This window comes from Variovorax defluvii, assembly GCF_039541515.1.
Classification (GTDB): domain Bacteria; phylum Pseudomonadota; class Gammaproteobacteria; order Burkholderiales; family Burkholderiaceae_C; genus Variovorax; species Variovorax defluvii.
Window position 1 is genome coordinate 167,084 of the sequence record NZ_BAABGJ010000002.1, and the last position, 55,020, is coordinate 222,103.

Annotated in this window: 55 protein-coding genes and 1 tRNA gene (2 of these 56 only partly in view); 38 read left to right on the plus strand and 18 right to left on the minus strand. The window is 65.4% G+C overall.

The features are described from left to right. The 10 genes from ABEA07_RS02165 to ABEA07_RS02210 form a co-directional block, all read left to right on the plus strand. On the plus strand, window positions 1-1,202 hold the final stretch of the coding sequence (locus tag ABEA07_RS02165; protein ID WP_345535577.1) for a formate dehydrogenase subunit alpha. Its footprint begins 1,783 nt before the window's first position; 1,202 of the gene's 2,985 nt are visible here — the last part of the coding sequence; its start codon lies off the left edge, out of view; its stop codon occupies window positions 1,200-1,202. 10 nt (window positions 1,203-1,212) lie between these two features. Further along, entirely contained in the window at window positions 1,213-1,833 is a 621-nt protein-coding gene (gene fdh3B, locus ABEA07_RS02170) for a formate dehydrogenase FDH3 subunit beta (RefSeq protein WP_345535579.1), read from the plus strand. Next, window positions 1,830-2,078, plus strand: coding sequence for a hypothetical protein (locus ABEA07_RS02175; RefSeq protein WP_345535580.1), 249 nt, complete (start codon window positions 1,830-1,832; stop codon window positions 2,076-2,078). The genes fdh3B and ABEA07_RS02175 overlap by 4 nt, the downstream gene beginning before the upstream one ends. Before the next feature lie 16 nt (window positions 2,079-2,094). Then, the gene (locus ABEA07_RS02180) at window positions 2,095-3,318 is read left to right on the plus strand and encodes a formate dehydrogenase subunit gamma (protein ID WP_345535581.1); all 1,224 of its coding nucleotides are present in this window, start codon (window positions 2,095-2,097) and stop codon (window positions 3,316-3,318) included. Next, window positions 3,315-3,722, plus strand: a complete 408-nt coding sequence (locus tag ABEA07_RS02185) for a hypothetical protein (RefSeq protein WP_425584058.1) — start codon at window positions 3,315-3,317, stop codon at window positions 3,720-3,722. The genes ABEA07_RS02180 and ABEA07_RS02185 overlap by 4 nt, the downstream gene beginning before the upstream one ends. Continuing rightward, on the plus strand, window positions 3,719-4,597 hold the full coding sequence (locus ABEA07_RS02190) for a formate dehydrogenase accessory sulfurtransferase FdhD (protein WP_345535583.1): 879 nt from the start codon (window positions 3,719-3,721) through the stop codon (window positions 4,595-4,597). Before ABEA07_RS02185 ends, ABEA07_RS02190 begins: the two co-directional genes overlap by 4 nt. Window positions 4,598-4,643: 46 nt before the next feature. Continuing rightward, window positions 4,644-7,163 carry an ABC transporter permease gene (locus tag ABEA07_RS02195; protein WP_345535584.1) on the plus strand — a complete coding sequence of 840 codons (2,520 nt, stop codon included), beginning with the start codon at window positions 4,644-4,646 and terminating at the stop codon, window positions 7,161-7,163. 138 nt (window positions 7,164-7,301) lie between these two features. After that, window positions 7,302-8,615: an adenylate/guanylate cyclase domain-containing protein gene (locus ABEA07_RS02200; protein ID WP_345535585.1), complete on the plus strand. Its 1,314-nt coding sequence runs from the start codon at window positions 7,302-7,304 to the stop codon at window positions 8,613-8,615. A gap of 51 nt (window positions 8,616-8,666) precedes the next feature. Continuing rightward, window positions 8,667-10,037 (plus strand): pyridoxal-phosphate dependent enzyme, encoded by a 1,371-nt coding sequence (locus ABEA07_RS02205; RefSeq protein WP_345535586.1) that lies wholly within the window; start codon window positions 8,667-8,669, stop codon window positions 10,035-10,037. Then, the gene (locus tag ABEA07_RS02210; RefSeq protein WP_345535587.1) at window positions 10,034-11,224 is read left to right on the plus strand and encodes a trans-sulfuration enzyme family protein; all 1,191 of its coding nucleotides are present in this window, start codon (window positions 10,034-10,036) and stop codon (window positions 11,222-11,224) included. The genes ABEA07_RS02205 and ABEA07_RS02210 overlap by 4 nt, the downstream gene beginning before the upstream one ends. Before the next feature lie 48 nt (window positions 11,225-11,272). On the opposite strand, the gene ABEA07_RS02215 is transcribed toward ABEA07_RS02210, so the two are convergent. The 3 genes from ABEA07_RS02215 to ABEA07_RS02225 form a co-directional block, all read right to left on the minus strand. Continuing rightward, window positions 11,273-11,860, minus strand: a complete 588-nt coding sequence (locus ABEA07_RS02215) for a DUF3501 family protein (RefSeq protein WP_345535589.1) — start codon at window positions 11,858-11,860, stop codon at window positions 11,273-11,275. Window positions 11,861-11,874: 14 nt separating this feature from the next. After that, window positions 11,875-13,227 carry a (Fe-S)-binding protein gene (locus ABEA07_RS02220; protein ID WP_345535591.1) on the minus strand — a complete coding sequence of 451 codons (1,353 nt, stop codon included), beginning with the start codon at window positions 13,225-13,227 and terminating at the stop codon, window positions 11,875-11,877. A gap of 80 nt (window positions 13,228-13,307) precedes the next feature. Continuing rightward, entirely contained in the window at window positions 13,308-13,730 is a 423-nt protein-coding gene (locus ABEA07_RS02225; RefSeq protein WP_345535592.1) for a rubrerythrin family protein, read from the minus strand. A 235-nt stretch (window positions 13,731-13,965) separates the two neighbouring features. Between ABEA07_RS02225 and ABEA07_RS02230 the strand changes: the two genes are divergently transcribed. Beyond that, a complete protein-coding gene (locus ABEA07_RS02230) occupies window positions 13,966-14,376 on the plus strand; it encodes a group II truncated hemoglobin (protein WP_345535593.1) in 411 nt (136 codons plus the stop codon). A 21-nt stretch (window positions 14,377-14,397) separates the two neighbouring features. Here ABEA07_RS02230 and ABEA07_RS02235 read toward each other — a convergent pair whose 3' ends face one another. Next, window positions 14,398-15,060 (minus strand): Smr/MutS family protein, encoded by a 663-nt coding sequence (locus tag ABEA07_RS02235; RefSeq protein ID WP_345535594.1) that lies wholly within the window; start codon window positions 15,058-15,060, stop codon window positions 14,398-14,400. 52 nt (window positions 15,061-15,112) lie between these two features. After that, complete coding sequence (gene radC, locus ABEA07_RS02240) at window positions 15,113-15,790, minus strand: RadC family protein (RefSeq protein ID WP_345535595.1); 678 nt, start codon at window positions 15,788-15,790, stop codon at window positions 15,113-15,115. A gap of 65 nt (window positions 15,791-15,855) precedes the next feature. Here radC and ABEA07_RS02245 point away from each other — a divergent pair, with 65 nt between their 5' ends. Genes ABEA07_RS02245 through ABEA07_RS02255 form a run of 3 tightly spaced genes read left to right on the plus strand, consistent with a single transcriptional unit; the run spans window position 15,856 to window position 18,234 of the window. Next, a complete protein-coding gene (locus ABEA07_RS02245) occupies window positions 15,856-16,311 on the plus strand; it encodes an FKBP-type peptidyl-prolyl cis-trans isomerase (protein WP_425584060.1) in 456 nt (151 codons plus the stop codon). Between the two features lies 1 nt (window position 16,312). Continuing rightward, on the plus strand, window positions 16,313-17,278 hold the full coding sequence (ispH, locus tag ABEA07_RS02250; protein ID WP_345535596.1) for a 4-hydroxy-3-methylbut-2-enyl diphosphate reductase: 966 nt from the start codon (window positions 16,313-16,315) through the stop codon (window positions 17,276-17,278). Next, window positions 17,275-18,234 (plus strand): threonine/serine dehydratase, encoded by a 960-nt coding sequence (locus tag ABEA07_RS02255; protein WP_425584061.1) that lies wholly within the window; start codon window positions 17,275-17,277, stop codon window positions 18,232-18,234. Before ispH ends, ABEA07_RS02255 begins: the two co-directional genes overlap by 4 nt. Here ABEA07_RS02255 and ABEA07_RS02260 read toward each other — a convergent pair whose 3' ends face one another. Then, window positions 18,235-18,645, minus strand: coding sequence for a VOC family protein (locus ABEA07_RS02260; protein WP_345535597.1), 411 nt, complete (start codon window positions 18,643-18,645; stop codon window positions 18,235-18,237). It abuts the gene before it with no gap. A 101-nt stretch (window positions 18,646-18,746) separates the two neighbouring features. Between ABEA07_RS02260 and serS the strand changes: the two genes are divergently transcribed. Then, window positions 18,747-20,078, plus strand: a complete 1,332-nt coding sequence (gene serS / locus ABEA07_RS02265; protein WP_345535598.1) for a serine--tRNA ligase — start codon at window positions 18,747-18,749, stop codon at window positions 20,076-20,078. Between the two features lie 54 nt (window positions 20,079-20,132). Continuing rightward, a tRNA-Ser gene (locus ABEA07_RS02270) sits at window positions 20,133-20,223 on the plus strand. Window positions 20,224-20,393: 170 nt separating this feature from the next. On the opposite strand, the gene ABEA07_RS02275 is transcribed toward ABEA07_RS02270, so the two are convergent. Next, the gene (locus ABEA07_RS02275) at window positions 20,394-21,416 is read right to left on the minus strand and encodes a zinc-dependent alcohol dehydrogenase family protein (RefSeq protein ID WP_345535599.1); all 1,023 of its coding nucleotides are present in this window, start codon (window positions 21,414-21,416) and stop codon (window positions 20,394-20,396) included. An 89-nt stretch (window positions 21,417-21,505) separates the two neighbouring features. Here ABEA07_RS02275 and ABEA07_RS02280 point away from each other — a divergent pair, with 89 nt between their 5' ends. After that, window positions 21,506-22,378 (plus strand): LysR family transcriptional regulator, encoded by an 873-nt coding sequence (locus tag ABEA07_RS02280; protein ID WP_345535600.1) that lies wholly within the window; start codon window positions 21,506-21,508, stop codon window positions 22,376-22,378. Window positions 22,379-22,397: 19 nt separating this feature from the next. On the opposite strand, the gene ABEA07_RS02285 is transcribed toward ABEA07_RS02280, so the two are convergent. After that, window positions 22,398-22,835: a DsrE family protein gene (locus ABEA07_RS02285; protein WP_345535601.1), complete on the minus strand. Its 438-nt coding sequence runs from the start codon at window positions 22,833-22,835 to the stop codon at window positions 22,398-22,400. Between the two features lie 153 nt (window positions 22,836-22,988). Then, window positions 22,989-23,903, minus strand: coding sequence for a LysR family transcriptional regulator (locus ABEA07_RS02290; protein ID WP_345535602.1), 915 nt, complete (start codon window positions 23,901-23,903; stop codon window positions 22,989-22,991). A gap of 127 nt (window positions 23,904-24,030) precedes the next feature. Between ABEA07_RS02290 and ABEA07_RS02295 the strand changes: the two genes are divergently transcribed. Genes ABEA07_RS02295 through ABEA07_RS02320 form a run of 6 tightly spaced genes read left to right on the plus strand, consistent with a single transcriptional unit; the run spans window position 24,031 to window position 29,463 of the window. Continuing rightward, entirely contained in the window at window positions 24,031-25,149 is a 1,119-nt protein-coding gene (locus ABEA07_RS02295; RefSeq protein WP_345535603.1) for a hypothetical protein, read from the plus strand. A 38-nt stretch (window positions 25,150-25,187) separates the two neighbouring features. Beyond that, window positions 25,188-25,769, plus strand: a complete 582-nt coding sequence (locus tag ABEA07_RS02300) for a UGSC family (seleno)protein (protein WP_345535604.1) — start codon at window positions 25,188-25,190, stop codon at window positions 25,767-25,769. Continuing rightward, window positions 25,769-26,107 (plus strand): thioredoxin family protein, encoded by a 339-nt coding sequence (locus ABEA07_RS02305; RefSeq protein ID WP_345535605.1) that lies wholly within the window; start codon window positions 25,769-25,771, stop codon window positions 26,105-26,107. Before ABEA07_RS02300 ends, ABEA07_RS02305 begins: the two co-directional genes overlap by 1 nt. A 39-nt stretch (window positions 26,108-26,146) precedes the next feature. Next, a complete protein-coding gene (locus ABEA07_RS02310) occupies window positions 26,147-27,370 on the plus strand; it encodes a CaiB/BaiF CoA transferase family protein (protein WP_345535606.1) in 1,224 nt (407 codons plus the stop codon). A gap of 14 nt (window positions 27,371-27,384) precedes the next feature. Then, window positions 27,385-28,428, plus strand: coding sequence for a thioredoxin-disulfide reductase (gene trxB, locus ABEA07_RS02315; protein WP_345535607.1), 1,044 nt, complete (start codon window positions 27,385-27,387; stop codon window positions 28,426-28,428). A 51-nt stretch (window positions 28,429-28,479) separates the two neighbouring features. Continuing rightward, on the plus strand, window positions 28,480-29,463 hold the full coding sequence (locus tag ABEA07_RS02320) for a Bug family tripartite tricarboxylate transporter substrate binding protein (RefSeq protein ID WP_345535608.1): 984 nt from the start codon (window positions 28,480-28,482) through the stop codon (window positions 29,461-29,463). 132 nt (window positions 29,464-29,595) lie between these two features. On the opposite strand, the gene ABEA07_RS02325 is transcribed toward ABEA07_RS02320, so the two are convergent. Genes ABEA07_RS02325 through ABEA07_RS02340 form a run of 4 tightly spaced genes read right to left on the minus strand, consistent with a single transcriptional unit; the run spans window position 29,596 to window position 33,882 of the window. Next, entirely contained in the window at window positions 29,596-30,792 is a 1,197-nt protein-coding gene (locus ABEA07_RS02325; RefSeq protein ID WP_345535609.1) for an acetyl-CoA C-acetyltransferase, read from the minus strand. A 36-nt stretch (window positions 30,793-30,828) separates the two neighbouring features. Beyond that, the gene (locus ABEA07_RS02330; protein WP_345535610.1) at window positions 30,829-32,082 is read right to left on the minus strand and encodes an acetyl-CoA hydrolase/transferase family protein; all 1,254 of its coding nucleotides are present in this window, start codon (window positions 32,080-32,082) and stop codon (window positions 30,829-30,831) included. A 10-nt stretch (window positions 32,083-32,092) separates the two neighbouring features. Further along, the gene (locus tag ABEA07_RS02335; protein WP_345535611.1) at window positions 32,093-32,971 is read right to left on the minus strand and encodes a MaoC/PaaZ C-terminal domain-containing protein; all 879 of its coding nucleotides are present in this window, start codon (window positions 32,969-32,971) and stop codon (window positions 32,093-32,095) included. A gap of 5 nt (window positions 32,972-32,976) precedes the next feature. Next, window positions 32,977-33,882 (minus strand): SDR family NAD(P)-dependent oxidoreductase, encoded by a 906-nt coding sequence (locus tag ABEA07_RS02340; RefSeq protein WP_345535612.1) that lies wholly within the window; start codon window positions 33,880-33,882, stop codon window positions 32,977-32,979. Between the two features lie 163 nt (window positions 33,883-34,045). On the opposite strand from ABEA07_RS02340, the gene ABEA07_RS02345 reads away from it, so the two are divergent. After that, complete coding sequence (locus ABEA07_RS02345; RefSeq protein ID WP_345535614.1) at window positions 34,046-35,749, plus strand: AMP-binding protein; 1,704 nt, start codon at window positions 34,046-34,048, stop codon at window positions 35,747-35,749. Between the two features lie 30 nt (window positions 35,750-35,779). Here the strand turns inward: ABEA07_RS02345 and ABEA07_RS02350 are convergent, their stop codons facing one another. Continuing rightward, complete coding sequence (locus ABEA07_RS02350) at window positions 35,780-36,481, minus strand: transglutaminase domain-containing protein (protein WP_345535616.1); 702 nt, start codon at window positions 36,479-36,481, stop codon at window positions 35,780-35,782. A gap of 14 nt (window positions 36,482-36,495) precedes the next feature. After that, complete coding sequence (locus ABEA07_RS02355; protein ID WP_345535618.1) at window positions 36,496-37,284, minus strand: enoyl-CoA hydratase/isomerase family protein; 789 nt, start codon at window positions 37,282-37,284, stop codon at window positions 36,496-36,498. Window positions 37,285-37,413: 129 nt separating this feature from the next. On the opposite strand from ABEA07_RS02355, the gene ABEA07_RS02360 reads away from it, so the two are divergent. From ABEA07_RS02360 to ABEA07_RS02415, 12 genes are all read left to right on the plus strand, one after another. Then, complete coding sequence (locus ABEA07_RS02360; protein ID WP_345535619.1) at window positions 37,414-39,456, plus strand: FAD-dependent oxidoreductase; 2,043 nt, start codon at window positions 37,414-37,416, stop codon at window positions 39,454-39,456. 5 nt (window positions 39,457-39,461) lie between these two features. Continuing rightward, complete coding sequence (locus ABEA07_RS02365) at window positions 39,462-40,634, plus strand: acyl-CoA dehydrogenase family protein (RefSeq protein WP_345535620.1); 1,173 nt, start codon at window positions 39,462-39,464, stop codon at window positions 40,632-40,634. Beyond that, window positions 40,631-41,794, plus strand: coding sequence for an acyl-CoA dehydrogenase family protein (locus tag ABEA07_RS02370; RefSeq protein WP_345535621.1), 1,164 nt, complete (start codon window positions 40,631-40,633; stop codon window positions 41,792-41,794). The genes ABEA07_RS02365 and ABEA07_RS02370 overlap by 4 nt, the downstream gene beginning before the upstream one ends. 16 nt (window positions 41,795-41,810) lie before the next feature. Then, entirely contained in the window at window positions 41,811-42,620 is an 810-nt protein-coding gene (locus tag ABEA07_RS02375) for an enoyl-CoA hydratase/isomerase family protein (RefSeq protein WP_345535622.1), read from the plus strand. Window positions 42,621-42,647: 27 nt separating this feature from the next. Continuing rightward, entirely contained in the window at window positions 42,648-43,439 is a 792-nt protein-coding gene (locus ABEA07_RS02380; RefSeq protein WP_345535623.1) for an SDR family NAD(P)-dependent oxidoreductase, read from the plus strand. An 80-nt stretch (window positions 43,440-43,519) separates the two neighbouring features. Continuing rightward, the gene (locus ABEA07_RS02385; RefSeq protein ID WP_345535624.1) at window positions 43,520-44,161 is read left to right on the plus strand and encodes a TetR/AcrR family transcriptional regulator; all 642 of its coding nucleotides are present in this window, start codon (window positions 43,520-43,522) and stop codon (window positions 44,159-44,161) included. Between the two features lie 57 nt (window positions 44,162-44,218). Further along, complete coding sequence (locus tag ABEA07_RS02390) at window positions 44,219-45,049, plus strand: ABC transporter ATP-binding protein (RefSeq protein ID WP_345535626.1); 831 nt, start codon at window positions 44,219-44,221, stop codon at window positions 45,047-45,049. Then, the gene (locus ABEA07_RS02395) at window positions 45,046-46,200 is read left to right on the plus strand and encodes an AMP-binding protein (protein ID WP_345535627.1); all 1,155 of its coding nucleotides are present in this window, start codon (window positions 45,046-45,048) and stop codon (window positions 46,198-46,200) included. Before ABEA07_RS02390 ends, ABEA07_RS02395 begins: the two co-directional genes overlap by 4 nt. Beyond that, window positions 46,197-47,090 carry a branched-chain amino acid ABC transporter permease gene (locus ABEA07_RS02400; RefSeq protein ID WP_345535629.1) on the plus strand — a complete coding sequence of 298 codons (894 nt, stop codon included), beginning with the start codon at window positions 46,197-46,199 and terminating at the stop codon, window positions 47,088-47,090. The genes ABEA07_RS02395 and ABEA07_RS02400 overlap by 4 nt, the downstream gene beginning before the upstream one ends. Before the next feature lie 154 nt (window positions 47,091-47,244). Next, complete coding sequence (locus ABEA07_RS02405) at window positions 47,245-48,162, plus strand: branched-chain amino acid ABC transporter permease (protein ID WP_345535630.1); 918 nt, start codon at window positions 47,245-47,247, stop codon at window positions 48,160-48,162. Window positions 48,163-48,190: 28 nt separating this feature from the next. Then, window positions 48,191-49,420 carry an ABC transporter substrate-binding protein gene (locus ABEA07_RS02410; protein WP_345535631.1) on the plus strand — a complete coding sequence of 410 codons (1,230 nt, stop codon included), beginning with the start codon at window positions 48,191-48,193 and terminating at the stop codon, window positions 49,418-49,420. A 2-nt stretch (window positions 49,421-49,422) separates the two neighbouring features. After that, window positions 49,423-50,244 carry an ABC transporter ATP-binding protein gene (locus tag ABEA07_RS02415; protein ID WP_425584064.1) on the plus strand — a complete coding sequence of 274 codons (822 nt, stop codon included), beginning with the start codon at window positions 49,423-49,425 and terminating at the stop codon, window positions 50,242-50,244. A 126-nt stretch (window positions 50,245-50,370) separates the two neighbouring features. On the opposite strand, the gene ABEA07_RS02420 is transcribed toward ABEA07_RS02415, so the two are convergent. After that, window positions 50,371-51,885, minus strand: a complete 1,515-nt coding sequence (locus tag ABEA07_RS02420; protein WP_345535632.1) for a PAS domain-containing sensor histidine kinase — start codon at window positions 51,883-51,885, stop codon at window positions 50,371-50,373. A gap of 300 nt (window positions 51,886-52,185) precedes the next feature. On the opposite strand from ABEA07_RS02420, the gene ABEA07_RS28615 reads away from it, so the two are divergent. Next, on the plus strand, window positions 52,186-52,557 hold the full coding sequence (locus tag ABEA07_RS28615) for a response regulator transcription factor (protein WP_425584062.1): 372 nt from the start codon (window positions 52,186-52,188) through the stop codon (window positions 52,555-52,557). A gap of 27 nt (window positions 52,558-52,584) precedes the next feature. On the opposite strand, the gene ABEA07_RS02425 is transcribed toward ABEA07_RS28615, so the two are convergent. Next, complete coding sequence (locus ABEA07_RS02425) at window positions 52,585-53,220, minus strand: response regulator transcription factor (RefSeq protein WP_345535633.1); 636 nt, start codon at window positions 53,218-53,220, stop codon at window positions 52,585-52,587. Window positions 53,221-53,332: 112 nt separating this feature from the next. Next, window positions 53,333-54,322: a Bug family tripartite tricarboxylate transporter substrate binding protein gene (locus tag ABEA07_RS02430; RefSeq protein WP_345535635.1), complete on the minus strand. Its 990-nt coding sequence runs from the start codon at window positions 54,320-54,322 to the stop codon at window positions 53,333-53,335. A gap of 289 nt (window positions 54,323-54,611) precedes the next feature. Here ABEA07_RS02430 and ABEA07_RS02435 point away from each other — a divergent pair, with 289 nt between their 5' ends. Beyond that, on the plus strand, window positions 54,612-55,020 hold the beginning of the coding sequence (locus ABEA07_RS02435; RefSeq protein WP_345535636.1) for a LysR substrate-binding domain-containing protein. It continues 479 nt past the right edge of the window; 409 of the gene's 888 nt are visible here — the first part of the coding sequence; its start codon is at window positions 54,612-54,614; its stop codon lies beyond the right edge, outside the window.

Below are 55,020 nucleotides of genomic sequence, written 5' to 3' on the forward strand. Positions count from 1 at the left end.
GACTCGGCTTCGGCAAGGAGCTCAGCAAGAACTACCGCATGCAGAAGGTCAACGGGATGGACGAGCCCATTCCCGACGACATCCTGCGCGAGATCAACAAGTGCGCCTGGACCATCGGCTACACCGGCCAGAGTCCGGAGCGCCTGCAGGCCCACATGCGCAACATGGCGGCCTTCGACGTGCGCACGCTGCGCGCCAAGGCGGGCAAGGACAAGGTCAACGGCTACGACCTCACGGGCGACTACTTCGGCCTGCCCTGGCCCTGCTACGGCACCCCCGAGCTCAAGCACCCGGGCAGCGCCAACCTCTACGACACCTCCAGGCACGTGATGGACGGCGGTGGCAACTTCCGCGCCAACTTCGGCGTGGAGCGCAACGGCAAGAACCTGCTGGCCGAGGACGGCTCGCATTCGCTCGGCGCCGAAATCACCACCGGTTACCCCGAGTTCGACCACCTGCTGCTCAAGAAGCTGGGCTGGTGGGACGAACTCACCGCCGACGAGAAGGCCAAGGCCGAGGGCAAGAACTGGAAGACCGACCCCTCCGGCGGCATCATTCGCGTGACCATGAAGAACCACGGCTGCCACGTCTTCGGCAATGCCAAGGCGCGGGCGCTGGTGTGGAACTTCCCGGATGCGATCCCGCAGCACCGTGAACCGCTCTACGGCACGCGGCCGGACCTCATGGCCAAGTACCCGACGCACGACGACAAGATGACCTTCTGGCGCCTGCCCACCCTCTACAAGAGCGTGCAGCAGAAGAACATCGCGGACAAGGTGGCGGAGAAGTTCCCGTACATCATGACCTCGGGCCGGCTGGTCGAGTACGAAGGCGGCGGCGAGGAAACCCGCTCCAACCCGTGGCTGGCCGAGCTGCAGCAGGAGATGTTCATCGAGATCAACCCGAAGGTGGCGGCCGAGAAGAACATCCGCAACGGCGAGCGCGCCTGGGTGCACACGCCCACCGGCGCGAAGCTCAACGTGCAGGCGCTGGTCACCGAGCGGGTGGGGCCGGACACGGTGTTCATGCCCTTCCACTTCTCCGGCCACTGGCAGGGCGCGGACATGCTGCCCTACTACCCGGCCGGCGCGGCGCCGGTGGTGCGGGGCGAGGCGATCAACACCTCGACCACCTACGGCTACGACAGCGTCACCATGATGCAAGAAACCAAGACCACCGTCTGCAACATCGAAAAGGCATAGGGAGCACCGCATGGCAAGAATGAAGTTTGTCTGCGACGCCGAGCGCTGCATCGAATGCAACGGCTGCGTCACGGCGTGCAAGAACGAGAACGAGGTGCCCTGGGGCGTGAACCGGCGCCGCGTGGTCACCCTCAACGACGGCGTGCCGGGCGAGAAGTCGATCTCGGTGGCCTGCATGCACTGCTCCGACGCGCCCTGCATGGCGGTGTGCCCGGTGCAGTGCTTCTACCGCACCGAGGAAGGCGTGGTGCTGCACGACAAGGACGTCTGCATCGGCTGCGGCTACTGCTCCTATGCCTGCCCCTTCGGCGCGCCGCAGTTCCCCTCGAAAGGCACCTTCGGCGCGCGCGGCAAGATGGACAAGTGCACATTCTGCGCGGGCGGCCCCGAGGCCAACGGCTCGCAGGCCGAGTTCGAGAAGTACGGACGCAACCGCCTGGCCGAGGGCAAGCTGCCGGCCTGCGCCGAGATGTGCTCCACCAAGGCCCTGCTGGCCGGCGACGGCGACGTGGTCGCCGACATCTTCCGCACCCGCGTGCTGCATCGGGGCAAGGGCGCCGAAGTCTGGGGCTGGGGCACGGCCTACGGTTCGCAGCAGGCCGGAAAGCCGACCAACGGAGGCACGAAGTGAAGCGCGCGGCATGTCTGGTGGTGCTGTCCGCCGCAGCCATGCTGCTCGCGGCCTGCGGCGAGAAGCCGCAGACCAACGCGGAGGGCGTGAAGCTCGACGCCGCGCCCTGGACCGGCACCGGTGCCAAGGCCGACGCCGGCACCGCCTTCACCGCCTCGGGATGGAAGGTGGGCGACAAGGCCGCGTGGGAGCAGCAGTTGAAAACGCGGGCCCAGAACGGCCAGAACGACTACACCCGAAACTGAGGTCCAAGGAGATCGCATGATCGAGCGGCTCAAGCTCCTGGCGCTGGCGGGCATGCTGGCCGCAGGCGCTGCGCTGGCGCAGGCGCCGGCGACAACCCCGAACCCTTCGGCCGGCGGCGCCGTCGCCGAGCCGACGCCTGTACCTCAGGCGCAGGCACCCGGCGGCATCCGCAGCCAGAACATCTTCGAGGTCAAGCCCGAAGCCAGCTCGGACCCGAACTACCTGAACCAGAGCAACGCCGAGCGGCAGAAGGTCCAGCCCGGCAACAACGCGCCGATGTGGCGGCAGGTGGGGCAGGGCGTGACCGGCTACAGCAGCCTGCCGGTGTCGCAGGCGCCCGAGGCCGGCAACCTGATCCAGCCCTTCGTGCAGTACCCGGGCTCGCGCCTGACCAACGCCGGCGAAGCCTGGCGGCAGGTGCGCAACAACTGGATCATTCCCTACGGCGCGGCGCTGCTCTTCGTGGTGCTGCTCGCCATCGCGATCTACTACTTCACCCGCGGGACGATCCGGCTGCATGGCGCGGAAACCGGCCGCAAGATCGAGCGCTTCACGCCCTTCGAGCGCGCGACCCATTGGTCCAATGCGATCGCCTTCGTCACGCTCGCCGTCTCGGGCATCGTCATGGCCTTCGGCAAGTTCTTCCTCCTGCCGATCATCGGCGCGGCCCTCTTCGGCTGGCTCACCTATGCGCTGAAGACCATCCACAACATCGTGGGGCCGCTGTTCGTGGTGACGCTGGTGCTGATGTTCTTCACCTTCGTGCGCGACAACGTGCCGCGCGCCCATGATGTCCAGTGGGTGATGAAGGCCGGCGGTCTCTTCAGCCGGACCCACGAGCCGCCGTCGCACCGCTTCAACGCCGGCGAGAAGGTCGTGTTCTGGGGCGGCGTGCTGGTGCTGGGGAGCATCGTGGCCGTCTCCGGCTTGTTCCTGGACAGGCTGCTGCCGGGTTTCGTCTACACCCGCGGCGAGATGCAGATCGCGCTCATGGTCCACGGCGTGGCAACCGTGCTGATGATGGCGATGATCCTGGGCCACATCTACATCGGCACCCTGGGCATGGCCGGCGCCTACGACGCCATGCGCCACGGCTACGTGGACGAGACCTGGGCGCGCGAACATCATGCCTACTGGTACGAGGACGTCGCCGCCGGCAAGATCCCCGCGCAGCGCAGCAAGCAGGCGCCCGCGCAGGCGCCGGTGGGCCCGGTCCGCGTCGAAGGAAATCCCTCATGACGACCTCGAAGATCATGAAGAAGCTCTTCATCCTCTGCGGCGTGGCGCTGGCCGGCACCGCCATCGCCAAGCTGCCCGCACCGCCCGACACACCGGAAGCCAAGGCCAAGGCGGCCGAGGCCGCGGCCCGCACCGCGTGGAGCGGCAAGGTCGAGGCCTACCAGCTCTGCCAGGCCCAGGACAGGGTGGCCGCGCGCTATCGCGAGAGCGCCGCCGCGGCCGGCAAGCAACTGGCGCCGCCCCCGGCCCTGCCGTCTTGCGCCGATCCCGGACCCTTCGCCTACACGCCGCCGGAGCAGAAGCCGATCGAGGCTTCGGGCGCCCATTCGCCGCCCGGCACCGCCAGCTCGCCGCCCAGCACGCAGCAGCCGGCGGCCGCGGCGAATCCCACGCCCAAGCAGTGACGCGCAGGCTCCCGCGCCTGAGCGCGGCGCGCGCGCCGCTCACGCGCGAGGTCGAGGTCATCGACGAGCACGGCGAGCGCGGCCTCATCTCGATCCCGGCCGAGCGTGACCTCACCGTCTACGTCGACCGCCGCGAGCTGGTCACATTGATGACCCTGGGCGCGCAGCCCGAACTGCTGGTGCTGGGCTACCTGCTGAACCAGCGCCTCATCGAGTCGGCCGCCGACGTCGAGTCGATCACCGTCGACTGGGAGGTCAACGCCGCCGCGGTGAAGACGCACGCCGGCATCGACCGCATCGAGGAGCGCACCGCCAGGAAGGTGGTCACCACCGGCTGCGGGCAGGGCAGCGTGTTCGGCGAGCTGATGGCCGGCATCGAGCGCCTGGCACTGCCCGACACGCGCATGCGCCAGCCGCAGCTCTACGCGCTGGTCAACGCGATCCGGCTCCAGGAGAGCACCTACAAGTCGGCCGGCTCGGTGCATGGCTGCGCCCTGTTCACCCTGGGCGAGGGCGACCACGATGCCCGGATGCAATGCTTCGTCGAGGACGTCGGGCGGCACAACGCCATCGACACCATCGCCGGCTGGATCGCCATGCAGCCGCCCGGTCGACTCGAGGGAGGGCGCGTCTTCTACACCACGGGGCGCCTGACCAGCGAGATGGTCATCAAGTCGGCCCAGATGGGCGTGGCCATCGTGGTCTCGCGCAGCGGCATGACGCAGATGGGGTATGAAGTCGCGACCAAGGTCGGCCTGTGCGCGATTGGTCGTGCGACGAACAAGCGCTTTGTCTGTTATGCGGGGAGCGACCGGCTGATCCTGCAGCCGGGGCTGGCCGGTGCGCGATGGCCGGACCGGCCCGACAGTCCCTAAGCCCTTCGGTGGCCGGGGCGCCGCGCCTGGGCTATCGTCGGACCCCATGAACGCCTCCCTCCGCCTCGGCTGGCGCACGCTCTGGCGCGACCTGCGCGCCGGTGAGCTGCGCCTTCTCATCGTCGCCGTGCTGCTGGCCGTCGCCGCGCTCACGGCCGTCGGCTTCTTCGCCGACCGGCTCAAGGGCGGCCTGCAGCGCGACGCACGCCAGCTGATCGGCGGCGACGCGGTGGTTGCGAGCGACAACCCCACGCCCGCTGTCTTCATCGAGCGCGCCCGCGCGCTGGGCCTGCAGACCGCCAGCACCTACGGTTTTCCGACCATGGCGCGCGCCGCGGACGAGCAGGGCGGCGCGACCAAGCTGGTCGCGCTCAAGGCGGTGGAGGCGGGCTACCCGCTGCGCGGCACCCTGCAGGTGAGCGCAGCGCCGGGTGGCCCCGGCGCACCCACGCGCGACGTCCCCGCGCCCGGCGAGGCCTGGGTCGATGCGCCCTTGCTGGAAGGCCTCGGTCTGAAGGTGGGCGACGACCTGCTGTTGGGCGATGCCCGCCTGCGCATCGCGCGCGTGATCACGCTGGAGCCCGATCGCGGCGCCGGCTTCATGAGCTTCGCGCCGCGCGTGATGCTCAACCAGGCCGACGTGCAGCGCACCGGCCTCGTGCAGCCGGCCAGCCGCGTCAGCTACCGCTTCGCGGTGGCGGGCGAGGCGGCGGCGGTCAAGCGCTTCAGCGACTGGAGCGACGCGCTGCTCAAGAAGGGCGAGCTGCGCGGCGTGCGCCTCGACTCCTTCGAAAGCGGCCGGCCCGAGATGCGGCAGACCCTGGACCGTGCCGAGAAATTCCTCAACCTGGTTGCCCTGCTCGCGGCCCTGCTCTCGGCCGTGGCCGTGGCGCTGGCCGCGCGCGGCTTCGCGGCCAATCACCTGGACGACTGTGCCATGCTGCGCGTGCTCGGCCAGAGTCAGCGCACCATCGCGCAGGCCTACGCCTTCGAGTTCGCCCTGATCGGCCTGGCGGCCAGCGCGCTCGGCGTGGCGATCGGCTTCGGCGTGCACTACGTCTTCGTGCTGCTGCTGGCCGGCCTGGTCGAGGCCGCGCTGCCCGCGCCCAGCCTGTGGCCGGTGGCCTTCGGCCTGGGCATGGGGCTCACGCTCTTGTTCGCCTTCGGGCTGCCTCCGGTCTTGCAGTTGGCACGGGTGCCGCCGCTGCGCGTGATCCGCCGCGACGTGGGCAACCTCAAGCCGGCCTCGCTGGCCGTGCTCGCGGTCGGCGTGGCCGGCTTCGCGGCCCTGCTGCTGGCCGCCAGCAGCGACATCAAGCTGGGCCTGATCGCGGTCGGCGGCTTCGCCGGTGCGGTGGCGCTGTTCGCGCTCCTGAGCTGGGCGGCCGTGCTGCTGCTGCGGCGCAGCGTCAACGAAACGACCGCGCCGCGCTGGCTGGTGCTGGCCACGCGGCAGATCTCGGCCCGGCCCGCCTATACCGTGGTGCAGGTCAGTGCGCTCGCCGTCGGCCTGCTCGCGCTGGTGCTGCTCGTGCTGCTGCGCACCGACCTGGTCGCGAGCTGGCGCCGTGCCTCGCCGCCCGATGCGCCCAACCGCTTCGTCATCAACGTCATGCCCGACCAGAGCCAGGCCTTCCGCCAGGCGCTGCAGGCCGGCGGAGTGCAGAAGTACGACTGGTACCCGATGATCCGCGGTCGCCTGGTGGCCATCAACGATCGCCCGGTCTCGCCCGACGACTACACCGAGGACCGGGCCCGGCGCCTGGTGGACCGCGAGTTCAACCTCAGCCATGCGCGGGAGCGCCCCCCGCACAACGAGGTGGTGGCCGGCCGCTGGGAGCCCGGCAGGGCGGGCGAGGTCAGCGTCGAACAGGGCCTGATGGAGACCCTCGGCCTCAAGCTCGGCGACCGTCTGCGTTTCGACATCGGCGGGCAGCAGAACGATGCCCGCATCACCTCCGTGCGCAAGGTGGACTGGGGCTCCATGCATGCCAACTTCTTCGTCATGTACACGGTGGATTCGCTGGGCCCCGACGTGCCCGTCACCTACATGAGTGCCTTCCGGGCGCCCGAGCGCCCGGGTTTCGACAACGCGCTGGTGCGCACCTTCCCCAACGTGACCAACGTGGACATGAGCGCCACCATCGGCCAGGTGCAGCGCGTGCTGGACCAGGTGATCCGCGCGGTGGAGTTCCTCTTCGGCTTCACGCTCGCGGCCGGGCTGGTCGTGCTGTTCGCGGCGGTGACGGCCACGCGCGAGGAGCGGGCGCGCGAGTTCGCGGTGATGCGCGCGGTCGGCGCGCGCGGCAGCCTGCTGCGGCAGGTGCAGCGGGCGGAACTGTTGGGGGTGGGCCTGCTGGCCGGCTTCCTGGCCAGCATCGTGGCCTCCGTGATCGGCTGGGGGCTGGCGCGCTATGTGTTCGACTTCACCTGGACGGCCTCGCCGCTGGTGCCGGTGATCGGCTCGCTGGCTGGAGCGGTGCTGGCGTTGGCTGCGGGATGGTGGGGCCTGCGGGAAGTGCTGCGGCGGCCGGTGGTGGATACCTTGAGGCGCGCGGCGGAGTAGAGCGGCGCTGGCTGCTGCGTGCCATTCCGGACGCATGCTCGATCGGGGATGGACGCATGACACCGGCTGGCGGGATACTTCCGCCGTTCGCCAGGAGACGAGGTGCGCCTTCAGGCTCGAATCCCTGCGGCCTCTCACATGACAAAGATCGTATACACGGGCGAGGACAAGGCGGCGGCGGTCGCCGACCCCGCCATGACCATCCTCGATGTCTCGATCGCGCACAAGATCCCTCACGTTCGGGCATGCGGGGGGCATGGTCGCTGCACGACCTGTCGCGTCCGTATCCGTGAAGGGATCCACAACGTCTCGGCGCGCACGCCGCGCGAGGTCGAGGTCGCCAGCGCGCTTCGCTGGGACGGATTCACGCGCCTGGCGTGCCAGACGCGCGTCAGCGGGGACGTGACCCTCGAACGGCTGGTCAAGAGTCCTGCCGACATGTCGAGCCTGCAGCTGGAAGAAGCGTCGGTCGCGCCGTCGCAGGAGCGGACGCTCGCGGTCCTGTTCTGCGACATCCGCAACTTCACCGCCTTTGTCGACACGCACCTTGCCTACGACGTGGTGCACATCCTCAATCGGTTCTTCAAGGCGGTCGGCGACGCGATTCTGTTCAACAACGGCGTCATCTACCAGTACGTCGGCGACCAGATCGTCGGGCTGTTCGGTGTCGGTGGCGATCCGCCGCAGAAGAGTTGTCTCGACACGATTCGAGCGGGCCTGGGCATGCTTTCGGCGCTGGACGATCTCAATGCGCAGCTGTCGGACGAATTCGCAACCGCGCTGCAGATCGGGATCGGGGCGCACTTCGGCCCGCTCGTCGCCGGCATGATCGGGCATCCGGATCATCGTCAGTTCGCGGTGGTCGGCGATGCGATGAACATCGCCAGCCGCATCGAAGACGCCAACAAGACACTGGGTACGCGGTTCCTGATGTCGGAGGCTTTGTTCGATCAAGTTCCACAGGCGCCCTTGCAGGTGCGCAGAACGCAGGTGGTCCTGAAGGGCAAGCTCGGCGCGTTCCAGCTGGTGGAAGCGATCGGGTATTGCGAGCCGGACTCCGCCCTGCTGGTGCAGTCGACCGTCGGCCTTCTCCTGCAACATCAGAAGCGCTTCACGCAGGACCTCTACCGGCGCTTGTTCGACCTGGCTCCTTCGGTCAAGGGACTTTTCCGTGACGACATGGAAAGCCAGGGCCAGATGCTCGCCCACATGATCCAGTTTCTCGTGCAGGCCATGAGCCGGCCCGAGCTCATCACGCTGGGTCTGCGGGATCTCGGTCGGCGACATGATGCCTACGGCGTCGCGGCCGACCACTACTTGGCTTTTCGCCAGGCGTTTCTCGAAGCGGCACGTGGCATTCTCGATGAAAGGTTCACACCGCCGGTCGAGCGAGCCTGGGCGGGCACGATCGACATGATCATCGAGGTCATGCGCAGGCCGCCGAGCCCTTGAAGCTCTCATGAAGCGGCTCTCCTGTCTAAGATGGCTGCCAAAGGTGACCGCATGACCGACACCCGCCCCGCCGTCCTCGACCTGATCGGCAACACGCCGCTGGTGCCCGTCACGCGCCTCGACACCGGCCCCTGCACCTTGTTCCTCAAGCTCGAGTCGCAGAACCCCGGCGGATCCATCAAGGACCGCGTCGGCCTCGCGATGATCGATGGCGCCGAGCGCGACGGCCGCCTGAAGCCCGGCGGCACGGTGGTCGAGGCCACCGCCGGCAACACGGGTCTGGGCCTGGCGCTGGTGGCGCGGGCGAAGGGCTATCGCGTGGTCCTGGTGGTGCCCGACAAGATGGCCACCGAGAAGGTGCTGCACCTCAAGGCCCTGGGCGCCGAGGTCCACACCACGCGTTCCGACGTGGGCAAGGGCCATCCCGAGTACTACCAGGACTATGCGGCGCGGCTGGCGAAGGAGATCCCCGGCGCCTTCTTCGCCGACCAGTTCAACAACCCCGACAACCCGCTGGCCCACGCCTCCAGCACCGGCCCCGAGATCTGGCAGCAGACCGGCCACGACGTGGACGCGATCGTGGTCGGCGTCGGCTCGGGCGGCACCATCACCGGGCTGACGCGCTATTTCCGCGACGTGCAGCCCGGCCTCTTCTTCGTGCTGGCCGACCCGGCCGGCTCGGTGGTGGCCGAGTACACGCGCAGCGGAAAGGTGGGCGAGGCCGGTTCGTGGGCCGTCGAAGGCATCGGCGAGGACTTCATCCCCGGCATCGCCGACCTGTCCGGCGTGAAGAAGGCCTATTCCATCACCGACGAGGAAAGCTTCGGCACCGCCCGCGAGCTGTTGCGGGCCGAGGGCATCCTGGCCGGCTCGTCCACCGGCACGCTGCTGGCCGCCGCGCTGCGCTTCTGCCGCGAGCAGCAGAAGCCGCTGCGCGTGGTCAGCTTCGTCTGCGACACCGGCACGCGTTATCTCTCGAAGGTCTACAACGACCAGTGGATGCTGGACCAGGGCCTGCTGGAGCGCCAACGCTTCGGCGACCTGCGCGACGTGGTCTCGCGCCGCTTCGAGGATGGCAGCGTGATCAGCGTCGGCCCCGGGGACACGCTGCTCACCGCCTTCCAGCGCATGCGCCTGGCCGACGTGTCGCAGCTGCCGGTGCTGGAGGGCACGCAGCTGATCGGCGTGATCGACGAGTCCGACCTGCTGCTGAGCGTGCACACCGATGCGGACCGTTTCCGGTCGAGCGTGAAGGAGGCCATGACCGACCTGCCCGAAACCCTGCCGTCCAGCGCCAGCCTGGCCGAGCTCGAAGCCGTGCTCGACCGCGGCCTGGTCGCGATGATCTCGGACCAAGGCGGCTTCCATGGCCTCATCACCCGAACCGACCTCTTGAACCACCTTCGAAGGAAGCTGAAGTGAGCCACGACAAAGACAGCGACCGCGCACTGGACTTCGCCACCCGCGTGATCCATGCCGGCCAGTCGCCTGAGCCGGCGACCGGCGCGATCATGCCGCCCATCTTCGCCACCTCGACCTACGTGCAGCAAAGCCCCGGCGTGCACAAGGGCCTGGACTACGGGCGCTCGCACAACCCCACCCGCTGGGCGCTGGAGCGTTGCGTGGCCGACCTGGAAGGCGGCTCGGCGGCCTTTGCCTTCGCCTCCGGCCTGGCCGCGATCTCGACCACGCTGGAGCTGCTGGATGCCAATGCCCACATCGTCTCCGGCGACGATGTCTACGGCGGCACCTTCCGCCTGTTCGAGCGGGTGCGCGTGCGCAGCGCGGGACACCGCTTCAGCTTCGTGGACCTGACCGATCCGGTGCGGCTGCTGGAGGCGCTGACGCCGCAGACGCGCATGGTGTGGGTGGAGACGCCGACCAACCCGCTTCTGCGCCTGGCCGACCTGCGGGCCATCGCCGCGATCTGCCGCGAGCGCGGCATTCTCTGCGTGGCCGACAACACCTTCGCCAGCCCCTTCGTGCAGCGGCCGCTCGAGCTGGGCTTCGACGTGGTGGTGCACTCCACCACCAAGTACCTCAACGGTCATTCGGACGTCATCGGCGGCGTGGCCGTGGTCGGCCGCGAGGAGCACCATGCGCCGCTGCGCGAGCGCCTGGGCTTTCTGCAGAACGCGGTGGGCGCGATTGCGGGGCCCTTCGACAGCTTCCTGACCTTGCGCGGCGTGAAGACCCTGGCGCTGCGCATGGAGCGCCACTGCAGCAATGCGCTGGCCCTGGCGCACTGGCTGGAGGCGCAGCCGCAGGTGGCGCGCGTGCACTACCCGGGCCTGCCTTCTCATCCGCAGCACGAACTGGCCAAGCGGCAGATGCCGCAGGGCTTCGGCGGCATGATCTCGCTGGACCTGCGCACCGACCTTGCCGGCGCGCGGCGCTTCCTGGAAGCGGTGCGCATCTTCTCGCTGGCCGAGAGCCTGGGCGGCGTCGAAAGCTTGATCGAGCACCCGGCCATCATGACCCACGCCACCATCCCGGCCGAGACGCGTGCGCGGCTGGGCATCGGCGACGGACTGGTGCGCCTGTCGGTGGGGGTGGAGGCGCTGTCCGATCTGCAGGACGACCTGGCCCAGGCGTTGGCGAAGATCTGACCGGCCCGGCCGCAAGGCACGCGCCTCGGCCGGCAAGGCGCGCGCGGCTCAACTGCTCAGGTCACCCGCCAGGCTCGCCAGCGTTTCCGCCGCGATGACGGTCTGCGCCAGGTAGTTCGTGTGGTCGCAGCCCAGCTTGACCTGCCCGCCGGCACGCACCGCCGCGCGCTGCGCCGCGTCGAACTCGAAGCGCAGGAAGTGCACGGCCGAGGTCTTTTCGTCGTTCTCGCGGTCCAGGTCTTCGTCGGCAATGGCGTAGATGCGCGCGTGGCCTTCGACTTCGACGAACACGCGATCCTCCACGCCGATCAGCCGGGCCAGCTCACGCTGGCGCTCGGGCACCTCGGTGTACTCGATGAGCAGGGTGGCCTTCCAGTTGCTGCCGTCGGGCACCAGGGGCTGGTAGGCGTCGATCTCGCTCTGGATGCCATCCTCCTCGAAGATTTTCTCGATGTGCAGCATCTCCTGGATCTGGCGGCGGATGGTGATTTCGTCTTCGAACTGCACGCTCATGTGCTCGCCCAGGCGCACGGTGCGCAGCTTGCGGTGCGCGATGAATTCGGGCGCACTGGACTTGCGGATCTTCGAGTAGGCCTCCAGGGTCATCAGGCTGTCGGGGGTGATGGACGTGCTCATGCTTGCGACTCCAGCTACTCCAGCCCATAGGCCAGGCGCACCAGGCTCAGGGGATGCTGCAGCTTCGCCGCCGGCAGGCCTTCGGCGCCCATGCCCTGCGCGATGTGGTGGCCGGCCAGGGCGCAGTCGGAGCTGATGTAGTCGGGCTGGTCCTTGCCCATGGCCTTGAATACCGGCCTGCCGATCTTCATCGCGATGGGGTGGTAGGGCGTCTTCACGCCGTAGGTGCCCGCGTGGCCCGAGCAGCGCTCCACCGTGTTGAGCTGCACCGGCACGCTCTGGCCGATCAGCTTGAACATCTCCTCGGTCTTGCGGCCGATCTTCTGTACCCGGCCGTGGCAGGGGATGTGGTAGCTCAGCTTGCCCAGGCCGGTCTTGAAGTCGGTCTTGAGCAGGCCGTCCTTGTGGCGCGCAACGAGGTACTCGAAGGGGTCGAACATGGCCTGCTGCACCAGCTTCACGTCAGGGTCGTCGGGGAAGAGCAGGGGGATTTCCTGCTTGAACATCAGCGTGCAGGACGGGATGGCCGCCAGTATGGCGAAGCCGTCCTTCGCGTACTTCGCGAGCACGGGAATGTTGGCTTCCTTGTGCTTCGCCACGCCCTCCAGATCGCCCAGTTCCAGCTTGGGCATGCCGCAGCAGCTTTCCTTGCTGACCACCGTGTATGGGATGTCGTTGTGTTCCAGCAGCTTGATCAGGTCGAGGCCGATGCCGGGCTCGTTGTAGTTGACGTAGCAGGTCGAGAAAATGGCCACCTTGCCCGGCGTGCGCTCGCCGTCGACCACCGGCTGGGCCTTCTTGTCTTCGGGCGCGCTCCAGCGGAAGCGCTTGGTCGCCAGGTCCGGCAGCCAGGCATCCGGATGCACGTGCAGCGCGCCGTCGAGCAGCTTGCGCATCGGCTTCGTGCGGTTGAGCGCGTTGACCGCCTGCACCACCACGGGAATGCCGGCGAACTGCCCATGCACATCGGTGGAGGCGAGCAGCTTCTCGCCCCCGCCGACGCCTCCGTTGCGGAACTTGATGGCCTTGGCCCGAAGCATGGTGTGCGGGAAGTCCACGTTCCACGGATGCGGCGGCACGTAGGGGCACTTGGTCATGTAGCAGAGGTCGCACAGGTAGCACTGGTCGACCACGCTGCCATAGGCCTTCGGGTCGACACCGTGCACCTCGCCATCCTCAGTGGCATCCACGAGGTCGAACAGGGTCGGGAAAGCCTGGCACAGGCTGACGCAGCGGCGGCAGCCGTGGCAGATGTCGAAGATGCGCGTGAGTTCGCGCTCGCAGGCGACCTGGTCGTAGAACTCGGGGTTCTTCCAGTCCACGGGGTGGCGCGTCGGCGCCTCGAGATTGCCTTCTCGAATCGTCATGGAGGGACCGCCTCGATGCGCGCGCCGCCGGCATGCCGGGCCGGCGCATTGCGGCCCTGCATGGCGATGGCCGCTGCAGCTCAGTCGACCAGTGCCTCGAGGGCCTTGGTATAGCGGTTGGCGTGCGAACGCTCGGCCTTGGCCAGCGTCTCGAACCAGTTGGCGATCTCGTCGAAGCCCTCTTCGCGGGCCTGCTTGGCCATGCCCGGGTACATGTCGGTGTACTCGTGGGTTTCGCCGGCCACCGCGGCTTTCAGGTTGAGGCGGCTGTCGCCGATGGGCAGGCCGGTGGCCGGGTCGCCCGAACCGTTCTCGAGAAACTCGAGGTGGCCATGCGCGTGGCCGGTTTCACCTTCGGCGGTGGAGCGGAACAGCGCCGCGACATCGTTCTGCCCCTCGACGTCGGCCTTGTTCGCGAAGTACAAGTAGCGTCTGTTGGCCTGGGATTCGCCTGCAAAGGCGTCCTTCAGGTTCTGTTCGGTTCTCGAGCCCTTCAATTCCATGGCTGTCTCCTGAGAGTGGCTAGGTTGTGCAAGCGGAACCGTCGCAGCCCGAGGGCAGCGGCGCTCGCCGAATCTACGCCAGTTGTTGCCATGGCCGCAATACAAAGCCTCAATGGGGTGCATTGAGGCAGGCAATGGGACTGAAGGCAGCGCGCGCTGGAGCGCGCGGCCGGCCACGTCGCGGACGAAGCCCATGTCGGCGGTGGAATAGCGGCTTCATATGCATACTGCCGGCATGCAAATTCATGAAAAGCCGCCCTTCGACACGCCCTTCGAATGGATCGGCGGCGAGGAGAAGGTCCACGCGCTCGTCGAGCGCTTCTACGACCTGATGGAGCTGGAGCCGGCCTATGCCCGCCTGCGTGCCGTGCACGGGCCGTCGCTGGACAACGCGCGCCAGCGGCTGTTCTGGTTCCTCTGCGGCTGGCTGGGCGGGCCGCAGCACTACACCGACCGCTTCGGCCACCCCATGCTGCGGGCGCGGCACCTGCCGCAGCGCATCGGCGGGCACACGATCGGCATCAAGGAGCGCGACGAGTGGCTGGCCTGCATGGACCAGGCGATGGGGGAGACGGGTGTGCCCGAGGGCTTGCGCGCCCGTTTGCGCGATTCGTTTTTCCAGACGGCCGACTGGATGCGGACATGAGCCCACGTGGGCTCGGCCACACTAGCGTCTTGGCGGCGGCGTCAACAGCACCACCAGCGCCCCCGCGCCACCTTCGGCCGGCTTGGCCTGCACGAAGGCCAGCGTCTCGCTCTTCTGGATCAGCCAGCGCTGCACCTTGGCCTTGAGCACCGGCTGGCGCCCCGGTGAGCCCAGGCCCTTGCCGTGCACCACGCGCACGCAGCGCACACCCTGCTTGCCGGCGTCGCGGATGAATTGGCCCAGGGCCTCGCGCGCCTCGTCGCTGCGCAGGCCGTGCAGGTCGATCTCGCGCTGAATGCTCCACTCACCGGCGCGCAGCTTGCGAGTCACGTCGGTGTGAATGCCGGGGCGGCGGAAGCTCATCGCATCGTCGGCGTCCAGCAGGGTGCTGACGTCGAACTCGTCGGACAGCGACTCGCGCAGCACGCGCTGTTCGTCGAGCTGGTGCTGCACCGGGATCGGCGCGGGCAGCTCCGGCGTCAGCGAGACCTTGGCAGGGCGGCGCAGCGGCTGCGTGGCGCCGATGGCGCGCGCGAAGAGGTCCTGCTCCGCGGCGCGCTTCTTCTCGGCCGCGGTGCGCGCGGCGGCCTCGGCCGCTTCGCGTTCGCGCTGCTCGGCCAGCGTCTTCTGCACGTCCTTCAGGTCGGAGAGGCTTTTGAGAGAGGGAGACTTGCTTCTGGGCATGGGCTTCCCATGGAGCATACGCCCCCGGCGCGGCAGGGCGCATCGGCAAGGCTCAGACCAGGCCGCGCTCCGCCATCGACAGGGCCTGCCCCGGGGCCACGATCACGTGGTCCAGCACCCGCACGTCGATCAGCGCCAGCGCGCTCTGCAGCGTCTGCGTCAACGCCTCGTCGGCACGCGAGGGCTCGACGCAGCCGCTCGGGTGGTTGTGGGCCAGGATCACGGCGGCGGCATGGTGGTGCAGGGCGCGGGTCACGACTTCGCGGGGGTACACGCTGGTCTGCGTCAGGGTGCCCCGGAACAGCTCTTCCATCGCGATCAGCCTGTGCTGGGCATCGAGGAAGAGGGCGGCGAAGACTTCGTGCGGCCGCGATGCGATGTACAGCTGGATGTGCTGCCGGACCGCGTTCGGGCTGTCGATGACCGGGCGCTGCTTGAGCTGTTCGGCGGACGTGCGTCGCGCCAGTTCGAGCACCGCCGAGATCTCGGCACGCTTGGCGATCCCGCCCAGGCCCTTGATGCGGCGCAGGTCTTCGACCCCGGCATGCAGCAGGCCGGCCAGGCCGCCGAAGGTGTCGATGAGTTCCTGGGCGAGCTGCAGCACGTTCTTGCCGCTCGTTCCGGTGCGCAGCAGCAATGCGAGCAGCTCGACATCGCCCAGTGCGACGGCGCCGCGCGCCATGAGTTTTTCGCGTGGCCGCGCTTCGAGCGGCAGATCCCTGAAAGGCATGGTTGGCGTGGGCTCTTGGGCCTCTCCCTAGAATACAGGCCCCCGAGTCTATAGGCATCCCCACCGTGTCCTCCTCCCCCTCCGCCGTCGTGGCGCCCGGTTCCTTTCTCACGCTGCACTATCGGCTGGCCGGGCCGGGGGGTGACATCATCAACACCTTCGGCGCCCAGCCGGCCACCTTGTCGCTGGGCACGGGCGAACTTTCGCCGGCGATGGAGCAGCGCCTCATCGGCATGCCCGAAGGCACGCACACCACCTTCGAGCTGGCGCCCGGCGAGGCCTTCGGCGAACGCAATCCCGAGATGCAGCAATGGGTCGCGCGCACCCTGCTGGCGCAACTGGGCGACCCCGACGAGCAGTATGCGGTGGGCGACGTGGTGAAGTTCTCCACGCCGGACGGCAGCGGCAGCTACGCCGGCGCGGTGATCGAGCTGGGCGAGACGGCGGTGCACTTCGATTTCAACCATCCCCTGGCCGGGCAGCCGGTGAGCTTCGAAGTGCAACTGATCGGGGTGCTGTGAGATGGGAACGGTCCAGGAAGTGATCCTCGCCGAGCCGCGCGGCTTTTGCGCCGGCGTCGATCGCGCGATCGAGATCGTCGAGCGTGCGCTCGCCAAGTTCGGCGCGCCGATCTACGTGCGCCACGAGATCGTGCACAACACCTACGTGGTCAACGAGCTCAAGGCCAAGGGCGCCATCTTCATCGAAGACCTGGCCGAAGTGCCGCCCGGGGCCACGCTGGTTTTCAGCGCGCACGGGGTCAGCAAGGCGGTGCAGGCCGAGGCGCGCGCGCGCGGCTTCGATATCTTCGACGCGACCTGCCCTCTGGTGACCAAGGTGCACGTGGAGGTCGCCAAGCTCGCGAAGGAAGGCTACGAGTTCATCATGATCGGCCACAAGGGGCACCCCGAAGTCGAGGGCACGATGGGCCAGCTCTCCAGCGGCATCCACCTGGTGGAGGACGTGGAAGACGTGGCGCGCGTGCAGCCCGCGCAGACCGAGAAGCTGGCCGTGGTGACGCAGACAACGCTGTCGGTGGACGACGCGGCCGAGATCTCCACCGCGGTGCGCGCGCGTTTTCCGAAGGTGCGCGAGCCCAAGCAGCAGGACATCTGCTATGCCACGCAGAACCGGCAGGACGCGGTGAAGCTGCTGAGCCCGCAGGTGGACCTGGTGATCGTGGTCGGCAGCCCGACCAGCTCCAACAGCAACCGGCTGCGCGAACTGGCGCAGCGCCTGGGCACCGAGAGCTACATGGTCGACTCGGCCGCGGAGCTGCGGCCGGAATGGTTCGAGGGCAAGAGCCGGGTGGGCCTGACCGCCGGTGCCTCGGCCCCCGAAATCCTGGTGCACGAGGTGATCGACCGCATCAAGGCGCTGGGCGCGGTGTCGGTGCGCAAGATGAACGGCATCGAGGAAACGCTCAAGTTCCCGCTCCCCAAGGGGTTGAAGCTGGACGACATGGCGGCGCCGGGGCATATCTCGTGAGTGCGCCGATCGACTGGCGGCACGAGATCGAGGCCGCGGCCAGCCGCATCCAGGCGCGCGTCCCGCATTTCCTGCGCAAGACACCGCTGTGGAAGTTGCCCGGCCGCGCGCTGGGCATCGAGGTGCCGCGCGTGGAAGTCTGGCTCAAGCTGGAGCACCTGCAAGTAAGTGGCAGCTTCAAGGCGCGCGGCATGATGAGCCGGCTGCTCGCCAACGACATTCCAGCGAGCGGTGCCATCGTTGCCTCGGGCGGCAACGCCGGCATCGCCACCGCGGCTGCGGCCGGGGCGCTGGGCGTGCCTTGCGAGGTGTTTCTGCCCACCGTGTCGCCGGAAGCCAAGCGGGCCCGGCTGCGTGCGCTCGGCGCGACCGTGGTGGTGGGCGGCCAGGCCTATGCCGACGCGCTCGCCGCCTGCTTGTCGCGGCAGCGCGAAAGCGGCGCCTTGCTGACCCATGCCTACGACCAGGCCGAGGTGGTGGCCGGTGCCGGGACGCTGGGCCGCGAGATCGAGGAAGAGGGCGGCTTGCCCGATTCGGTGCTGGTCAGCGTCGGTGGCGGCGGGCTCATCGGCGGGCTGACCGCCTGGTTCGAGCGGCGCAGCCGCGTGGTGGCCCTCGAGCCCGAGCGCGCGCCCACGCTCTTTCGCGCCCGCGAAGCCGGCGAGCCGGTCGACGTGGACGTGAGCGGCATCGCCGCCGACTCCCTGGGCGCCCGGCGCATCGGCAGCTTCGCCTGGGACATCACCCAGCGCCACCTGCACGACGCGCTGCTGCTGTCCGACGAGTCCATCCGCGCCGCGCAGTCGTGGATGTGGAAAGAACTCAAGCTCGCCGTGGAGCCGGCCGCCGCGCTGCCGCTGGCGGCGCTGCACGACGGCCGCTACCGGCCGCGGGAGGGCGAGAAGATCTGCCTGATCGTCTGCGGCGCCAACGTGGACCCGGCGACGCTGGCCTGATCAGCCCTGCGGCTGGGCGACGTTGACCATCCACGGCACGCCGAACTTGTCTTCCAGCATGCCGAAGCCCGGCGACCAGAAGGTGGCCGCATAGGGCATCGTCACCTTGCCGCCTTCGGACAGGGCCTTGAACAGCGCTTCGCCTTCCTTCACGTCCCCGGCCTGCACCGACAGCGAGAAGCCCTTGTAGCCCTCGAAGGCCATGCCGGGAGGCAGGTCGGAGGCCATGATCTGCTTGCCCCGGGCTTCCAGCGTCGCGTGCATGATCTTGCCCTTGTAAGCCTCGGGCGTGTCCTTGCCCATCGGGCTTTCGCCGAACGTCATGCTGAAAAGAATCTTGCCGCCCAGGCTCCTTGCATAGAAGGCCAGGGCTTCGGCCGCATTACCGTTGAAGGACAGATAGGCTTCCATTCGAGAACTCCTTGGTGAGGCGTCAAATGACGGGAGCGGCGATGCTACGCCTCGCGCGCGATGCACGCCACGCCTCGAATGGGCGCACCTAGAATCGCCGGATGCTCGACATCACACTGTTACGCAAGGACCTCGCGTCGGTCGTTGCCCGCCTCGAAACCCGCAAGAAGAACCAGACCTTCCTCGACGTGGCCAGCTTCAGCGCGCTCGAGGCCGAGCGCAAGACGCTGCAGACCCGCACCGAGGAACTGCAGGCGCGCCGCAACGCGCTCAACAAGCAGATCGGCCCGTTGAAGGCCAAGGGCGAGCCCGTCGACGCGCTCATGGCCGAAGTCAATGCGCTCAAGGCCGAGCAGGAATCGTCCGCCACGCGGCTCGAGCAGATCCAGCCCGAACTGCAGGCCCTGCTGCTGGCGGTGCCCAACCTGCCGCATGCGAGCGTCCCCGTCGGGGAAGACGAAAACGCGAACGCCGAAGTTCGCCGCTGGAGCCCGCAGGGTGGCAACGGCGCCGACGCGGCCGCGCTGGGTTTCGAGGCGCGCGACCACGTGGACCTGGGTGCGCCGCTGGGGCTGGACTTCGAAACCGGCGTCAAGCTCGCCGGCTCTCGCTTCACCGTGATGAGGGGTCCGATCGCACGGCTGCACCGGGCGCTCTCGCAGTTCATGCTCGACATGCAGACGCAGCAGCACGGCTACACCGAGTGCTATGTGCCCTACGTGGTCAATGCCGACACGCTGCGCGGCACCGGCCAGTTGCCCAAGTTCGAGGGCGATCTGTTTGCCGCCAGGAAGGGCGGGCAGGAAGGGGAGCCCGCGCCCGACCATTCGGCGCTCTACCTCATTCCCACCAGCGAGGTACCGCTGACGAACTTCGTCCGAGACGAGGTCATTGCCGAATCGCAGCTTCCCATCCGTCTGACGGCGCATACCCCCTGCTTCCGCTCCGAGGCGGGCAGCGCCGGGCGCGACACGCGCGGCATGATCCGCCAGCACCAGTTCGACAAGGTCGAGATGGTGCAGATCACGCACCCCGACAAGAGCTACGAGGCGCTCGAAGAGATGACCGGCCACGCCGAGGCCGTACTGCAGGCGCTGGAGCTGCCTTACCGCGTCGTGCTGCTGTGCACCGGTGACATGGGCTTCGGCTCAGCCAAGACCTACGACCTCGAGGTCTGGCTGCCCGCGCAGAACACCTACCGCGAGATCAGCTCGGTGTCGAACTGCGAGGCCTTCCAGGCGCGGCGCCTGCAGGCGCGCTTCAAGAACGCGCAGGGCAAGAACGAGCTGGTGCACACGCTCAACGGTTCCGGCCTGGCCGTCGGTCGCACGCTGGTCGCGTTGCTGGAAAACCATCAGCAGCCGGACGGGTCGATCAAGGTGCCGCTGGCGCTGCGGCCGTACCTCGGCGGGCTGGAAGTGCTGCGGGCCTGAATAAGCCGCCCGAAGTCTCTGCTAGAATCGCGGGCTCGACAAACACCAGACTCCGGAGAGGTGGCAGAGTGGTCGAATGTACCTGACTCGAAATCAGGCGTACGGTATCCCCGTACCGTGGGTTCGAATCCCACCCTCTCCGCCAACCATGGTTTCTTGATGGTCCGCGAAAGACCTCCGAAACGCCTGAAAGCCCCGCCAGCCGGGGCTTTTTTGTGCGCGGTAGTCCGCAACAACGCTTCGTTGTCGAGCGATAGCGAGAAAGTCGTGAACTACGCCGTCACGCCGGGCATAAGCCCGTCCACGGCATGGCACTCAAGCGACGTCCACAACCACCTTCCCGACAGCTTGACCACTGGTTGCGCGGGCGTGCGCATCGCCTGCTTGATCGAGGGTGAACCTCTGCGAATCGACCAGCGGGCGAAGCTGCCCCGCATCGACCAGTTGGGCGACCTGGGTGAGGATTTCGGCGTGGTGAGTTCGCCCCTTGCCAGTGAGCATCGGAAGCAGTGTGAACACGCCCGAGTACGTGGCGCCCCGGAATGACAGGGGAGCCAGCGCGTGGGTACCCCATCCCAGGGCGCTCACGACGTGCCCGGTATAGCGGCGTACCACTTGAAAGGACGCGTCCAGCGTGGGCCCGCCTACGGTGTCGTACACAACATCGAACCCCTCATCGGCCGTGTGTGCGAGAACGTAATCGGCTGGCGTTGAGCTCGTGTAATCGATTGGCGTTGCGCCCAGCGACTTGACCACGGCGAACTGCTCCGGTGTCACTGTCGTGAAGACGTCTGCACCGTACGCGCGCGCGATCTGGATCGCCGCGCTCCCGACGCCTCCCGCTCCGCCATGAACAAGCACTTTGTCTCCTGCCCGCGTGCGTGCGCGATCGATCAATCCTTCCCAGGCGGTAATGGTGACCAAGGGGAGGGCAGCGGCCTCCCGCATGGACAGGCGTTGGGGCTTGTGTGCGAGCAGCTCCTCGTCAACGGAGGCATAGCCGGCCAAGGTGCCTTGCAGGCCTCCCACGCCGCCGACCAGGCCATAGACCTCATCACCCACTTTGAAGCGCGTGACTCCCTCGCCAACTTTGGCAACGACGCCAGCCAGGTCCATGCCGAGAATCGCCGGGAGCGGTTGTTTTGCATGTGCCGCGACGCCAGCACGGATCTTCGTATCCAGCGGATTGACGCCGCTCGCGACGATACGCACCAGCACGCGCCCGGCGGCGACATCCGGAACAGGGCGGTCGACCAACTTGAAGGGGCCGTTAGCCTCGAAAACGATGGCGGCTTGCATGGTTGCCGGGACCGATGTGTGCAACTTGGATGAAGTCATGAGGTGTCTCAATGGGTGGTTGGAGTCCCGACTTTGCTTCATTCATGAATGCATGTAAATTCACATGGCTGAACTACTGCTATTCAATTATGAATGCACCGTTGGATTGGAGCGACCTCCGGATTTTTCTGGCCGTTGCCAGGTGTGGCTCGCTGAGCGGTGCGGCTCACCGCTTGGGAATGTCGCAGCCGACGATGGGGCGTCGCGTGCGGACGCTGGAAGAACTGACCGGGCACAAATTGTTCCAGCGGGGGCGCGAAGGATTTCAACTCACTGACGAGGGCGCTTCGGTGCTCCTACACGCGGAGCGCATGGAAGAGGAGGCCCTCGCGATCGAGCGACAGCTTGCAGGTCAGGGACTGCACCTGCGCGGTCTTTTGCGCGTCTCGTGCTCAGACTGGTTCGGTCTCCATGTGCTGGCGCCGGTTGTGGCGCAATATTCAGCATTGCATCCCGATGTGCGCGTGGACCTGATTACCGATTTTCGATTCCTGGACCTCGCACGGCGCGAGGCCGACTTGGTATTTCGCATTCGGCCGGCGGTGAGCGCGGAAGTTGTGCAGCGCAAGCTGCTGCTCATGAACTATGCGCTATATGGACCGAGGGGCGTTCTTCCGCCAACGCCTGGTGATGGCGCCGGGACCCGGCTCATCACACTGGATTCGGCGCTCGACGATCTGCCGGATGTCCACTGGCTACGTGCGACATTTCCATCAGCCGCCGTGGCAGTGGGAAGCAACAACCGCGATGTTCAGGCAAGTCTGTGCGCGATGGGAGTCGGTTTCGCTGTGCTCCCGAGGCTGTTGGGCGACCGCTTTCCCGGCCTCGAACGACACGACCTGAGTCCGCCTCCCCCCAACCGGGAGGTATGGTTCGCCTATCACCAGGACCTGCGCGGAATGGCTCGGTTGCGCGTATTTCTCGACATGGTCATCGCAAGTGTGGAGCGGGCGACCGGCTGATGTCAGCTCCTCCCTTGCCTTACTCGGTGATCTTGACGAAACCCCGTTGGACCAGTTGAGTGGTTCTCGCCATTGCATCCGTGTTGACTTCTATGCCAGGAAGCAGATCTGCGTTTCCCCAACCGTGGACCTTTGCAGTCGCGCCACACAGCTCGATTTTTACGCCGCCCCTTGTCAGATCGGCCACAAGCACCTTGTAAGGGTTGCCGGTCGATATGTTTCGCTCGACGTTGTAGGCATCGTCGTTCAAGGTCACATGGCCGGCGTTGGTGTGAAAAACGGCGACTAGCTCCGACTTTGCGCTCCAGCCGGCCAAGTCATTCAGCAGAAGCTGAAGGTGAAAGATCGAGGCCGGCAGATCCCCTTCGAACGCCAAGGCCCCGATACTAAATACGTTCTTTACCTCCGTTAGACGAACGGGAACGTCTATGTGAAGCGGCTTTCCTGATGAAGACATGGCCTTCCTTCCTAAGAGATTGAACTAGCCCCCTGCCAGTCAAAGGACCTAAGGTAAAGGTAAGGACATCGAGCTTGTGGCGCCACCCGTCGAAAGGCGCATGCAGGATCGTTCTAACGGCCATGAATCTAGCTGGCGTGCGCGCTCTACGCATCAACGCGAAGATGACCAATCGCCTTGCAGCTGGCTCAGGAAGCCCTGTGCGCTCGGTGTCAATCCTCGATCTCGGAGCATCACTACACCGAGAGCGCGAGTGACCGCCGGCTCCGTCATCGGGAGCGAGACCAGGCCTGCACTCAGCGCGGAGGGAATTGCGCCCCCTGGTACCAAGGCGATGCCGACGCCGGCCTGTACACATTGCATGATGGTCGCGAACTGGCGGACGGTGACCGCATGTTGGAGCGTCAGTCCGGCTGCGGAGGCCAGTCCGTCGATGAATCTCCGGGTTTGCGCCTCGCGAGGTAGCGAAACAAGGGCGAACTCGGTCAGCTCGCCGAGTGTGAAGCCGGCCTTCTTTGCGAGCGGATGCTTTCTCGGGACGACGACGTGAAAGGCCTCGCTGGACAACGGGATGCTCGCGAGCTCGGAAGGGACCTCGTCGGTGTACGTTATGCCGAGGTCGGCCACACCGCTTCGGACGTCCTCCAGGACAGTGCCGTGTACGCCTTCCCTGAGTTCAATCTCGACGCCCGGTCGGGCTGCGTGGTACTTGGACACGATGGCGGGCAGGTGGGCGTACGCGACGGACATCACTGACGACACGATGACCTGCCCGCGCTGCTCGTCGGATACCTCGCGCATGCTTTCGTAGGAGATGCGCAGGTCATTCAACACGCGGTTTGCCAAGGCGATGAACTCCTCCCCGGCAGGCGTGATTTCCATCCGCCTCGTCGTCCTGCGAAAGAGTTCAAGTCCGAGCGCTTGCTCAACCCGCTGCACGGTTCTCGTCAATGCGGGCTGGGATACCTCCAAGGTAAGGGATGCGGCCATGAAGCTGCCGCACTCCGCGATGGTGCAGATGGCTTGGAGCTCCCTGGAGCTCAGGTCGGGAATGGCTGTCCGGTTCATCGCTAGCCCCTTGCTGTAATTTATGCGCATAACGTAATTATTAGTCGAAATAGATTGTTCTTGTCATGAATAGACCTGCAGGCCTAAGCTTCGGTCATCCACAGCGCACCCATGACGAGGCACACAGATGAACGCGGTTCTGCAACCTAAGGAAGCTTTCGGAACGACGGTCCCTTCGGGCGTCGACCTGGTCGAGTACTACTACGAGCGCGGCTTCAGCGACGGCCTGCCGGTCGTTCCGCCCACGCGAGACAAGATCGACGACATCGTCGCCCGCCTGGGCGGTGAGCCGGCCTTCGTCGAGGCGCGCATTGCCCCCCGCTGGGGAGAACTCACCCGCGAAGTGCTGGCCATCAACATGGTCATGGCTGGCTGCAAGCCCGAGTACACGCCCGTCGTGCTCGCTGCGGTCAAGGCCCTGACCGACCGGGATTTCAACCTGAACGGCGTGCAGGCGACCACCCACGTCGCAGCGCCTCTGCTCATCGTGAACGGTCCCATCGCCCGCGAAATCGGGATGAATGGCGGTGTCAACGCTTTCGGCTCAGGCAACCGCGCCAACGCGACCATCGGACGCGCGGTGCGCCTCATCATGCTGAACGTTGGCGGTGGGTGGCCCGGTGACCTCGACAAGAGCACGCTCGGCCATCCTGGCAAGTACACGTACTGCGTCTGCGAAAACGAGGCGCAAAGCCCGCTGGCTCCCTACCACGTCGAGCATGGCTACAAGGCCGAAGATTCGACAGTCTTCGTGATGGCCGCAGAGGCGCCGCACAGCGTCACGAACCACATCTCCAACGACCCCGAAGGCATCCTCGACACGATGTGCTCCGCGATGAGCACCATTGCCTCCAACAGCGCCGTGCTCGGTGGACACATCGCCGTGGTCCTGGGGCTGGAACACTCGCTGACCATCGCCAAGCACGGCTGGTCGCGCGCCGACATTCGGAACTACCTCTTCCACAACCACGGCAACCGGTTCATCGACCTGGCCTACGGCCACCGCTACGGCAAGGTCTACAACCGTAACCTGCCCAAGTACTACAAGCGCGAAGACAACACGCGCATCCCGATCGTCCACAGCCCCGACAACATCCACCTGTTCGTCATGGGCGGCGAGGCGGGTCGCTTCTCGGTTCTCATTCCCGGCTGGGGCCACATGAGCACGCCGGTTCATCGGCCGCTGGACGCGAAAGCCAGCGGCGGCAACGGCGGCGATTGCGTCGGCGGTGCCTGCGCGCTCTGAACGCCCTTTCATTCATCAACCAGATTCCGGAGTCTCCCATGCTCAGCAGAAGCGACATCAAGTCCGTCGAAGTGTTCGACCCCCGCGGTGCCATCCATTTCGAGAACGTCCCTGTTTCGGCTCGCAAAAAGAGCTTGAGCAAGCTGCGGCTGGGCATCCTCGACAACTCGAAGTGGAATGCCAACAAGCTGTTGCGGGGCGCCGCGCAGGCCCTCGGCGAAGACATCGATTTCGAGGCTGTGAACTACTACGTGAAGCACAGCTTCTCGAAGGATGCAGCGCCCGCGCTCATCGCCAAGATCGCCGAAGAGAACGACGTCGTGCTGACTGCCATCGGCGATTGCGGTTCGTGCTGCTCGGCCTGCGTACGTGACTCCATTGCGCTCGAGAAGCTCGGCGTCCCCAGCGCAGTCATCATCACGACCGAGTTCGTCCGTGAGACCGAACTGACCCGCCAGGCTGTGGGCATGAAGGGACTCGAGCCCGTCGTCATCGCCCACCCAGTGAGCTCCATCACGGCGGAGGAGGTGGCCCAGCGCGTGGCGCAGATCAAGGAGCAGGCGCAGCAGGTTTGGCTGGGCACGAAGGCGCCCCTCCAGATCAAGGTGGAACTACAGTGATGGCCGAAGCCATCACGCCGACCGGCGCCGGTTCCGCCGATCTCGATGCGCTGCTGGCGCGCCAGGCCGGTCCGGTCCTGGTGGACTGCTACTCACCTGGTTGTGGTCCGTGCGCCGCTCTTGCGCCTGTGCTCGACGAGCTCTCACACGAGTTCGAGGGGCAGCTGGCCATTGAGAAGGTGGACGTGGCAGCACAACCCGAAGTCGCCATGCGCTTTGGCATCCGCAGCGTCCCGACGCTTCTCCTCTTCCAGGATGGAAAGCTGAAGGCGAGCCGCACAGGTGGCGCCTCGCGCGCCCAGTTGTTGACCTGGCTGTCGGCTCAACACGCCTTCTGACGAAATCGCCTTTTCCACTGAGTCCTGACGGAGGTCATCTTGGGAGCGTTGTCGCACTTGCGAGTGCTCGACATGAGTCGAGTGCTGGCTGGACCTTGGGCCAGCCAGATCCTGGCGGACCTCGGGGCCGAGGTCATCAAAATTGAACGGCCCGATGCCGGCGACGACACCCGATCCTGGGGGCCACCTTGGGTAGAGGACCCGCAGTGGGGCGACGAGCGCCAATCTGCCTACTTCGTTGGCGCCAACCGGAACAAGAAATCCGTCGCCGTCGACATCGCTGATTCCAGGGGTCGCGAACTGGTGCTGGCGCTCGCATCAAAGTGCGACGTGCTGATAGAGAACTTCAAGGTTGGTGGCCTTCGGCGGTACGGTCTCGACTACGAGTCGGTGCGAAGGACCCATCCGGGCATCGTCTATTGCTCCATCACTGGGTTCGGGCAGACAGGCCCCTACGCGCATCGCCCGGGCTACGACTTCCTCATCCAGGGGATGGGCGGCTTGATGAGCATCACTGGCCGGCCGGACGGCTCAGCGGGCGAAGGCCCGATGAAGGTGGGCGTGGCGCTGACGGACATCTTGACCGGCCTGTATGCCACCGTCGGGATTCAGTCAGCGCTCGCACACCGCGACCGCACGGGCGAAGGCCAGCACATCGACGCGTCGCTGCTCGATGTTCAAGTTGCATGCCTGGCCAATCAGGCGATGAATTTCCTGGCCAGCGGGAAGCAGCCGCCCCGACTGGGCAACGGCCATCCGAACATCGTCCCTTACCAGGACTTTCGCACCCGGGACGGCCACATCATCGTGACCGTCGGGAATGACGGCCAGTTCGCTCGCTTCTGCGAAGCGCTGGGGCACCCTGAGTGGGCGCAGGACGGGCGGTTCTCTTCCAACACCGAGCGCCTCGCCAATCGTGATTCGCTGATACCAATGCTGCAGGAGGCGATGGTCAGTCGAACTACCGGGGAGTGGCTGTCCGAGCTCGAAGCCAGAACCGTTCCCTGCGGTCCTATCAACGACTTGGCGGGCGTGTTCTCGGACCCTCATATCCGGCACCGAGGACTTCAGGTGAATCTGAGCCATGGCGACGGTCAGATACGCGTCGTCGCCAGCCCTCTGCGCCTGTCACAGACACCGGTGGAGTACCGAAGTGCCCCGCCGCGGCTTGGAGAGCACACGGCCGAAGTCCTCCAAAGCTTCCTGAACGTCGACAAGCAGTGCTTGAGTGCCCTCGCTGCCGACTGCGTCATTCGCACCTGAGCGAGCCTCACACCATGACCACAAGCCTCACGCCGCCCAATCACGCTCCTGTCCTCATCCTTGGGTCTGGCCCTGCAGGCTATACAGCGGCGGTCTATGCGGCACGCGCCAACCTGCAGCCGATGCTGGTGACAGGCATGGCCGAAGGCGGGCAGTTGATGACGACCACGGAGGTCGACAACTGGCCTGCAGACGCCGACGGAGTGATGGGTCCTGACCTGATGCAGCGGTTCCGCAAGCATGCGGAGCGGTTCGGCACGAGGATGGTCTTCGATCACATCCAGCGAGTCGACCTTTCGCGTCGCCCGTTCACCCTGTTCGGCGATTCGGGGACATACACCTGCGACACCTTGGTCATTGCAACCGGGGCGTCCGCCAGGTACCTGGGTCTTCCCAGCGAAGAAGCCTTCATGGGTCGTGGGGTAAGCGGTTGCGCCACCTGCGATGGATTCTTCTACCGCGGCCAGGAGGTTTGCGTCATCGGAGGCGGGAATGCGGCTGTCGAAGAGGCGCTGTATCTCTCGAACATCGCCAAGACCGTTCACCTTGTGCACCGCCGGGACAAGTTTCGCGCCGAGGCCATTCTTGTCGACAGGCTGTACGAGAAGGTGCGCGCAGGGAACATCCGGCTGCATCTTCATCAGACCCTTGACGAGGTGCTGGGTGATGACAGCGGCGTCAATGGCGTGCGCCTGCGCGGGGTCGCGGACGGTCCCCTGACGAACCTCCCCGTGCGCGGTTGCTTCATTGCGATCGGCCACCACCCGAACACGGAAGTCTTCAACGGTCAGTTGAGCATGGCCGGTGGCTACATCGTGACAGGGAAGAGTGGCAACGGGCTGGCGACCATGACCAGTGTGCCCGGGGTCTTCGCCGCGGGCGATGTCCAGGACTACACGTACCGGCAGGCCATCACCTCCGCCGGGACGGGCTGCATGGCGGCGCTCGACGCACAGAGATTTCTCGAGCAGTTGCCCGAGCCGACTGCGCCAACCTCTGCGGGCCTGCAGCACATGAGGCCCACCGCAGAAGCGGAACTCCCGGCATCTGCGCCATAAGCACGCCGGCGGGCCGCTGAACCTCCGAGAGCAATACGACAGGAGACGACCTTGAAGACAACCAGACGCCAAGTTCTCGCCACAATGGCCGCCGCTGTAGCAGCGCCGTTGCCCATCTCACAGGCCCTGGCCAGCCAGACCTATCCCCCTGGCCCCGTGCGCGTGGTCGTCCCGTTTCCTCCAGGCGGGCCGACCGACGTCGTCGGGCGGGTCATCGCGCAGCGTCTCAGCGAAGCGTTCAAACGGCCGTTCGTCGTTGAGAACAAAGCTGGGGCGAGCGGACTGATTGGGGCCGATGCCGTCGCCAAGGCCGCGCCGGACGGCCTCACACTGTTGGCAAACGTCTCTGCCCAAGTCATCAACCCATACCTTTACGCCAAGCTTCCGCATGACCCGATGAAGGACTTCCTGCCGGTCACGAGCCTCGCGTCGACGCCCATCCAGCTCGTTGTGAGCTCGAGCCTGCCCGTCAAGTCAGTCCAGGACTTGGTCAATCATGTCAAGGCAAGGCCTGGGCAGTGCAGCTTCGCCTCGTCGAGTTCCGGGACACCGGGCCATCTGGCGGGCGAACTGTTCCGCTTGGCAAGCGGAATCGACGCACTGCACGCGCCGTACAAGGGAAGCGCGCCGGCGCTCACCGATGTGATGAGCGGTCAGGTGACGTTCATGTTCGACTCGATGCCTTCGTCGATCGGCCTGGTGAAGGGTGGAAAGCTCAGAGCGCTCGGTGTCACGGGCACCCAGCGGGCTGCGAGCCTGCCCGGTGTGCCGACGATGGTCGAGGCCGGCTATCCCGACATGACGATGACAACCTGGTACGGGCTGTGGGCGCCCGCCAAGACACCGATGGAAATAGCAAAGCAGCTCCAGGCAGAGGTCTCGAAGGCACTTGCCTATCCGGATGTCAAGGCGCTTCTCGCTGAGGTCTCCGCCGACGGCATGGGCGACACTCCTGAGGTGTTTGCAGCGTTTTGCAGGTCCGAAAGCGAGCGCTACGCCCGCATCATCAAGACTGCGAACATCAAGCTGGAGTGAAAGTGGCGCCAATCACAAGATGCAGTTCGCCTCGATGATGAGGCTCGCACATCGCAGCGTAGAGGGGCTTTGTCCGGGTGACCGAACTCGATTCGCCCTGCAGCGGATGTGCGCATCGCGGCCGACACACTCCTACAAGCTCTCGAACACGGCCGCCATGCCCTGGCCGCCGCCGATGCACATGGCTTCGAGGCCATAGCGAGCATTGCGGCGTTGGAGTTCGTGCAGCAATGTGCACATGATGCGTACCCCGGTTGCGCCGACAGGATGGCCCAGGGAGATGCCCGAGCCGTTCACGTTCAGACGGTCCATGTCGCTCCAGTCCCAACCCTGGAGCACAGCAAGCACCTGACATGCAAAGGCCTCGTTCAGCTCGACCAGGTCCATGTCCTTGAAACCGAGCCCCAGCCGCGCGAAGAGTTTCTTCACGGCAGGCACAGGTCCGATGCCCATGTGGGAGGGCTCGCAACCCACCACGGTCCAGCCAACCAGCATGCCGATCGGCGTGAGGCCCAGTGAGTGCAGCTTGTCTTCGGCCACCACGAGGCAGGCAGCGGCGGCATCGTTCTGCTGCGCGGCGTTGCCCGCGGTGACGATGCCGTCCTTCATGATGGGGCGCAGCTTCGCGAGGCCCTCGACACTCGTATCGGGGCGCACGCCTTCGTCGCGCGAAAGGATGAGCGGGCCGCCCTTCTTCTGCGGCACGGTGATGGGAACGATCTCCTCCGCGAAGCGGCCCTCGCTCCAGGCCCGGGCCGCGCGCTGCTGGCTTTGCAGCGCATAGGCGTCAGCAGCTTCGCGGGTGATGCGGTAGTCGCGCGCGAGGTTTTCCGCCGTTTCGATCATTCCGGAGATCCGGCCGAAGCGGTGCTCGGGTTGCGAGCGCTCGCGGCCTCGGTCGAGGCGATCGTGCAGCGTCACGCTGCCTGCACGCGCACCCCACCGCATGTCGGTGGTGTAGTACTCGATGTTGCTCATGCACTCGACGCCACCTGCCACCACGACATCGGCCGCGCCGCTCTGAATCATCATCGATGCGTTGGCGATCGCCTGTAACCCGCTGCCGCATCGCCGGTCCAGCTGCATGCCGGGGATTTCCACCGGCAGACCGGCCTGGAGTGCGGCCCAGCGGCCGACGCACGGCACCTCGCTGTTGGCATAGGACTGGGCGAAGATCACGTCCTCGATCAGCGCCGGGTCAATCCCGCTGCGCTGCACTGTGGCGCGCACGGTAGTGGCAGCGAGCTCCTCGGTGGGCAGGTGGCGCAAGCCGCCGCCGAAGGCGCCTACGGGAGTGCGGACGGGAGCGACGATGGCTGCTCTGCGCATATGCATTTCCTTTCTGGTTTGTTGGGGTACGTAAGTTCACGACCGCGCGACGGTGTCACGCAGCAGTTGTTCCGCATCGATGGCGAGTTGCCGGCGATGGGTCGGCGCGGAGATGCCAATCATTTTTTCGATCCGCTGCGAAATGCTCAGGCCGCGCAGGTCGGCGGCGCCATGCTCCGTGACGATCACGCCTGCGTCGCTTCGGGCGATGCTCACGGGACCGGAGAGTCTGGCCACGATCCGGCTCTGCGCGCCGGCCGTGGCGGGCAGCGCGATGATGGGCACGCCGCCGCGGCTCGCGTGTGCGCCGCGCAGGAATTCCGCCCCGCCCCCCACGGCGCCTACATAGCGGCCGCCGGCGACCTCGGCGTTGACTTGGCCCGTGAGGTCGACCTCCACTGCGGAGTTGATCGCCACGAGCTTGTGCTGCGCGGCGAGCACCTGGGCGTCGTGCGTGTACTCGGTGCGGCGCACATGGAGGCGCGGGTTGCGATGTGCGAACTTCGCCAGGGCGGCGCCACCAAGCAGCACGCCTGCTACCGAGATGCCGGCGGCCATGCTTTTCCTGGCATTGGTGAGCGCGCCCGACTCGTGCAACTGCACGATGCCGTCACCCGCTGCGCCCGTATGCAGGCCGAGATCCCGGTGGCCGCGCAGCGCGGCGAGCGCCGCGTCGGGAATGGCGCCAATGCCGGTCTGCAACGTGGCGCCGTCCTCCACCAGGCCGGCGATGTGATGCGCGATGCCGGCCTCGACGTCGTTCGGCGGGCCATCCTTGCGTTCTGGCCATGGCTCCCCGCCTTCGACCAGCAGCCCGAAGTCGTCTCGCGCCATCGCGCGCTCGCCATAGGTCCAGGGCGAATGCGGGTCCACCTGCGCAAGCACGCAGCGCGCGGTCTCGCGCGCTGCGGCCAGGTATTCGCAGGCCAGGCCCCAGCTGTAGCGCCCCAGCTCGTCGCGCGAGGAGACCTTGAGCAGGAGCACGTCGATCTTCAGTTGCTTCGACCGGATCAGCCGCGTCATCTCGCTATAGCCGCACGGCAGGATGTCCAGCGTCTTGCCCAGGCGCCTGTTGGTGCCGCTACCGCAGTACGACAGGAATTCCAGGGGACCGGACATTTCCGGTGCGAAAGTGTCATGCGCGCCGATGCCCATGAAGCATCGTACGGGGCCGAGGTCATTGCGCTGCGCCGCCAGTGCGCGTGTGAGCATCAGCGGCTCTGCCGGGCCCTGTCCCCAGGCCACGGTGTCACCCGGACGTATCCACCTGCGCAGGTCCGGCTCGTTCATGGCGCGTTGCTCATTCGATTTCCGCGATTCCGCAGTCCAGCACGGTGACGCCCCGTGGCGACACGCGGCCGCGCAACTGCACACGCCCGCGATCGGGCCACAGATCGACCTCCAGTGTTTCGCCAGGAAACATCGGCGCGGTGAAGCGCAGGTCCAGCGATCGAAACCGCTCCGGCCGGCCCCCGCAGCAATGCCTTATGACGGAGAGTGCTGCCATGCCGTAACTGGCCAGGCCGTGCAGGATGGGCCTGTCGAAGCCGGCGGCCTTTGCGACGCCGGGGTCCGCATGCAGCGGATTCGGATCGGCGTGCAAGCGATACAGCAGGGCGGCGTCTGGCCGCGTCATGTGCGGGTCGCTGAGCGCAGGTCCGGCACCCGGCACCTTGGGCAATGCAGGTCCCGGCTCATCGCCCGGCTGCTCCGACGTGGCAAAGCCGCCGTCGCCTCGGCAGAACGTGACGTGCCGGATCGTCGCGTACTGCGTGCCGCTGTCCGCATCGCTGATCGTGCGCTCCACCGTCACTACCGCGCCGCGCCCTGGGCCCTTGTCGACGATGCGCGTCACGCGGCTGCGTCCGACCACGGTGGCGGCGCCCGGAAGCGGACGGTGGATCGTCAACCCGTTCTCGCCGTGCACCAGACGTGCAGCGTCGATGCCGCTTGCGGGGTCGGACATCCAGAAACCTGGGTAACCCAGCACCAGCGCGAACGTGGGCAGCACGCGTAGGCCGCCGGGCGCTCCCTCGAAGACGAAGGGAAGTCGCGCCGCGTCGAGCGGGTCCGAGCCCGCGCCCAGGCTGAGGGCATAGGCCATGACCTCACGCGGGCCGTAGGTCTGGACCACGTCGGGAAACCGCCACTCGCGCAGCCGCTGGTAGTCGATCGGCATTATGGTTACACCGGGTCCCAGCTGAAAACATCGCCCGAGCGTTCCATGGGCACGAACGAGGCGGAGAGCGCGGGCATCGCGTGAGTGGCGATGGACTCGGCGGTCCAGCCTTCGGAGCGGTGAACGCTGCGCAGGGGCCGGGGCTGGCTCATGAGCGCGATCTCGTTGTTGCGTACGGCAAAAACCTGGGCGTTGACGGCAGATGATGCGTCGCCCAGCAGGTAGACCGCGAGCGGCGCAATCTTGTCGGGCGTCATCTGCTTGAAGCGCTCGACGCGTGCCGCTTCCTCGGGCGTGTTGACCGGAATGGAACTGGTCATACGGCTCCAGGCAAATGGCGCGATGCAGTTGGAGCGCACGCCGAACTTCTCCATGTCGAGCGCGATGCTCTTGGAAAGCGCAACGACGCCCAGCTTGGCGGCACTGTAGTTCGCCTGCCCGTAGTTTCCGATCAGGCCAGAAGTGGATGTCATGTGCACGAAGGCACCGCCGCCCTGTTCCTTGAAATGCGGTGCTGCGGCGCGGCTGACGTGATAGGTCCCGTAGAGGTGCACCTTGACCACGGCGTCCCATTCGTCCGGGCTCATCTTGTGGAAGAAGCGATCGCGTAGGATGCCCGCGTTGTTCACGACGCCATCGATGCGCCCGAAGCTGTCCAGCGCACATTGAATCAGGCGTGCAGCGGTGCCTGCATCGGCCACGCTGTCGGTGTTTGCCGCCGCTTTGCCGCCTGCACGCACGATGTCCTCCACCACGCTTTCCGCGGGTCCCCGGTCGCGGCCTTCGCCGGTCGCAGAGGTGCCCACGTCGTTGACCACCACGCTGGCGCCGTGCCGCGCGAGCGCGAGCGCAATCTCCCGACCGATGCCGCCGCCGGCACCCGTGACCACGACCACCTTCGCTTTCATCATTTGCGTTTCTCCAGGACTGGAACTAGAATTTAGCTAACAAACGTTCGACAGAGAATACATTCAGCCGGACCGATTAGCAATAGACACGGCCTTTTGTCGTCTGTTCGTGCCGAACACTGATAAGGCTGCAGGGGCTTCAATGACCTTCGAAAGGAGAGTGGAGATGCAGGAAACCCGGATCGAGCCGACAGACGGCCTGTCCTACGTGCGTGGGGACTTCAGCCCCGTGATGGTCCCGGACACGCTGAGCAGCTTGCTGGACCGGACCGTGCGTCGATTCCCCGATCGCACGGCGGCGGTGTTCCGCGAGCACGGCGTGCGTTGGACTTGGAAAGAGCTGCAGCGCGAAGCCGACTCGCTGGCAATGGGCTTGCTAAGCCTCGGCCTGAAGGCTGGCGACCGTGTGGCGATCTGGTCGCCCAACCGGCCCGAGTGGCTGGTCGCGCAATTCGCCACCGCGCGCCTCGGCCTCATCCTGGTCAACATCAACCCGGCCTACCGGCTGGCGGAGCTGGAATACGCACTCAACCTTGCACAGTGCCGCGCGATCATCTCCGCCGACGTGTTCAAGACGTCGCAATACCTCGAGATGATCCGGATCCTGGCCCCGGAGATCGGCCATGCGGGACAGCAAGAAATCCAGGCGGCCAGGCTCCCGCACCTGAAGTTCGTGATCCGGATGGGGCAGGGCACGACGCGCGGCATGATCGGTTTCGACTCCTTGCTGGCCAAGGGTCGAGCGGCGCTGGACCTGGCGGCGCTGGACGCGATCACCAGCGGCCTCGATCCGCACGACCCGGTGAATATCCAGTTCACCAGCGGCACGACCGGCAATGCCAAGGGTGCAACGCTGACCCACTATGCCGTCTGCAACAACGCGCGCTTTTCTTCGCGCGAGCTGCGCTTCACTGAGAACGACGTGCTGTGCATCCCGATCCCGCTGTACCACGCGTTCGGCATGGTGCTGGCCGGGCTGCTGTGTGTCGCCACCGGCGCGGCGATGGTGTTCCCAGGTGAGGCCTTCGACCCGGTCGTGACGATGGAAGCCATCCAGGCCGAGAGGTGCACCGCGATGCACTGCGTACCCATGATGCTGATATCGATCTTGGGCCACCCGCAGTTCGGTGAGTTCGACCTCAGCTCGCTACGCACCGGAATGATGGCCGGTGCCCCGTGTCCGGTGGAGACAATGAAGCGAGTGGTGAGCGACATGCACATGCGCGAAGTCACCATCGCTTTCGGCATGACGGAGACCAGCGGCGCCATCTTCCAGAGCGGCAACAGCGATTCGCTGGATCGCCGTGTGTCGACCGTGGGGCGCATCCTGCCGCACCTCGAAGCGAAAGTCGTGGACGTCGCCGGGACGACGCTGCCCGTGGGCGAAAAGGGCGAGCTGTGCGTCAAGGGCTACACCGTGCTCAGGGGGTATTGGGGCGACGCGGCCCGCACGAAGCAGGCCATCGTCGATGGCTGGCTGCATACCGGCGACCTGGCCACCATCGATGCGCAGGGCTACTGCAACATCGTCGGCCGGGCCAAGGATATGCTGATCCGCGGCGGCGAGAACGTCTACCCCCGCGAGGTCGAGGAGTTTCTGTTTCGTCATCCGAAGGTGCAGACCGTCCAGGTTTTCGGCGTGCCCGATGAGCGTTTCGGCGAGGAGGTGTGCGCCTGGATCATCCTCAAGCCCGGCAGCGAGGCCACCGCCGAGGAGATTCGCGAGTTCTGCAAGGACCAGATTTCGCACTACAAGATCCCCCGCTACGTGCGCTTCGTGAGCGAGATGCCGATGACCATCACAGGCAAGGTGCAGAAGTTCGTCATGCGCGACGCAATGATCAAAGAGCTGCAGGCCAAGAGCGCATGACTGCATCCGCCATGCAGCGTGCACTGCGCCCTAAGGCGTCCTGACCGGTGCGCGCGCGGCGACGTCCTTCTCGAAATCGTGGGAAAGCTCGACTGCGTCGCCCTCGAGAGGGATGCCCCAGCCGGTTTCCGGAGGATAGACAGCGCGCCAAGCGGCAAGGATCTCGTCACGCGGGACGTCCTCATAGGTGCCCCGGTCCCGCACGTACTCCATGTGCTGCCTGCCCGATGCATCGAACGGGTGGAAGATCGAATCGTTCACACCGTCGAATTCCAGCGGCTCGATGCCGGCCTTGGCACACAACGTCAGGTTGAATGCCGGTGTCGCCTTGACCCACCGGCCGCCGAGAAACATCTCCGCATAGCCGTGGAAGACGAACAGGTCCGTCTTCATCATGGCTTCCAGCCTCGGGCTCGTGAGGTGGTTGCGCACGTCCGCGTAGCCCACCCGCGCGGGAATGAAGACTGCCCGCGCTGCAGCGGCCAGCACGGCCGCCTTGGTGATGCAGAAGCCGCGGCCCGATGCCAGGCACCTGCTTGCCCGGAAGCCTCCCTCGGTGTGGTCGATGTTGTAAGGGTCGTAACGGAGGCGGTCCCGCACCGCCAGGTACAGGGAGATCGCCTTGTCCTTGTCGTCGCCGATCCCGGCTGTCGTCGAGCGGGCGAACGCCACGATGGAGGGGTGGTCGCTGTCGATATGCCGGCCGGGCCGCGTCATCGAATCGTGTGCCATGGTGTCACCCGGGTTCAACGCGCGAACACGGGCTCACGCCGGCCTTCGAACGCAGCGATCCCCTCCTCGACGTCTTGCTGCCGAAGCGTATGGAGGGCATCGTTCTCTTCCATCTGCAGTCCTTCGGCAAGCGTGCCGTCCAGGCCGGCGTCCGCCAGCCGTTTCATCGATGCCAGGCCTTGTTGGCTACGGGTGGCCAGCATCGCGCAGTACTCCCCAGAGGTTTGCGCCAGCGTGCCCGGTTCGCACACGTAGTTGACCAGGCCCCATTGCAGCGCAGTGTCTGCATCGATCCAGCGCGCGCTCAAAAGTAAGTCCTTGGCGCGTCGCGGACCGATCACGCGTGGCAGCCGCTGGCTGCCGCCCCAGCCGGGGATGATGCCGAACTTGCCGTGCTGGTCACCGAAGCGAGCGGCTGCGTCCGCGAATACCACATCGCAGGACAACACGAGCTCGAGCCCGCCCGCCAGGCACAGGCCCTGCACGGCGGCAACCACTGGCAGTCGGCTGGCCTGCAGGCGGTTGAAAGCGCCATGGCCCTTCTGAAGAAAGGCCCGCAGGCTGTCTGCATCGCCGCGCACGGCCTTGAGTTCGTTCAGGTCGGCGCCGGTGCAGAAGTGCTTGCCCTGAGCGCGCACGAGGATGCTGCTCACGCCGCTGCCGCTTGCCTCGAAGCGGTCCAGCGCAGCCTCCATGAGTTCGAAGACGGCAGTTGACAGGCAGTTGAATGCGTCCGGCCTTGCCAGTTCGAGGATGCCGGTGGCGCCGGAAATGGAGGCGGAGAGGGGAGGGGCGTCAATCATCAGGATTTCCTTTTTACCTTACAAACCTTAGGCTGAGGATGGATGGAGAAGCGAAAACGACTTGCAATCTGGGATCTCCGCGACTATCATACCAAACATACGTTAGGTAGGATAACCCTGAAAGCCACCATGACCAGCGATACGACCAAGCCCTACGCACACATGCTCGCCCCCTTGCAGGTGGGCACCCATCTCCTGAAGAACCGCGTGATGATGGGATCCATGCACACCCAGCTCGAGACGCTGGACCGTGCGCATGAACGCCAGGCCATGTTCTATGGCGAACGCGCTCGAGGCGGTGCGGCGCTGGTGGTCACGGGCGGCTTTTCTCCCAACATGGACGGGCGCATCGAGGAGACGGGTCCGGTCCTGATGACGGAGGCGCAGGCCCGCGACATCGCTCCCGTGGCTCGTGCGGTGCACGACGCGGGCAGCAAGGTGTTGCTGCAGGTATTGCACGCGGGGCGATACGCGAAATTGCCGAGACCGGTGGGACCGTCCGGAATCCCGTCCCGCATCAACCCTCGCGGCCCGCGCGCCATGACGACCGAAGAAGTCTGGCGCACCATCGACGATTTCGTCGAATGCGCAGCGCTGGCAGCGAAGGCGGGCTTCGATGGCGTCGAGATCATGGGCTCGGAGGGGTACCTTATCAACCAGTTCACCGCAGCGCGAACCAACGACCGTACCGACGAATTCGGCGGAAACGAGGCCAACAGGGGGCGGTTCCCGGTAGAGGTCGTGCGCCGCACGCGCGAGCGGCTCGGCAAGGGTTTCCTCATCATGTACCGCATATCCGCCATCGACCTGGTAGAAGGCGGCGCAGATGCCGGCGAGACGGCGCGTCTTGCGCGTGCAGTGGAGGCGGCCGGAGCCGACATCATCAACACGGGCGTGGGCTGGCACGAGTCGCGCATCCCCACCATCATGTACGTGGTGCCGCGCGGTGCATGGCGCTTCGCTGCAGCGCGAGTCAAGCAGGCTGTTTCCATCCCGGTCGTTGCATCCAACCGGATCAACACGCCCGAGCTCGCCGACGAGATCGTGGCGAGCGGCGACGCCGACATGGTGTCGATGGCCCGCCCTTTTCTTGCCGACCCGGAATTCGTCAACAAGGCCGCGCAAGGACGTGCCGACGAGATCAATACCTGCATCGCCTGCAACCAGGCATGTCTCGATTACATCTTCAAGGACAAGCCGGCCTCATGCCTGGTCAACCCGCGTGCAGGACGCGAGCTGGAGTTCGCCGAGATGCCGGCGGCAGGCGCGCGCCGGAAGGTGGCGGTCATCGGTGCTGGCGTCGCAGGGCTGTCTTGCGCCGTGACCGCTGCTGAACGCGGGCATGACGTCACGGTATTCGAGGCGCAGAAGGAGGTGGGCGGCCAGATCAACTTCGCGCGCCAGGTGCCCGGGAAGCAGGAGTTCAACGAATTGCTGCGATATTTCCGCCGCAAGGTGGAAATACATGGCGTGAAGCTGCAGCTGAACACCCGCCCGACGGCTCAGGAATTGGCGGCGGGTGACTTTGATCGCATTGTCGTCTCCACAGGTGTCACGCCGCGCATTCCCGATCTTCCCGGCGTCGACCATCCCAAGGTGGTCGACTACGCCGAACTGCTCTCGGGCAGGAAGGTCGCGGGCCGCAAGGTGGCGGTGATCGGCGCGGGAGGGATCGGCTACGACGTGGCCGAGTTCCTCACGCACAGTGCGCCGGCGCCGAATGCCGACGCGGTGGCAGCTTTCGCGCACGAGTGGGGCGTCGACCGCCGCCCCGAAAGCGTGGGTGGTCTGCAGGACGAGAGCGCCCATCCGCCGGCGCGCATGGTCACGGTGCTGCAGCGCAAGCCCGAAAAGCCCGGCCGCACCCTGGGGGTCAGCACCGGATGGGTCCACAAGTCCACGCTCAAGCGCGCGGGGGTGACCATGGTGACCGGCTGCACGTATGAGAAGGTCGACGATGCAGGGTTGCACATTCGCATTGGCGGCGAGCCGCAACTGGTCGAGGCCGACACCGTGGTGCTGTGCGCGGGGCAGGAATCGGAGCGGGGGCTCTACGACCAGCTCGTAGCGCTCGGGCATAAGCCTGACCTGATCGGCGGCGCCGAACTTGCTGCCGAACTGGATGCGCTGCGCGCGATCGATGCCGGCATGCGCCTGGCGATGACGCTGTGACTGCCATGCACGCCGACAGCGAAGCGTCCCGGCTTGAAAAGGCCGAGGACCTGAGACAACTGCGCGAGAGTGCGGAGGATTTCGCGTCGCGCGCATCGCCGCTTGTGCGTGCGCGCGGTTTGCGGGGCACTGCGCTCGGGTACGACAGGGCATTCTGGGACGCCCTGGTGGAGCAAGGCTGGACCGGGTTGCTGGCGCCCCAGGAGTGCGGCGGGTTCGCGCAGGGATTCGCTGCCGCGGCGGTGATAGTCGACGCGCTCGCCATGCAGCTTGCGCCCGAGCCGTTTGTTCCCGCAGTGGTCTTCGCCGGCCGAGCCATCGAACTGTCCGGCGGCGGACCGGTTCATGCCGAGCTGCTGCAGGACCTGGTGGGCGGCAAGTCGATCCCCGTCGTCGCGTTCGAAGAGCAGTCGATCGCGACCGCGGTCGACCTCACGCCCCGCACGGTGCGCGCGGAAAAGTTCAGCGGCGGATGGCGCATCAGTGGCACCAAGTTCAACGTCCGGGCGGCGGCCGGTGCGGATGGCTTCGTGGTCTCTGCGAGCCTGCCGACCGGCAGCCAGTCGCTGTTCTGGGTGCCGGTTGCATCCGCGGGCGTGGCTGTCGAATCGCGCCAGACCACCGACGGCGGCGACTCCGCGACGCTGGCACTGGACGGTGTCGTTGTGCCGGACCGCCACCTGTTGTCCCAAGGCAGCCGTGCCGAGGAGGCACTGACTCGCGCATTCGACGAGGCGTTGGTGATGACTTCGGTCGAGCTCCTGGCGATCCAGCGAGCGATGTTCGCGATGTCGCTGGATTACCTGCGCAATCGCGTGCAATTCGGCCGCCCCATCGGCAGCTTCCAGACGCTGCAGCACAGGGCCGTGGATTTGTTGATTCAGAAAGAGCTCACGGCCGCGGCGCTGGGCGAGATCGTCGAGCGGCTGGACCACGAGGGCGCGCCGCGTATGCGCAGCCGGGATGCGAGCCGCGCCAAGGCGCGCGCTGCGGCCGCCGCTGTGCAGATTGCCAAAGACAGCGTGCAGTTCCACGGTGCCATCGGCTACACGGACGAATTCGATTTGGGTCTGTACGTCCAGCGCACGATCGTGCTCTCGGCCTGGCTGGGCAATGCATGGATGCACAGGCGGCGCTTTGCCGCGCTCGACAACGTGACGGAAGGCGCGCAGGCATGAGCCAGGACCTCAACTCCCTCGATGACGAAAGCTTCCGGCGCACTGTCCGTGCGTTTTTCGCCGAGTACTACCCGGAAGAACTGCGTTTCCCCAAACAACGCCTGCGCTGGGCCGAAGTCAAGCCCTGGTTCATGGCCTTGTCGAGAAAGGGTTGGGCTGCGCCCGGCTGGCCGGTGCAGTATGGCGGCATGGGCCTGGAGCCGGCCAAGCTGATCGCTTTCATCGAGGAGCAGGAAAAGTGGGGCGTGGCCCGCACGCCCGACATGGGCCTGACGATGGTCGGCCCGCTTCTGATCCGCCACGGGACCGAGGCACAGCGCTCGCAATACTTGCCGCGCATCCTGGCAGGAGAGCACATCTGGGCGCAGGGCTATTCCGAGCCCAACGCCGGCTCGGACCTGGCCAGCCTGCGCACCGAGGCGGTGGAGGACGGAAGCGATTTCATCGTCAACGGCCAGAAGACCTGGGCCACGCTGGCACAGGATGCGACGCACATCTTCCTGCTGGCGCGCACCGAAAAAAGCGCGAAGAAGCAGGAAGGCATCAGCTTCCTGTTGGTCGATGCCACGTCGCCGGGCATCTCGGTGCGGCCGATCCGCAATATCGCCGGTGGCGAGGACTTCTGCGAAATTTTCTTCGAGAACGTGCGCGTTCCGCAGGCCAACCTCGTGGGCGAGCGCAATGGAGGATGGAAGATCGCGAAGGAGCTCCTGACCTTCGAGCGCATCTTCCTCGGCAGCCCGAAGCAGTCGCAGTATGCACTGGCGCGCGTGCGCGAAGCCTGCGCGCTGCTCGGCTTGGAGCGGGACGCCGGTGTGCAGGACCGGCTGACCCAGCTCGAACTGGATGCGGCAGACCTGAACGCGCTCTACGGGCGCTTCGTGCAACAGGTCAAGCGCGGCGAAGCGCTCGGCCCTGACGTGTCCATGCTCAAGCTGTGGGGCACCGAGACTTTTTCTCGCATCGCCGACCTGCTGCTGGACATCACAGGCACCGCCGGCGGCCTGCCGGGCGACATCCCGGCGCCGGCCGGCGACAGCGAAGAGGCGATCAACGTCCTCACCTCCTTCTACAACGCACGGCCGGCCACCATCTACGGCGGCAGCAGCGAGATTCAGCGAAACATCCTCGCTGGACAGGTCCTTTCACTTCCCAACTGACAGCGCGTAACCCACCATGAACTACTCCGACTTCGAATTCCTTCAGTTCGACCACAAGCCCCATGGCGTGCTGCTGATCACGATCAACCGGCCCCAGGTCATGAACGCGACCAATGCCCGTCTGCATTGGGAGCTGACCAAGGTCTGGGGTGTGGTCAATGACGATCCGCGCACCAACGTCGCGGTGATCACCGGCGCCGGCGACCGCGCATTTTCCGCAGGGGGCGACCTGGACTGGGTGGGCGGCATCATCGGCAACCCGAAGAACGTCAACGGCGTGTTGCAGGAAGCGGCCGACGTGGTCCACAACATGCTGGCCTGCGAAAAGGTCATCATTTCCGCGATCAACGGCGTGGCCGTCGGCGCGGGCCTCGCGGTCGCGATGCTGGCCGACGTCAGCATCATCGCGGAGAACGCGCGCATCACCGACGGCCACGTCAAGCTGGGTGTTGCTGCAGGCGACCACGCGGCCATCGTCTGGCCGATTCTCTGCGGAATGGCCAAGGCCAAGTACTACCTGCTCACCGCCGACTTCATCGATGGCAAGGAGGCCGAGCGCATCGGGCTGGTGAGCGCCTGCGTGCCGGCGGATCAATTGATGACCAAGGCGATGGAGGTGGCCGACAAGCTTGCCACCGGCAGCCAGACCGCAGCCCGCATGACGAAGAAGGCGCTGAACGGCTGGATGAATGTGGCACGGCCGGTGTTCGAGCACTCGCTCGCGCTGGAGATGCTCACGTTCCTGGGTGAGGACGCCGTGGAGGGCCTTGCCGCCGCGCGCGAGAAGCGCACCCCCGTCTTCCCGTCCGCCCGCGTCGCGTCCTGAAGCCATCCCCCATTCGCAAGGAACATCATGGAACTCCACCTGAAGGGCAAGTCCGTCGTCGTCACCGGGGGCGGCTCGAACATCGGACGCGGCATCGTGCTCGCCTACGCACGCGAAGGCTGCAACATCACGATCGGCGACATCGACGAAGCGCAGGCACAGAAAGTTGCGGCGCGCGCGCGAGAGGAGGGCGCGCAGGCCGTACGAGTGGTCAAGACTGACGTCACGGACCCGGCGCAAGTCAGCCGGATGTTCGAATCCGCGGTGGACGCGTATGGCAGGGTGGACGTGCTGGTCAACAACGTAGGTTGGGACAAGCTCATGTTCTTCACGCAGACCACGCCGGATTTCTGGGAGCGCGTGATTCGCATCAACTACGTCGGCGTGCTCAACTGCACACGGGCCGCCCTCGCACTGATGATCCCGCAGAACAGTGGCTCCATCGTGTCGATCAGCTCGGACGCGAGCCGCCAGGGTGAGCCCCGCGAAGCCGTGTATGGCGGCGTCAAGGCGGCGATCAACAGCTTCATGAAAACCATCGCCAAGGAAAACGGCCGCTACGGCATCCGATGCAACGTGGTCTGCCCTGGCGTCACCATTCCCGAGGAGGGGGAGGAAGTTGGCGAGGCCAGCATGTGGGCGCGCGGCGAAATGTTCACTCCCGAACAGCTGGCGAAGGTGGCCAGGTCGCTCCCCCTCAACGCGATCGGCCGGCCCAGCGACATTGCCAGCGCGGTGGTGTTTCTCTCCTCGCCCCGCGCCAGCTACGTGACTGGCCAGGTCCTGTCGGTCTCAGGTGGCTACAGTATGATCGGCTGAGGGTAAACGCTAGGCATGGCCGGCTGTTTGTAGACTAACATTCGTTTGGTAATTCCTCTTCCATGCCGCCGAAATCCCCCATGAGCGCCCTCGCAAAAGTCCCGTCGCCGAAGCACGACGGCAAGCGCGACGAAATCCTCGCCTCAGCGGCGAGGCTGTTCCGCCACCAGGGTTACGCCGCCACGACGCTGCGGGAGATTGCGGACGCGGCAGGTATCAAGGCGGGCAGCATTTACTACCACTTCGACTCCAAGGACGAGATCCTCGGCGAGGTGCTCGACATGGGCATGAAGATGGTGACCGATGCGCTGCGCGCCAAGCTCGATGCGCTGCCGTCCAATGCGACCATGCGGGATCGGATCGCGGTGGCGATTGAGGGCCACCTCTACGGCATGCTGCACTTCGGGGATTTCACCTCCGCCAACATCCGCATCTACGGACAGATTCCCGTGGCCGCGAAGAACAAGCACCGGGTGATCCGGCGCGCATACGCCGACATTTGGGACAAGCTTTTCGAGGATGCGCTCGCCAGCGGCGAGCTTCGCGGCGACACGAGCCTGGCAGTCATGCGACTGTTCCTGATCGGCGCGCTGAACTGGACGGTGGAGTGGTACAACCCGCAGCGCGGGACGTTCAAGGATTTCGCGCAGCAGATCACCACCATCATCTTCGATGGGATCTTGAATCACGACACGATCGAGAGAATGGCGGGGCGCGGCTGAGGGCCCCGCCTGCCATACCCCCGCGAACCCAAATTTTTTTTCCAACGCACCTAACAAATGTTTGCTAGTCACGATCTCAACAGCAGTCCGGGTCCGGCGCTGGCGCGTGCGGGGGCGGAGGCGCTGCTCTGCGTGCGCGGCGTCAGCTTGCAGTTTCGTGGCGTCAAGGCGCTGTCTGACGTGTCCTTCGATGTGCGCCCCGGGGAAATTTTTTCGATCATCGGTCCCAACGGCGCCGGCAAGACCTCGATGCTCAATTGCATCTCCGGGCGGTATTCGCCTACGTCGGGCTCGGTGCACCTTCAAGGCCGCGAGATCACGCGGCTCCATCCACAAGCCCGGGCCCGGGCCGGTATCGGCCGGACCTTCCAGAACCTGGCGCTGTTCGGGCACATGAGCGTCCTGGACAACATCCTCGCAGCGCGCCACACGAAACTGCGCAACAACTTCATCACCGGCGGGCTGTACTGGGGCACCGGCGCCCGCGTGGAAGAGATGCGCCACCGCGAAGCGGTGGAGGAGATCATCGAGTTCTTCGGCATCGCGCATGTGCGACACGCGCTCGCGGGCACGCTGTCCTACGGTCTGCGCAAGCGTGTGGAACTGGCGCGCGCCCTTGCCCTCGAGCCCATCGTTCTGCTGCTGGACGAGCCCATGGCCGGCATGAATCTCGAGGAGAAGGAAGACGTTGCGCGCTACGTCGTCGAGCTGCGGCGCGAGCGCGGCATCACGATCGCAATGATCGAGCACGACATGGGCGTGGTCGCGGACGTCTCGGACCGCATCGTAGTTCTGAATTACGGACGCAAGATCGCCGAGGGCCTGGCTTCCGACGTGTTGTCCGATCCCGCCGTCAAGACGGCCTACCTGGGATGGGAGGCCGCATGAGCAGCTTGGGTTCGCTGTCGGGCTACACGCTGGCGCAGCTCTTGCGACGCAACGCAGGGCAGTGGGGCGAAGCCGTTGCGTTGCGTGCCAAGTCTCGCGGTATCTGGAAGGAGATGAGCTGGGCAGGCTGTGACCGGCGCGTGCAGGCCATCGCGCTCGGATTGGTGGAACTGGGGCTGGCTCGGGGCTCGGTGGCGGCGTTGCTGTGCCGCAATTGCCCGGAACTCGTGCTGACCCAGGTGGCGGTGCAAGTGGCCGGTGCCGCCACGCTGGTCTTGGACGCGGACCACGGCGTGGACGAGACCGCGATGGCACTGGCGGCAAGCCAAGCGCAGCTTGTGGTCGTGCAGGATGAAGAGCAGGCCGACAAGGTGCTCGAGGCGGGCGCACAGGCCCACACCGTCCGCCACATCGTGTACCTGCAGTCCCGCGGGCTGGCTGCGAACGGCGACCCGCGGCTCGTGGCGATGGCCGAAGTCGAGCGGCGCGGACGCAAGGCCGGTGCTGCAACCCCGGCTCTTTATGACGCTCTTCTGGCGAGGGGGCATGCAGATGACCTGTGCCATCTCTTCGCTGCGCCGAATTCCGAGGCCGCGATACCGAAGCTGGAATCCCTGACCAACGAAGAATGGGTGACGCTCGCTCTGGGCCGTCTTGCACAGTACCCTGCTTCGCGCGCAGATGACTACGTTTGCCTCGAATCGTTGTCCGGGCTGCGGCAGCAGGTCGCTGCCACTGGGGGCTTCCTCCTGGCAGGCGTCAGGCTCAACTTCGTCGAAGACAGTCAGACTGCGGCATCCGACCTGCGTGAGGTCGGCCCCTCGCTGGCGTACATGCCGGCGTTGTATTGGCAGCGGGTCGCGGCTGACGCGAGAACCCAGCTGTCGCAGGCACGAGGCCTGCGGGGATTCCTCGTACGAATAGGCCTGCGTGCCGGTGCGCGCGCATTGAGTCGCAATGCGCAGCCGTGGCTGTTCGACCTGCTCGTCGGCCGCGCCATGCGCGACCGCCTGGGACTTGCGCGGCTGCGAGTGGCGGTCACTCACGGGGATGGCATCGCCCACGAGACCCGGGAGTTCTTCCGCACGCTCGGCCGGCCACTGCATGTCATCAATGTCGACGAATTCAATTCAATGGAGAAGCAGTCATGAAGTGGCAATTGCTTGCGCAGTTCCTCGTCAACGGCCTCGTGATCGGCTCGCTCTACGGATTGGTTGCCATGTCGTTCGTGCTGGTCTTCAAGGCGTCGCGCGTCGTCAATTTCGCGCAGGGCGAGTTCCTGCTGGTGGGCGCATGGACATGTTGGTGGCTACTGCAGTCATACAAGCTGCCGTTCGCCCTGTCCTTCCTGATCGTCATGTGCGGGATGACGGTGCTGGGCCTGCTGATCCAGGTGGTGGTGCTCAGGCCGCTGGTGGGTCAGCCCATCATCTCCGTGATCATGGTGACGATCGGGATGTCCGTGTTCCTGCAGGCCGTCACCAAGCTGGTGTTCGGCTCCACCGCCCAGACCTATCCAGACCTGCTCGAGGACAAGACCACCGTGGTAATGGGCATGGCGTTCGAGACCATCTACATCGTCAGCGCTCTCGTCGCGGTGGCGGCGATGGCCGTGTTCGGCTGGCTCTTCAAGTACACGAAGGTGGGCCTGGCGATGCGCGCGACGGCGTTTGACCAGCAGGTGGCCGGATCGCTGGGCATTCCGGTGCGCAACATGTTTGCGGTGTCCTGGGTGATTTCCGCCGTGGTGTCCGGGTTTGCCGGCATCGTGGTCGGCGCCGTGAGCGGGGTGTCGAGCGGGTTGTCGTCGATCGGTCTGAAAGTCTTTCCGGCGGTCATCCTGGGGGGCATGGATTCGATTGTCGGCGCGATCGTGGGTGGCATCCTGGTCGGTCTGATCGAGAACCTCGCGGAGTTCGCGGACGGCCAGTTCCTCCACTGGGGCAATCTCTTCACCATCGTTCCGTTCTACGTCTTGGTCGCAGTGCTGATGGTCCGACCCTACGGCCTCTTTGGCACGCGCGCCATTGAAAGGGTCTGACATGCAGATGACCTCGCGCCCATGCGGCGACTTCCGCATTTCCTATGGCGCTGACTCCTCGCTGTTCAGGACCCGCGGCACGCTATGGGCCTATGTGGCAGGCGTGCTGCTGCTGATGTGTGCGCCCCTGGTGTTCGACCGCTACGGCATGACCTTGCTGATCCAGATCGGCTGCATGGCGATCGGTGCGTTGGGCTTGAACATCCTTACCGGCTATTCCGGCCAGATCTCGCTCGGCCATGCGGCGTTCTTCGGGCTGGGTGCCTTCGGCTCCACCTGGCTGTCCAACAAGATGGGCGTACCGGTGTTTTTCGCCATCCCGCTCGGCGGGGTGATCGCGACGGTGTTCGGCATGGTGTTTGGCATTCCAGCCGCGCGTATACGGGGGCTGTACCTCGCGATTGCGACGCTGGCGGCGCAGTACGTGCTGGAAGACTTCTTCTCGCGTGCAACGTGGTTCACCGGCGGTGTGGCCGGCGCGCACGCCAGGCCGGTGGTCATCTTCGGGTTCGCGCTCGACACCGAAGGGCGCTACTTCTTCCTTGTGCTGGCATGGCTGGTCGCCGCCTTCGTCTATGCGGGCAACCTGATGCGCACCCGCGACGGTCGCGCACTGGTGGCCATCCGCGACCACTACATCAGCGCCGAGATGATGGGCATCCCGATCGTCCGCTACAGGATCCTCGCATTCGGCCTTTCCTCCTTCTACGCCGGCTTGGCCGGCGCGCTTCTCGGTCACTACCTCACCTTCGTGTCGACCGAGGGAATCAACATCTTCCTGTCGATCCAGTTCATCGCAATGATCATCATCGGCGGGCTCGGGACGCTGTCGGGCGCGTTGCTGGGCGCGGCATTCATGGTGCTTTTGCCCGAGACGCTGGAACTCGCCGTTGGCGCGCTGAAACACGGCGGATGGGTCACGTCGCCGGCCGTGCTCGGGGGCGTGAACTACCTGCGCGAGGCGGCCGTGGGCCTGGTCATCGTGCTGTTCCTCATTCTCGAGCCGCATGGCCTCGCCCACCGGTGGCGGGCGATCCGCGCCTACTGGCAGCTTTATCCCTTTTCCCACTGACCCACCAATCGAACCAACTGGAGAAGACATGAAGCGCAACGCACTTTCCCTCGCCGCGGCCGCGGCACTGGCCTGGTCCGCGCAGGGCGCGCCGGCACAGAGCATCTTCATCGGCATCCTCGACGACGTGACGGGCGCGACGTCGCAGGTGGGCCGGGAACTGGCCGACGCGAAAGCTGACACCATTCGCTGGATCAACGCGAACGGCGGCGTCAACGGCAAGAAGATCGAGTTCGAGGCGGTGGACTATGCCTACAAGGCACCCGCTGCCATCGCCAGCTACAAGAAGTGGATGTCGCAACCGGTCAAGCCGATCGCGATCTACGGTTATGGCACGGCCGACACCGAGGCGTTGAGTGGCTTCGTCAATGCCGATAAGGTGGTGTACCTGTCGCACTCGTTCTCCGCGCTGCTCAGCGACCCGACCGGCGCGAGCAAGCGCGTGGAGAAGCCCACGCCCTACAACTTCTATCACGGCGCAACCTATTCGGATGGCTGCCGCGCGGGGGTCAAGCATTTCATGGACCAATGGAAGCGCGAAGGCATGGCCGGCAAACCGAAGTTCGCGTTCATGGGCGATAACCATCCTTTCGCCAACTCCCCGAAGGACGCGTGCATCGCGTACGCCAACGAACTGGGGTACGAGGTGATCGCTCCGATCCAGTACTCGATGCGGCCGGGCGACTTCAAGGCGCAGTGCCTCACGCTCAAGGAATCGGGCGCGCAAGTCGCGTACATGGGCAACACCGGCGATTCGAACGTTTCGCTGATGAAGTCATGCTCCACCGTCGGCGTGGCCGCCAAGTTCTATTCCAACGCCTGGGGTTATTCCGAGCAGGTGATGGACGCGGTAGGCCCGGCCGGCGCTGGCGCGATCGCGCCCTTCGCGGCGACGCCCTGGAACATGAGCGACGGCCCCGGTGCCAAAACGGTGTCCGAGATCTCCGGCGGCAAGCCTCGGACGGCCTACTACGCCGCCGCCGTCTGCAGCCTGATGTACCTGCGGGAGGCCCTGGCCTGGGCCGACACCAACGGCGGCATCAAGCCCGAGAACGTGACACGGGGCATGTACCAGAAGAAGGACTGGGTGCCCAAGGGCATGGAGGGTGTCTGCGCGCCGGCTACGTGGACAGAGACTGATCACCGCAGCGTCTCGACCGTTGCGCTCTGGGAGGGTCTGATCAAGGACGGCAAGGCGACATGGAAGAAGGCAGGCGACGTCCAGCTTGGACGCGATGCCAAGTGGTTCGCGAGGTAGGCATGATGAAGCAGGCCACGGTCGCGTCTTCTGCGCCGGTGCTTTCCGTCGACAACATCGAGGTTGTCTACAACGAGGTGATCCTTGTCCTCCACGGCGTGAGCCTTGATGTGGGGCCCGGCGAGATCGTGGCGCTGCTCGGGGCCAACGGCGCGGGCAAGTCGACGACGCTCAAGGCCATCTCTGGACTGTTGGGCGGCGAGAACGGCGCGCTCACGCGAGGCAGCGTGCGCTTCTGCGGTGAAAGCATCGGCGCCCTGTTGCCCGACCAAGTGGTGCGGCGTGGCGTGTTTCAGGTCATGGAGGGACGCCGCATCATCGAGGACATGACCGTGGCCGAGAACTTGCGCCTCGGCGCCTATACGCGAACGGGTCGCGAGTGGGTGCGCGACATCGAGCGCGTTTACCAGTATTTCCCGCGCCTGAAAGAGCGTACGGGCCTCGCCGGTTATCTCTCCGGCGGCGAGCAGCAGATGCTTGCGATCGGCCGCGCGATCATGGCGCACCCGCAACTCGTGATGCTCGACGAGCCCTCCATGGGCTTGTCGCCCATGATGGTCGACGAAGTGTTCGACATCGTGCGCGAGATCAACCGGAAGGAAGGACTGCCCATCCTGCTCGTCGAGCAGAACGCCAACGTGGCGCTGCGCTATGCCTCCCGCGGCTACATCATGGAAGGCGGTCGCATCGTGCTGGAAGGTGCCGCGGAGGACCTGCGTTCCAACGACGAGGTCAAGGAGTTCTACCTTGGCGGGGGCGCGGGCGCCCATCGCGCTTCGTTCCGCAACCTCAAGTCGTACCGGCGCCGCAAGAGTTGGGCTTGAGACCGATTGATGGAAAGGGAGTGGTCCCTTGAAGATCCAGATCCAGGTATGCGTCAGGCGGGTGGTGTGGACTACAACGTGAAGGTTTGGGTCGGATCGGACCAGACCGACACTTCGCTTAGCGCATCAGGCGCGGATTGAGAGTACGAAAGTGGCACCAGCACCACCGTCGGACGTCGCCCATAGCCGCCCTCCGTGGGCCTCAACGATCGTCTTGCTGATCGCCAAGCCCATGCCCATACCATTGCGCTTCGTGGTGAAGAAGGGTTGGAAGATGATCTGCGGATCGCTCAGGCCGGGTCCGCTGTCAGTGACGGCTACGACTGCTTCGTCGCCATCACGTTTGGAAGTCACTGACAGAACGCGCGGACGGTCTTCCAGCCCAATCATTGCTTCGATCGCGTTTCGCATGAGGTTGATCAGTACCTGCTGGATCTGCACTCGGTCAGCCTGCACCGCGGGTACGGCCGGGTCGAGTTCGCGCCTCGCCACGACTCCACCTTGACGCATCTCTCCATCAAGCATCTGAAGCACCTCGTTTGTCACGATGTTCAGACTCAATGGTTCCTTCATCAACGGCGCCCGCTGAAAGAGAAGGCGTATGCGCTGGACAATGTCCGCACCTGCGGCAGCATCCCGCCCGATCCGCTCCAGACTGTAGAGTGCACGTTCGATGTTAGGAGGATCCATGCTCAGCCACCGCTTGCAGGCATCGCTGTTTGCTATCACCGCCGCGATAGGCTGATTGACCTCGTGAGCAATGGCTGCCGACAATTGGCTCACAGCGGCCATTCTCGATGCGCTTGATAGGCGTGCCTCCATTGCGCGAAGTTCCGCGTCCTTTCGCTTGCTGTCGTCCAGATCGGTGATGGAGCCGTACCAGCGAACCAGGCGCCCATCGGCGTCACGATGCGGTACTGCCTCGAACTGAAACCACCGATACACGCCGTCGTGACGCCGCATGCGGTGCTCGATGACGCAGGGCACACCCTCGGTGACCGCTTGGGACCACAACGCGATCGTCTTTGGCAGGTCGTCCGGATGCAGGTGAGCCGCTTGCTTCCACTGTTGCAGTGCTTCGAGTCCGGTGCCAAAGTAGCGCAGCAGCGGGGCATTGACGAACTCGAGCTCACCCTGCGCTGTCGTCGTGAAGAGCATCGCGGGCGATCGATCGAGGATCTGGCTGTACGTTTCTGCATTTTCGAGCGCCAGGTGCTCTCTTTTTCTTCTGGCATCGATCTCCGTGCTCGTGCCATACCACTTCAGAATACGCCCGGCGGCGTCGCGCAGAGGGTGCGCGCGCGCAAGGAACCAAAGGAACTCGCCGTCAGCCCGGCGAAGCCTCAGCTCGACCTCGATGGGCTCGCCTCTAGCCACAGCACTTTGCCATTGGCTCAACGCTCGTTCGCGGTCGTCCGGATGTAGAACTTGGGCCCAACCGAGAGCGACCGACTCTTCGCTGGACAGGCCCGAATATGTCACCCAGCAGCTATTGAAAAAATCCGCTGCCCCGTCGGGCCCGGTGGTCCAAGCTAGCACCGGAATGGTGTCGATGATCGTGCGCAGGTCCGCCGCTGCGAGCGCTGACGTAAGGCCCGCTCTTGAAGCCATGCGCTCAAGGTTCTGTTGAGACCTGACCATTGCGTCGCTCCACGCGGTTCATGAAGCCTGGCATTCTCCGTTTAGAAAGGCCATTCTGGGGACAGTGCAATCATGATTTCTTGTTAGTCCCCGTTTCGGGGCATGGATGTACGATGGCTGTGCATTCCCCTACGAGGCACGTGGGCTCCAGCTGAGTTGCCAAAGGCGGCTTTGAGTTCGGGCGACGGAGCGTTGTCGATCCGCGGTAGGAGAACTTGCCTTGTTGCTTGTAGTCGTGCGGGCGGTCTCACTGGGGTCGCGGCTTGGAGAATTGGGGACATCGTGGATGAACCAAGGACGATGGGCAAGGCTGTGGTGGCGATCGTCGACGACGACTATAGGATGCTTGAGGCATTGCAAGATCTGCTCGAATCCGCTGACTACGACGTCCGCGCTTTCTCCTCTGCAAGCGCCTTCTTGGTCAGCCCATGCTTTGAGAGGGTCGACTGCCTCATCTGTGACATTTGTATGCCAGGGATCGATGGGTGGTTCGTACAGCGGCAGGTTGCGCTGAGGCGGCCTACGCTGCCGTTGATACTGATCACTGCCCACGCAGTCGACGCGAAGCTCAATTGTTCGCGCTGCATAGGGAAGCAGCCCGAGCTTTTCATGAAGCCGCTCGACAGTCGGCTGTTGCTGCAGTCGATACAGTCACATGTGGGAGGCAGGTGAGCCCGCAGTCGGCCTGCGAACACCACCCTATAGTGCGCGCCTCGAATGCTTCACCGGCACATGAAGTGCATCGGCTATCCGAACCAGCGTCGGCAGCGAGTCCGCGCCGAGTTTGCGCATGATGTTGCTGCGATGAATCTGCAAGGTTATCTCGCTGATTCCGAGCACCGCAGCGGCCTGTTTGTTGAGTAGGCCGGACACCACCAGCGGCAGCACGTCCCGTTCACGTGGTGAGAGCGTGCTGAAGCGCTCCCTGATTGCCAGACCTGCAGCGATCGATTGACGGTGCTCAGCATCCAGGCGGATGGCCTCCCGTATCGCATGAAGTAGCTGTTGGCTATCGAATGGCTTCGTCAAGAAGTCAACCGCACCAGCCTTGCAGGCACGCACCGAACTGGGAATGTCGGCATGGCCAGTGAGGAATACGATCCTCGGATGGGCGGGCAAGTCCAGCTGTGATTGCAGGTCCAGACCGCTGATGTCCGGAAGTTGCACATCGAGCACCAGGCACGAAGGCAAGTCGGGGCGGGAGAAGTTCAAGTAAGCAGCAGCGGTCGCGAAGCTCACGACGTTGAAACCTTCCGCGGCGAGCAAGTTCTCGAGCCCTTCGCGAATGCGGAAGTCATCATCCACGATATAGACGAGGTGGTCTGCTGCTTCCATTCCGGAGACCTTTTCGGCGAGCTAAGCTAGGCACGGCGTCCGCACCGGCCATCTCGGTCAACGAATGACGATACGTGCGCCGCACAACGTCATACAAACGGGCGTCGTGCCTTCATTCCGGTTGGATGTTAGCTCGGACGGCAACGGCGCGCATCAAGGGAAGTTCAGCTTCCAGGTGCGCAAAGGAGCGTGAAGCGTCTGCGAACATTGCATCAACGCCTTGCTCGGCAAGCCGTTGGCGCACCGTCTGATCGCCAATCGTTTTGGCGAGTGCCGATTCAAGGCGCTTCAACACGACTGACGGAAGTCCCGTTGGGCCGGCCATCATGCCCCAGCTGTCAAACACGACTTCGGGATAGCCTGATTCCGCAAAGGTTGGCACCTCAGGCAGAAGGGGAGACCTGATTGGCGAGGTAATTGCCAGGGCCTTGACCTTGCCCGCCCGAATTTTGGGAACAGCTGAAGTGACCGTGTCGAAAAGAAACGAGACGTGACCGCCAATCAAATCTGTCATCGCCGGGGCGCTGCCACGATAGGGAACGTGCACCAATTGGATTCCCATCGCATGGAACGCAATTGAGGCAGCAAAATGAGAGCTGGTGCCGATGCCGAACGTCGCATAGGTGAATTTACCTGGTGTCTCCTTGGACGCCTCGACCAGTTCGTCGAGCCGATTGAACGGCACATCCGGGTGTGCGAGCAGGACCAGGCCCACGCGGCTGATCATGCCAATCGGTTGAAAGCTCTTCATCGGGTCGTAGGGCAAGCTCTTCTGGAGGGCAGGATTGAGGGTGAATGTCGATCCTGAGCTCAGTAGCAGGGTGTAGCCGTCCGGCTTCGCGTGGGCGACGTATGATGCGCCGATCGCAGTGCTGCCACCCGGGCGGTTCTCGACCACCACGCTTTGTCCCAGATACTTCGCAAAGGTCTCGGCAAGAATCCGGGCCTGCACGTCGCCGCTGCCACCAGGCGGGAACGGAACGACGAGGACGACCGGTCGTGACGGGTAGGCGTCCTCCGCGTACGCAACCGGAAGGATCAGGAAGATGCCAAGGACAACCAGAATGCAACGAAGGGCGTTCAACGTGGTTTCCTCGTTCATGCCAGTTTCTGTGGGTGAATTGCGTAACTACTTCACACAGAGTCGCGGCGATGGCGACGGACGTTTCAGACGTGCCGACCGTATCACCGACCGATACCAGCCGCCATCACATCTTTCCATGACTCGCCCCCGAGCAAAAGTTTAGGCATCCTTGCCGAAGCCATGGGCGGCGGCCAACGCGAGCGATTGCGCCGCAGGTTGAACTAGACCATCGGCGGTTCGCGGCATGTATCGACACGGAGATCAAGGCCCCTTTCGCTACTGAAACAAGCGAACACTGGAGCAGGCGATGATCCATAGCGACCTCAAAATTCTTCGCTACTTTACGGTGCTCGCGGAAACACTCAGCTTCACCTCAGCGGCTGCCAAGTTGCAGATCTCACAGCCGGCTTTGAGCCTCGCACTGCAAAGGCTGGAGGAGCAACTGGGGGTGGCATTGGTGACTCGCACGAATCGTGCAGCTGCGCTCACGCCCTCGGGGCAGGCGTATGCACGGGGTGCACGAGAAGTCCTCGCGCTGGTCGCACAGGTCGAGCGAAATGTCATCGCCATTGCCTCGGGTGTGCAGGGGTTCTGCCGGATCGGGTTTGTCCAGTCGGCATCGTTCGACCTGTTGCCGGATTTATTGCCCTGCTTGCAACGCGAGCTTCCCGGAATTCGCTTCCAGATGGCCGCGTTGTCCTCGTTCGAGCAGTTGT

What these genes read in the sequence shown, in the direction of transcription:
- fdh3B (WP_345535579.1), top strand. Translation starts at nt 1,213, where the DNA reads ATGGCAAGAATGAAGTTTGTCTGCGACGCCGAGCGCTGCATCGAATGC.
- ABEA07_RS02180 (WP_345535581.1), top strand. Translation starts at nt 2,095, where the DNA reads ATGATCGAGCGGCTCAAGCTCCTGGCGCTGGCGGGCATGCTGGCCGCA.
- ABEA07_RS02185 (WP_425584058.1), top strand. Translation starts at nt 3,315, where the DNA reads ATGACGACCTCGAAGATCATGAAGAAGCTCTTCATCCTCTGCGGCGTG.
- ABEA07_RS02195 (WP_345535584.1), top strand. Translation starts at nt 4,644, where the DNA reads ATGAACGCCTCCCTCCGCCTCGGCTGGCGCACGCTCTGGCGCGACCTG.
- ABEA07_RS02200 (WP_345535585.1), top strand. Translation starts at nt 7,302, where the DNA reads ATGACAAAGATCGTATACACGGGCGAGGACAAGGCGGCGGCGGTCGCC.
- ABEA07_RS02205 (WP_345535586.1), top strand. Translation starts at nt 8,667, where the DNA reads ATGACCGACACCCGCCCCGCCGTCCTCGACCTGATCGGCAACACGCCG.
- ABEA07_RS02215 (WP_345535589.1), bottom strand. Translation starts at nt 11,860, where the DNA reads ATGAGCACGTCCATCACCCCCGACAGCCTGATGACCCTGGAGGCCTAC.
- ABEA07_RS02220 (WP_345535591.1), bottom strand. Translation starts at nt 13,227, where the DNA reads ATGACGATTCGAGAAGGCAATCTCGAGGCGCCGACGCGCCACCCCGTG.
- ABEA07_RS02225 (WP_345535592.1), bottom strand. Translation starts at nt 13,730, where the DNA reads ATGGAATTGAAGGGCTCGAGAACCGAACAGAACCTGAAGGACGCCTTT.
- ABEA07_RS02230 (WP_345535593.1), top strand. Translation starts at nt 13,966, where the DNA reads ATGCAAATTCATGAAAAGCCGCCCTTCGACACGCCCTTCGAATGGATC.
- ABEA07_RS02235 (WP_345535594.1), bottom strand. Translation starts at nt 15,060, where the DNA reads ATGCCCAGAAGCAAGTCTCCCTCTCTCAAAAGCCTCTCCGACCTGAAG.
- radC (WP_345535595.1), bottom strand. Translation starts at nt 15,790, where the DNA reads ATGCCTTTCAGGGATCTGCCGCTCGAAGCGCGGCCACGCGAAAAACTC.
- ispH (WP_345535596.1), top strand. Translation starts at nt 16,313, where the DNA reads ATGGGAACGGTCCAGGAAGTGATCCTCGCCGAGCCGCGCGGCTTTTGC.
- ABEA07_RS02260 (WP_345535597.1), bottom strand. Translation starts at nt 18,645, where the DNA reads ATGGAAGCCTATCTGTCCTTCAACGGTAATGCGGCCGAAGCCCTGGCC.
- serS (WP_345535598.1), top strand. Translation starts at nt 18,747, where the DNA reads ATGCTCGACATCACACTGTTACGCAAGGACCTCGCGTCGGTCGTTGCC.
- ABEA07_RS02275 (WP_345535599.1), bottom strand. Translation starts at nt 21,416, where the DNA reads ATGACTTCATCCAAGTTGCACACATCGGTCCCGGCAACCATGCAAGCC.
- ABEA07_RS02280 (WP_345535600.1), top strand. Translation starts at nt 21,506, where the DNA reads ATGAATGCACCGTTGGATTGGAGCGACCTCCGGATTTTTCTGGCCGTT.
- ABEA07_RS02285 (WP_345535601.1), bottom strand. Translation starts at nt 22,835, where the DNA reads ATGTCTTCATCAGGAAAGCCGCTTCACATAGACGTTCCCGTTCGTCTA.
- ABEA07_RS02290 (WP_345535602.1), bottom strand. Translation starts at nt 23,903, where the DNA reads ATGAACCGGACAGCCATTCCCGACCTGAGCTCCAGGGAGCTCCAAGCC.
- ABEA07_RS02295 (WP_345535603.1), top strand. Translation starts at nt 24,031, where the DNA reads ATGAACGCGGTTCTGCAACCTAAGGAAGCTTTCGGAACGACGGTCCCT.
- ABEA07_RS02300 (WP_345535604.1), top strand. Translation starts at nt 25,188, where the DNA reads ATGCTCAGCAGAAGCGACATCAAGTCCGTCGAAGTGTTCGACCCCCGC.
- ABEA07_RS02305 (WP_345535605.1), top strand. Translation starts at nt 25,769, where the DNA reads ATGGCCGAAGCCATCACGCCGACCGGCGCCGGTTCCGCCGATCTCGAT.
- trxB (WP_345535607.1), top strand. Translation starts at nt 27,385, where the DNA reads ATGACCACAAGCCTCACGCCGCCCAATCACGCTCCTGTCCTCATCCTT.
- ABEA07_RS02325 (WP_345535609.1), bottom strand. Translation starts at nt 30,792, where the DNA reads ATGCGCAGAGCAGCCATCGTCGCTCCCGTCCGCACTCCCGTAGGCGCC.
- ABEA07_RS02330 (WP_345535610.1), bottom strand. Translation starts at nt 32,082, where the DNA reads ATGAACGAGCCGGACCTGCGCAGGTGGATACGTCCGGGTGACACCGTG.
- ABEA07_RS02335 (WP_345535611.1), bottom strand. Translation starts at nt 32,971, where the DNA reads ATGCCGATCGACTACCAGCGGCTGCGCGAGTGGCGGTTTCCCGACGTG.
- ABEA07_RS02340 (WP_345535612.1), bottom strand. Translation starts at nt 33,882, where the DNA reads ATGATGAAAGCGAAGGTGGTCGTGGTCACGGGTGCCGGCGGCGGCATC.
- ABEA07_RS02345 (WP_345535614.1), top strand. Translation starts at nt 34,046, where the DNA reads ATGCAGGAAACCCGGATCGAGCCGACAGACGGCCTGTCCTACGTGCGT.
- ABEA07_RS02350 (WP_345535616.1), bottom strand. Translation starts at nt 36,481, where the DNA reads ATGGCACACGATTCGATGACGCGGCCCGGCCGGCATATCGACAGCGAC.
- ABEA07_RS02355 (WP_345535618.1), bottom strand. Translation starts at nt 37,284, where the DNA reads ATGATTGACGCCCCTCCCCTCTCCGCCTCCATTTCCGGCGCCACCGGC.
- ABEA07_RS02360 (WP_345535619.1), top strand. Translation starts at nt 37,414, where the DNA reads ATGACCAGCGATACGACCAAGCCCTACGCACACATGCTCGCCCCCTTG.
- ABEA07_RS02365 (WP_345535620.1), top strand. Translation starts at nt 39,462, where the DNA reads ATGCACGCCGACAGCGAAGCGTCCCGGCTTGAAAAGGCCGAGGACCTG.
- ABEA07_RS02370 (WP_345535621.1), top strand. Translation starts at nt 40,631, where the DNA reads ATGAGCCAGGACCTCAACTCCCTCGATGACGAAAGCTTCCGGCGCACT.
- ABEA07_RS02375 (WP_345535622.1), top strand. Translation starts at nt 41,811, where the DNA reads ATGAACTACTCCGACTTCGAATTCCTTCAGTTCGACCACAAGCCCCAT.
- ABEA07_RS02380 (WP_345535623.1), top strand. Translation starts at nt 42,648, where the DNA reads ATGGAACTCCACCTGAAGGGCAAGTCCGTCGTCGTCACCGGGGGCGGC.
- ABEA07_RS02385 (WP_345535624.1), top strand. Translation starts at nt 43,520, where the DNA reads ATGAGCGCCCTCGCAAAAGTCCCGTCGCCGAAGCACGACGGCAAGCGC.
- ABEA07_RS02390 (WP_345535626.1), top strand. Translation starts at nt 44,219, where the DNA reads ATGTTTGCTAGTCACGATCTCAACAGCAGTCCGGGTCCGGCGCTGGCG.
- ABEA07_RS02395 (WP_345535627.1), top strand. Translation starts at nt 45,046, where the DNA reads ATGAGCAGCTTGGGTTCGCTGTCGGGCTACACGCTGGCGCAGCTCTTG.
- ABEA07_RS02400 (WP_345535629.1), top strand. Translation starts at nt 46,197, where the DNA reads ATGAAGTGGCAATTGCTTGCGCAGTTCCTCGTCAACGGCCTCGTGATC.
- ABEA07_RS02410 (WP_345535631.1), top strand. Translation starts at nt 48,191, where the DNA reads ATGAAGCGCAACGCACTTTCCCTCGCCGCGGCCGCGGCACTGGCCTGG.
- ABEA07_RS02415 (WP_425584064.1), top strand. Translation starts at nt 49,423, where the DNA reads ATGATGAAGCAGGCCACGGTCGCGTCTTCTGCGCCGGTGCTTTCCGTC.
- ABEA07_RS02420 (WP_345535632.1), bottom strand. Translation starts at nt 51,885, where the DNA reads ATGGTCAGGTCTCAACAGAACCTTGAGCGCATGGCTTCAAGAGCGGGC.
- ABEA07_RS28615 (WP_425584062.1), top strand. Translation starts at nt 52,186, where the DNA reads ATGGGCAAGGCTGTGGTGGCGATCGTCGACGACGACTATAGGATGCTT.
- ABEA07_RS02425 (WP_345535633.1), bottom strand. Translation starts at nt 53,220, where the DNA reads ATGGAAGCAGCAGACCACCTCGTCTATATCGTGGATGATGACTTCCGC.
- ABEA07_RS02430 (WP_345535635.1), bottom strand. Translation starts at nt 54,322, where the DNA reads ATGAACGAGGAAACCACGTTGAACGCCCTTCGTTGCATTCTGGTTGTC.